At 67.6% G+C, this 56055-nt stretch carries 53 protein-coding genes (1 of these 53 only partly in view); 30 read left to right on the top strand and 23 right to left on the bottom strand.

Features of this window, described 5'->3' with window-relative positions; all coding sequences use genetic code 11:
• On the top strand, positions 1 to 902 hold the 3' portion of the coding sequence (mraY, locus tag KQ297_RS08370) for a phospho-N-acetylmuramoyl-pentapeptide-transferase (protein ID WP_259739013.1). 202 nt of this gene lie to the left of the window's left edge; only the last 902 of its 1104 coding nucleotides appear in the window; its start codon lies off the left edge, out of view; it ends in the stop codon at positions 900 to 902.
• A 49-nt stretch (positions 903 to 951) separates the two neighbouring features.
• Positions 952 to 1194 (top strand): hypothetical protein, encoded by a 243-nt coding sequence (locus KQ297_RS08365; RefSeq protein WP_259739012.1) that lies wholly within the window; start codon positions 952 to 954, stop codon positions 1192 to 1194.
• A 14-nt stretch (positions 1195 to 1208) separates the two neighbouring features.
• Here KQ297_RS08365 and KQ297_RS08360 read toward each other — a convergent pair whose 3' ends face one another.
• Positions 1209 to 1370, bottom strand: coding sequence for a hypothetical protein (locus tag KQ297_RS08360; RefSeq protein ID WP_006172711.1), 162 nt, complete (start codon positions 1368 to 1370; stop codon positions 1209 to 1211).
• A 75-nt stretch (positions 1371 to 1445) separates the two neighbouring features.
• Between KQ297_RS08360 and purT the strand changes: the two genes are divergently transcribed.
• Positions 1446 to 2633, top strand: coding sequence for a formate-dependent phosphoribosylglycinamide formyltransferase (gene purT / locus KQ297_RS08355; RefSeq protein WP_259739011.1), 1188 nt, complete (start codon positions 1446 to 1448; stop codon positions 2631 to 2633).
• 62 nt (positions 2634 to 2695) lie between these two features.
• Positions 2696 to 3751 (top strand): LCP family protein, encoded by a 1056-nt coding sequence (locus KQ297_RS08350; RefSeq protein ID WP_259739010.1) that lies wholly within the window; start codon positions 2696 to 2698, stop codon positions 3749 to 3751.
• A 16-nt stretch (positions 3752 to 3767) separates the two neighbouring features.
• On the opposite strand, the gene KQ297_RS08345 is transcribed toward KQ297_RS08350, so the two are convergent.
• The 3 genes from KQ297_RS08345 to recN all read right to left on the bottom strand — a co-directional run bounded on the left by KQ297_RS08345 (position 3768) and on the right by recN (position 10130).
• The gene (locus KQ297_RS08345) at positions 3768 to 5408 is read right to left on the bottom strand and encodes a dienelactone hydrolase (RefSeq protein WP_259739009.1); all 1641 of its coding nucleotides are present in this window, start codon (positions 5406 to 5408) and stop codon (positions 3768 to 3770) included.
• Complete coding sequence (gene uvrA / locus KQ297_RS08340) at positions 5374 to 8328, bottom strand: excinuclease ABC subunit UvrA (RefSeq protein ID WP_399251485.1); 2955 nt, start codon at positions 8326 to 8328, stop codon at positions 5374 to 5376. Before uvrA ends, KQ297_RS08345 begins: the two co-directional genes overlap by 35 nt.
• A gap of 113 nt (positions 8329 to 8441) precedes the next feature.
• Positions 8442 to 10130 carry a DNA repair protein RecN gene (gene recN, locus KQ297_RS08335; RefSeq protein WP_259739007.1) on the bottom strand — a complete coding sequence of 563 codons (1689 nt, stop codon included), beginning with the start codon at positions 10128 to 10130 and terminating at the stop codon, positions 8442 to 8444.
• A gap of 141 nt (positions 10131 to 10271) precedes the next feature.
• Between recN and KQ297_RS08330 the strand changes: the two genes are divergently transcribed.
• The 5 genes from KQ297_RS08330 to KQ297_RS08310 all read left to right on the top strand — a co-directional run bounded on the left by KQ297_RS08330 (position 10272) and on the right by KQ297_RS08310 (position 16457).
• A complete protein-coding gene (locus KQ297_RS08330; protein ID WP_259739031.1) occupies positions 10272 to 12209 on the top strand; it encodes an AarF/ABC1/UbiB kinase family protein in 1938 nt (645 codons plus the stop codon).
• A gap of 47 nt (positions 12210 to 12256) precedes the next feature.
• Positions 12257 to 12892 (top strand): alpha/beta hydrolase, encoded by a 636-nt coding sequence (locus KQ297_RS08325; RefSeq protein WP_311133992.1) that lies wholly within the window; start codon positions 12257 to 12259, stop codon positions 12890 to 12892.
• 112 nt (positions 12893 to 13004) lie between these two features.
• Complete coding sequence (gene thrC, locus KQ297_RS08320) at positions 13005 to 14063, top strand: threonine synthase (RefSeq protein ID WP_259739030.1); 1059 nt, start codon at positions 13005 to 13007, stop codon at positions 14061 to 14063.
• Positions 14064 to 14503: 440 nt separating this feature from the next.
• A complete protein-coding gene (dnaN, locus tag KQ297_RS08315; RefSeq protein ID WP_259739005.1) occupies positions 14504 to 15646 on the top strand; it encodes a DNA polymerase III subunit beta in 1143 nt (380 codons plus the stop codon).
• A 4-nt stretch (positions 15647 to 15650) separates the two neighbouring features.
• Positions 15651 to 16457, top strand: coding sequence for an RNA methyltransferase (locus KQ297_RS08310; RefSeq protein WP_259739004.1), 807 nt, complete (start codon positions 15651 to 15653; stop codon positions 16455 to 16457).
• A 23-nt stretch (positions 16458 to 16480) separates the two neighbouring features.
• Here the strand turns inward: KQ297_RS08310 and KQ297_RS08305 are convergent, their stop codons facing one another.
• Positions 16481 to 16690 carry a hypothetical protein gene (locus KQ297_RS08305; protein ID WP_259739003.1) on the bottom strand — a complete coding sequence of 70 codons (210 nt, stop codon included), beginning with the start codon at positions 16688 to 16690 and terminating at the stop codon, positions 16481 to 16483.
• Positions 16691 to 16773: 83 nt separating this feature from the next.
• Here KQ297_RS08305 and purL point away from each other — a divergent pair, with 83 nt between their 5' ends.
• Both purL and purF read left to right on the top strand, forming a co-directional pair.
• The gene (gene purL / locus KQ297_RS08300; RefSeq protein ID WP_311133993.1) at positions 16774 to 19125 is read left to right on the top strand and encodes a phosphoribosylformylglycinamidine synthase subunit PurL; all 2352 of its coding nucleotides are present in this window, start codon (positions 16774 to 16776) and stop codon (positions 19123 to 19125) included.
• Positions 19126 to 19201: 76 nt separating this feature from the next.
• Positions 19202 to 20632: an amidophosphoribosyltransferase gene (gene purF / locus KQ297_RS08295; protein WP_221629833.1), complete on the top strand. Its 1431-nt coding sequence runs from the start codon at positions 19202 to 19204 to the stop codon at positions 20630 to 20632.
• Positions 20633 to 20643: 11 nt separating this feature from the next.
• On the opposite strand, the gene KQ297_RS08290 is transcribed toward purF, so the two are convergent.
• From KQ297_RS08290 to queG, 3 genes are all read right to left on the bottom strand, one after another.
• Positions 20644 to 23106, bottom strand: coding sequence for a DNA topoisomerase (ATP-hydrolyzing) subunit A (locus KQ297_RS08290; RefSeq protein WP_259739002.1), 2463 nt, complete (start codon positions 23104 to 23106; stop codon positions 20644 to 20646).
• 76 nt (positions 23107 to 23182) lie between these two features.
• On the bottom strand, positions 23183 to 24100 hold the full coding sequence (locus KQ297_RS08285; protein WP_259739001.1) for a tetratricopeptide repeat protein: 918 nt from the start codon (positions 24098 to 24100) through the stop codon (positions 23183 to 23185).
• 38 nt (positions 24101 to 24138) lie between these two features.
• The gene (queG, locus tag KQ297_RS08280; protein ID WP_259739000.1) at positions 24139 to 25095 is read right to left on the bottom strand and encodes a tRNA epoxyqueuosine(34) reductase QueG; all 957 of its coding nucleotides are present in this window, start codon (positions 25093 to 25095) and stop codon (positions 24139 to 24141) included.
• Between the two features lie 64 nt (positions 25096 to 25159).
• Here queG and KQ297_RS08275 point away from each other — a divergent pair, with 64 nt between their 5' ends.
• The 6 genes from KQ297_RS08275 (at position 25160) to argH (ending at position 31731) form a co-directional block, all read left to right on the top strand.
• On the top strand, positions 25160 to 25807 hold the full coding sequence (locus tag KQ297_RS08275) for an HpsJ family protein (protein WP_259738999.1): 648 nt from the start codon (positions 25160 to 25162) through the stop codon (positions 25805 to 25807).
• 97 nt (positions 25808 to 25904) lie between these two features.
• Complete coding sequence (locus KQ297_RS08270; protein WP_185464782.1) at positions 25905 to 26657, top strand: DUF502 domain-containing protein; 753 nt, start codon at positions 25905 to 25907, stop codon at positions 26655 to 26657.
• Positions 26658 to 26688: 31 nt separating this feature from the next.
• The gene (gene nusB, locus KQ297_RS08265; protein WP_259738998.1) at positions 26689 to 27303 is read left to right on the top strand and encodes a transcription antitermination factor NusB; all 615 of its coding nucleotides are present in this window, start codon (positions 26689 to 26691) and stop codon (positions 27301 to 27303) included.
• A gap of 6 nt (positions 27304 to 27309) precedes the next feature.
• Positions 27310 to 28824, top strand: coding sequence for a signal recognition particle-docking protein FtsY (gene ftsY / locus KQ297_RS08260; protein WP_259738997.1), 1515 nt, complete (start codon positions 27310 to 27312; stop codon positions 28822 to 28824).
• A 73-nt stretch (positions 28825 to 28897) separates the two neighbouring features.
• Entirely contained in the window at positions 28898 to 30262 is a 1365-nt protein-coding gene (locus KQ297_RS08255; protein ID WP_185464779.1) for a PP2C family protein-serine/threonine phosphatase, read from the top strand.
• Between the two features lie 56 nt (positions 30263 to 30318).
• The gene (gene argH, locus KQ297_RS08250) at positions 30319 to 31731 is read left to right on the top strand and encodes an argininosuccinate lyase (protein WP_259738996.1); all 1413 of its coding nucleotides are present in this window, start codon (positions 30319 to 30321) and stop codon (positions 31729 to 31731) included.
• Here argH and dusA read toward each other — a convergent pair.
• Positions 31728 to 32738, bottom strand: a complete 1011-nt coding sequence (dusA, locus tag KQ297_RS08245) for a tRNA dihydrouridine(20/20a) synthase DusA (protein ID WP_259738995.1) — start codon at positions 32736 to 32738, stop codon at positions 31728 to 31730. The genes argH and dusA overlap by 4 nt on opposite strands.
• 6 nt (positions 32739 to 32744) lie before the next feature.
• On the opposite strand from dusA, the gene KQ297_RS08240 reads away from it, so the two are divergent.
• Positions 32745 to 34067 (top strand): NAD(P)/FAD-dependent oxidoreductase, encoded by a 1323-nt coding sequence (locus KQ297_RS08240; RefSeq protein ID WP_259738994.1) that lies wholly within the window; start codon positions 32745 to 32747, stop codon positions 34065 to 34067.
• On the opposite strand, the gene KQ297_RS08235 is transcribed toward KQ297_RS08240, so the two are convergent.
• Genes KQ297_RS08235 through KQ297_RS08225 form a run of 3 tightly spaced genes read right to left on the bottom strand, consistent with a single transcriptional unit; the run spans position 34032 to position 38382 of the window.
• A complete protein-coding gene (locus KQ297_RS08235) occupies positions 34032 to 35435 on the bottom strand; it encodes a type II secretion system F family protein (RefSeq protein WP_259738993.1) in 1404 nt (467 codons plus the stop codon). The genes KQ297_RS08240 and KQ297_RS08235 overlap by 36 nt on opposite strands.
• An 11-nt stretch (positions 35436 to 35446) precedes the next feature.
• The gene (locus KQ297_RS08230) at positions 35447 to 36526 is read right to left on the bottom strand and encodes a type IV pilus twitching motility protein PilT (RefSeq protein ID WP_304623082.1); all 1080 of its coding nucleotides are present in this window, start codon (positions 36524 to 36526) and stop codon (positions 35447 to 35449) included.
• A 56-nt stretch (positions 36527 to 36582) separates the two neighbouring features.
• On the bottom strand, positions 36583 to 38382 hold the full coding sequence (locus KQ297_RS08225; RefSeq protein ID WP_259738992.1) for a GspE/PulE family protein: 1800 nt from the start codon (positions 38380 to 38382) through the stop codon (positions 36583 to 36585).
• Positions 38383 to 38484: 102 nt separating this feature from the next.
• Between KQ297_RS08225 and grpE the strand changes: the two genes are divergently transcribed.
• From grpE to rsgA, 4 genes are read left to right on the top strand one after another with little or no spacing between them, the layout of a single operon-like run.
• Positions 38485 to 39207 (top strand): nucleotide exchange factor GrpE, encoded by a 723-nt coding sequence (gene grpE, locus KQ297_RS08220; RefSeq protein WP_259738991.1) that lies wholly within the window; start codon positions 38485 to 38487, stop codon positions 39205 to 39207.
• Entirely contained in the window at positions 39207 to 40319 is a 1113-nt protein-coding gene (gene dnaJ / locus KQ297_RS08215; RefSeq protein ID WP_259738990.1) for a molecular chaperone DnaJ, read from the top strand. Before grpE ends, dnaJ begins: the two co-directional genes overlap by 1 nt.
• A 12-nt stretch (positions 40320 to 40331) precedes the next feature.
• Positions 40332 to 40625 carry a sulfurtransferase TusA family protein gene (locus tag KQ297_RS08210; protein WP_259738989.1) on the top strand — a complete coding sequence of 98 codons (294 nt, stop codon included), beginning with the start codon at positions 40332 to 40334 and terminating at the stop codon, positions 40623 to 40625.
• Positions 40615 to 41616, top strand: a complete 1002-nt coding sequence (gene rsgA, locus KQ297_RS08205; RefSeq protein ID WP_259738988.1) for a ribosome small subunit-dependent GTPase A — start codon at positions 40615 to 40617, stop codon at positions 41614 to 41616. Before KQ297_RS08210 ends, rsgA begins: the two co-directional genes overlap by 11 nt.
• Before the next feature lie 5 nt (positions 41617 to 41621).
• On the opposite strand, the gene KQ297_RS08200 is transcribed toward rsgA, so the two are convergent.
• Genes KQ297_RS08200 through murC form a run of 3 tightly spaced genes read right to left on the bottom strand, consistent with a single transcriptional unit; the run spans position 41622 to position 44399 of the window.
• Positions 41622 to 41957, bottom strand: a complete 336-nt coding sequence (locus KQ297_RS08200; RefSeq protein WP_185464771.1) for a YbaB/EbfC family nucleoid-associated protein — start codon at positions 41955 to 41957, stop codon at positions 41622 to 41624.
• A gap of 21 nt (positions 41958 to 41978) precedes the next feature.
• Positions 41979 to 42932, bottom strand: coding sequence for a UDP-N-acetylmuramate dehydrogenase (gene murB, locus KQ297_RS08195; RefSeq protein ID WP_259738987.1), 954 nt, complete (start codon positions 42930 to 42932; stop codon positions 41979 to 41981).
• Positions 42933 to 42935: 3 nt separating this feature from the next.
• Positions 42936 to 44399, bottom strand: a complete 1464-nt coding sequence (murC, locus tag KQ297_RS08190) for a UDP-N-acetylmuramate--L-alanine ligase (protein WP_259739028.1) — start codon at positions 44397 to 44399, stop codon at positions 42936 to 42938.
• Between the two features lie 164 nt (positions 44400 to 44563).
• Between murC and KQ297_RS08185 the strand changes: the two genes are divergently transcribed.
• The gene (locus KQ297_RS08185) at positions 44564 to 45586 is read left to right on the top strand and encodes a type I glyceraldehyde-3-phosphate dehydrogenase (protein ID WP_259738986.1); all 1023 of its coding nucleotides are present in this window, start codon (positions 44564 to 44566) and stop codon (positions 45584 to 45586) included.
• Between the two features lie 105 nt (positions 45587 to 45691).
• Here KQ297_RS08185 and thiL read toward each other — a convergent pair whose 3' ends face one another.
• Together thiL and KQ297_RS08175 are read right to left on the bottom strand one after the other, a co-directional pair.
• Positions 45692 to 46714 (bottom strand): thiamine-phosphate kinase, encoded by a 1023-nt coding sequence (gene thiL, locus KQ297_RS08180; RefSeq protein WP_259738985.1) that lies wholly within the window; start codon positions 46712 to 46714, stop codon positions 45692 to 45694.
• On the bottom strand, positions 46707 to 47852 hold the full coding sequence (locus KQ297_RS08175; RefSeq protein ID WP_259738984.1) for a peptidylprolyl isomerase: 1146 nt from the start codon (positions 47850 to 47852) through the stop codon (positions 46707 to 46709). Before KQ297_RS08175 ends, thiL begins: the two co-directional genes overlap by 8 nt.
• 129 nt (positions 47853 to 47981) lie before the next feature.
• Between KQ297_RS08175 and efp the strand changes: the two genes are divergently transcribed.
• Together efp and accB are read left to right on the top strand one after the other, a co-directional pair.
• Positions 47982 to 48542: an elongation factor P gene (gene efp / locus KQ297_RS08170; RefSeq protein WP_259738983.1), complete on the top strand. Its 561-nt coding sequence runs from the start codon at positions 47982 to 47984 to the stop codon at positions 48540 to 48542.
• A 5-nt stretch (positions 48543 to 48547) separates the two neighbouring features.
• Complete coding sequence (accB, locus tag KQ297_RS08165; protein WP_185464765.1) at positions 48548 to 49039, top strand: acetyl-CoA carboxylase biotin carboxyl carrier protein; 492 nt, start codon at positions 48548 to 48550, stop codon at positions 49037 to 49039.
• Positions 49040 to 49046: 7 nt separating this feature from the next.
• On the opposite strand, the gene pdxA is transcribed toward accB, so the two are convergent.
• Positions 49047 to 50081 carry a 4-hydroxythreonine-4-phosphate dehydrogenase PdxA gene (pdxA, locus tag KQ297_RS08160; protein WP_259738982.1) on the bottom strand — a complete coding sequence of 345 codons (1035 nt, stop codon included), beginning with the start codon at positions 50079 to 50081 and terminating at the stop codon, positions 49047 to 49049.
• Here pdxA and KQ297_RS08155 point away from each other — a divergent pair.
• Positions 50080 to 50259: a hypothetical protein gene (locus KQ297_RS08155; protein WP_185474775.1), complete on the top strand. Its 180-nt coding sequence runs from the start codon at positions 50080 to 50082 to the stop codon at positions 50257 to 50259. The two genes, pdxA and KQ297_RS08155, sit on opposite strands and share 2 nt — an antisense overlap.
• Here the strand turns inward: KQ297_RS08155 and KQ297_RS08150 are convergent.
• Positions 50205 to 51167 carry an SDR family NAD(P)-dependent oxidoreductase gene (locus KQ297_RS08150; protein ID WP_259738981.1) on the bottom strand — a complete coding sequence of 321 codons (963 nt, stop codon included), beginning with the start codon at positions 51165 to 51167 and terminating at the stop codon, positions 50205 to 50207. The genes KQ297_RS08155 and KQ297_RS08150 overlap by 55 nt on opposite strands.
• A gap of 32 nt (positions 51168 to 51199) precedes the next feature.
• On the opposite strand from KQ297_RS08150, the gene KQ297_RS08145 reads away from it, so the two are divergent.
• Positions 51200 to 51418, top strand: a complete 219-nt coding sequence (locus KQ297_RS08145; RefSeq protein ID WP_259738980.1) for a serine protease inhibitor — start codon at positions 51200 to 51202, stop codon at positions 51416 to 51418.
• Between the two features lie 10 nt (positions 51419 to 51428).
• Here the strand turns inward: KQ297_RS08145 and KQ297_RS08140 are convergent, their stop codons facing one another.
• Complete coding sequence (locus KQ297_RS08140; protein WP_259739027.1) at positions 51429 to 51827, bottom strand: HNH endonuclease; 399 nt, start codon at positions 51825 to 51827, stop codon at positions 51429 to 51431.
• A gap of 139 nt (positions 51828 to 51966) precedes the next feature.
• On the opposite strand from KQ297_RS08140, the gene KQ297_RS08135 reads away from it, so the two are divergent.
• Positions 51967 to 53583: a DEAD/DEAH box helicase gene (locus KQ297_RS08135; RefSeq protein ID WP_259738979.1), complete on the top strand. Its 1617-nt coding sequence runs from the start codon at positions 51967 to 51969 to the stop codon at positions 53581 to 53583.
• 1 nt (position 53584) lies between these two features.
• Here the strand turns inward: KQ297_RS08135 and KQ297_RS08130 are convergent, their stop codons facing one another.
• The 3 genes from KQ297_RS08130 to KQ297_RS08120 form a co-directional block, all read right to left on the bottom strand.
• Positions 53585 to 54013 carry a hypothetical protein gene (locus KQ297_RS08130; protein ID WP_259738978.1) on the bottom strand — a complete coding sequence of 143 codons (429 nt, stop codon included), beginning with the start codon at positions 54011 to 54013 and terminating at the stop codon, positions 53585 to 53587.
• Entirely contained in the window at positions 53994 to 54497 is a 504-nt protein-coding gene (locus KQ297_RS08125; protein ID WP_399251471.1) for a DUF6554 family protein, read from the bottom strand. The genes KQ297_RS08130 and KQ297_RS08125 overlap by 20 nt, the downstream gene beginning before the upstream one ends.
• 80 nt (positions 54498 to 54577) lie before the next feature.
• Positions 54578 to 55099 (bottom strand): AbrB family transcriptional regulator, encoded by a 522-nt coding sequence (locus KQ297_RS08120; protein WP_259738977.1) that lies wholly within the window; start codon positions 55097 to 55099, stop codon positions 54578 to 54580.
• 65 nt (positions 55100 to 55164) lie between these two features.
• Between KQ297_RS08120 and KQ297_RS08115 the strand changes: the two genes are divergently transcribed.
• Positions 55165 to 55494, top strand: a complete 330-nt coding sequence (locus KQ297_RS08115) for a hypothetical protein (protein WP_311133991.1) — start codon at positions 55165 to 55167, stop codon at positions 55492 to 55494.
• 78 nt (positions 55495 to 55572) lie between these two features.
• On the top strand, positions 55573 to 55794 hold the full coding sequence (locus KQ297_RS08110) for a hypothetical protein (protein WP_259738976.1): 222 nt from the start codon (positions 55573 to 55575) through the stop codon (positions 55792 to 55794).
• Positions 55795 to 56055 lie beyond the last annotated feature (261 nt).

Below are 56055 nucleotides of genomic sequence, written 5' to 3'. Positions count from 1 at the left end.
TGCGGGCCCTCAAGCTCGGCCAGGTGATCCGCGAGGAGGGCCCCCAGGGCCACCTCGGCAAGGCCGGCACCCCCACCATGGGCGGTCTGCTGGCGGTGCCGGTGGGGGTGATCGTGGGGGGGCTGGTCGCCCCCGGCGACGACCGCCTGCTGGCGGTCGCGGCGATCACCCTGGCCTACCTGGCCATCGGGGGCATCGACGACTGGCGCAGCCTGACCCGCCAGACCAACACCGGGCTCACCCCCCGGGGCAAGCTGCTGCTGCAGGCCCTGGCCGCCGCCCTGTTCCTGGCCTGGGCCCACTGGCAACAGTGGCTGCGTCCCGATGTCTCCCTGGCCCTGGGCTGGGTGCTGCCCCTGGGCCTGCTGATCCTGCCCCTGGGATTGTTCGTGTTCCTGGCGGAGAGCAATGCCACCAACCTCACCGACGGGCTCGATGGCCTGGCGGCCGGCTGCGGCGCGATCGTGTTCACCGGTTTCGGCGCCCAGCTGATGCTGCGGGGATCCCTGGGGGATCCGCCCCTGGCGGGCTTCTGCGCCGCCATGGCCGGCGCCTGGCTGGGATTCCTGGCCCACAACCGTCACCCGGCCAGGGTGTTCATGGGTGACACCGGCTCCCTGGCTATGGGGGCGGCCCTCAGCGCCGTCGCCCTGCTCAGCGACAGCCTCTGGCCGCTGCTGCTGATGGGAGGAGTGTTCCTGGCGGAATCGCTGTCGGTGATCCTGCAGGTGTGGGTGTTCAAGGCCACCAAGGGCGCCGACGGCCAGGGCCGCCGCCTGTTCCGGATGGCACCGCTGCACCATCACTTCGAGCTGGGGGGACTGCCCGAGTTGACGGTGGTGGTGCGCTTCTGGGCTGCCAGCGCGCTGCTCGTGCTGCTGGGGTTGGTGGTGTTGCCCTGAGCGATTCGGCAGCAGACTTGGAAGGTGACTGAAGCAAGAGGAGTCTGGAGTGGCTTACTTCACCTGGAAGGAACAGGGTCTGACCGCCGACTGCGCCAGCCTCGACGCCATGGCGGCGCGCTTCGAGGAGGCCGCAGAGCTGATGCGGCGCATGGCCAGGGAAGGGTTCAGCCTGGAGCGGCACAGTGACGGGCAGCACATCACCCATCCTGACGCGGGTGTGTTCGAGGCCTACGGGTTCATCAGCGAGGAGCCTCCGGTGCGGCAGCTGGATCTGATCCCTGAAACCTGAGCGCGCGGGGACCCTCAGCGGCGCAGGTAGCCCACCACCCACACGGCCACGAACCCCAGCGAGGAGAGAACGAGATAGATCAGGGCCCATTTCTGAAAGGTGGCGATGTCCTGGCCGAACACCAGGCCAGCGTCGGCATCGCCGGCGGTGGAGAACGCAAACAGAAGGCTCAGCAAGGACGATCGGGCGCGGATCCCTTCTCTAGCAGGCTTTACGGGGGACCAAGATCAGTGGGAGATCTCCCTGAGCCCATGGCCGCCACCCCCTTTCCGCGAACCCTGATGCTGCTGGGCAGCGGTGAACTGGGCAAGGAGGTGGCCATCGCCGCCCAGCGGTTGGGTTGCCGGGTGATCGCGGTCGACCGCTACTCCGGAGCCCCGGCGATGCAGGTGGCCGATCAGGCGGAAGTGATCGCCATGACCGACCCGGAGGCCCTCAAGGCTGTGGTCCGGCGGCACAGCCCCGATCTGGTCATCCCGGAAATCGAGGCCCTGGCGGTGGATGCCCTGGCGGAGATCGAGGCGGAGGGGATCACGGTGATTCCCACGGCCAGAGCCACCGCCGTGACCATGAACCGTGACCGCATCCGCGATCTGGCCGCGGGCAAACTCGGCCTGCGCACGGCCCGATTTGCCTATGCCGAGAGCGCGGCAGAACTGGCCGAAGCGGCGGCGCCCCTGGGCTGGCCTGTGGTGGTCAAGCCGGTGATGAGCTCCTCCGGCAAGGGCCAGAGCGTGGTGCGTTCGGCGGAGGGCCTCGCTGCAGCCTGGCAGGCAGCCCTGGACGGGGCCCGCGGCGCCGGCGCGCGGGTGATCGTGGAGGAGTTTCTGCCCTTCGACCTGGAGATCACCCTGCTCACGGTCAGGCCCTGGTCGGGACCCACCCTGTTCTGCCCTCCGATCGGCCATCTGCAGGAGCGGGGGGACTACCAGTGCAGCTGGCAGCCGGCCGCCCTGGGTGAGGAACAGCTGGCGGCGGCCCAGGCCATGGCCCGTGCGGTCACCGACGAGCTGGGCGGCGCCGGGCTCTTCGGGGTGGAGTTCTTCCTCTGCGGGGAGCCCGGCCAGGAGGAGGTGGTCTTCTCCGAGCTCTCGCCCCGCCCCCACGACACCGGCCTGGTCACGCTGCTGGGGCAGAACCTGAGCGAATTTGAACTGCACCTGCGGGCGGTACTGGGTCTGCCGATCCCGGCCATCCGCTCCAGCAGCGCCGCCGCCAGCCGGGTGATCCTGGCGGATCGGGCCCTCGAGGCCGTGGCCTACACCGGTGTGGCCGAGGCCCTGGCAGAGCCGGACACCCAGGTGCTGCTTTTCGGCAAACCGGATGCCCGCCCCCAGCGGCGCATGGGCGTGGCTGTGGCCACCGGGGCTGACGTGGCCGAGGCGCGGGCCCGGGCCGATCGCGCCGCCGCACGGGTCGCGGTGGTCGCCGCGGGCTGAACTGCGCTGCCCACTGGCCTCGCAGAGGTTTCGGTTTTATGGTGCGCCGATCGGGATCCCCCATGGCCCAGGCCCAGCGTCGCTCCAACCGCCCAGGGACCGCCAAGGTCGATGCTGCCAATGAGGCTGAGCGGGTGGCGGCCACCGTCGTGGAACTCAGCCGCCGCCAGGGGCGTGACGAACCCCGATCCAGGCCCCGCGGCCCGCTCCGGCAGCTCTTCCGCCCCGCCTCCCTGGCGGCCTTCGCCTGCGGCATCGGCCTGGGCTACGGCCTGGCAGGCCCTCTGCCGCAGCTGATCGGTCCAGCCCTGGCGAGTCTGACCCGCTCGGCGCCGACCCTGGGCAAGCTGGTGCCACCACTTCCCATCCACCAGCCCCGCATCCTGATCCTCGGTTCCGACCAGATCAGCGGCAGCACCGATGTGATGGTGGTCGTCGACATCCAGGACGGCACCACCCGCCTCACCCAGGTGCCCCGCGACACCTACATCGAATCCGAACGCTTCGGTGTGCTCAAGGCGAACGCCCTCTACGCCTCCGGTGGAGTGGACGCTGTCAAGGAGGAACTCACCGCCCTGCTCACCACTCCGGTGGACCGCTACTTGATGGTGAATCTGGACGCGGTCCAGAACCTCGCCGAAGCCCTGGGGGGTGTGGAGGTGGATGTGCCCAAGCGGATGTACTACACCGACAGCCGCCAGGGTCTCTACATCGATCTCTACCCCGGGTTGCAGCTGCTCCAAGGCAACGACCTGGAGGGCTTCCTGCGCTTCCGCAATGATGAGCTGGGCGACATCGGCCGGATGGAGCGCCAGCAGCTGGTGATCCGTGAGGTGTTCCACAAGCTGGGCCGGCCCAGCGCGGTGACCCGTTTGCCGGAGCTGCTCCGGATCGCCGGCAACGACATCCGCACCGACCTCTCACCCCTGGAACTGGGGAACCTGCTCAGCAAACTGAGCAGCACCACCCTCAGCACGACGCGGCTGGCGGGCCGGCTCTACTGGCACGACGATCTCAGCTACTGGATGCCGGATCTGAACACCCGCCACGCCGCCTCCCTGGAGCCCGAAGCCAGCGACGCTGACTTTGACCCGTACCCGCCCGACGAGATCCGCTGAAGCCAGCGCTGCACGATCAGGGAGAGCGCAGCTGAGCCGGGGAGATCCCCACCAGGGGAAGGGTCTCATCACCCCAGCCATCGGCAGGCAGCAGCTCAGGAGCATCCGGGCCCGGTGCAGCGGCGGCGCCGGCGGCGAAGGCGCCATTGGTCCAGGCCAGCAACAGGCCGCGCAGGACACCGCCACCCCCAGCCAGCTTGGAGCCCAGGTTGAAGTGGTCCCCGCCCTGAGCCAGCACCAGGCGATGGCCATGGCTACTGCGACCGGCCTCCTTTTGCATCGGCCGGATCGCCTCGGGACCGGGCGGCACCACCCAGTCGCGGGTGCCGCTCACCAGCAGAACCCGGGCGGTCATGTCCCTGCCCGACCCGGTATCGAACAGCAGCGACATCGGCGGGCTCACGGCCACGCCGGCTTTGACCCTCGGATCCACCAGGGCCGCCTGATCGGCCGTGCCGATGAAACTGCACTGCAGCACCCAGCTGATATTGCGCTCCGGATTCAACACTTCGTCGCAACGTTGGTGGAGCTGGGCGTCGCTGGGCACAGCCCCCGCCAGCTGCAGCACGGTGGTGGCTCCCCACGACTGACCGAGCACCACGACGAAGTCGGTGTTCAGCCCGGCGGGAAGGCCCTTGAGCCCCGCAGCGGCACCATCGATCACCGCTGACACATCCAGGGGCCGCAGCCGCAGTTCCTCCGCCCCGGGGGGCGGCACCTTGCCGGAGAGCATGGCCTGCTGCTGACCCTGATCACTGCCGGGGTGGTACGGCAGCAGCACGGTGTAACCGTGACTGGCCAGATGGCTGGCCCATCCCTCGAAGCTCTCCGGGGCGTCCCAGAGCCCATGGGAGATCACCACCAGACGGCCGCTTGCTCCTGTGCTGGGGCTGATCTGCACCACCTGCAGAGGCTTGGGCCGGTGGGGGGCCGGCAGGGCGATCAGCTTCCGCTCCACCGCAAGGGGACCAGGCTGACTGAGGGCGGAACTGACCCCGGCGGGCGGCTGAGCGGCCACCAGACGATCAGCGGGCTCAAGCTGCCTGGCCAGTCGCCGCACCGCCAACAACGCCCGACTCAGATCCACCGAGGCCGTTGTTCCCGGGAGGGCCTTCATCACGCTGAGCATGGTCAGGGGTCCCCGGGCCGCCGCCTTGTCCAGCAGCCGCGAGAGGTCGTTGCCGTCGAACTGGGCCGGAAGCCCGTCGATCCCGCCCAGAGCAGAAACCAGCAGCAGAGCCTGGTTGAGCATCTCCGAGCCTTCCGCCTCGTTCACCACCGCCGGCACCTGCAGCGGCAGCGGCGCATTGAAGAGGTCCACCAGCCGACGGCCGATTGCTCCATTGCTGGCCTGATCCAGCTCGGCCAGGTCACTGGTGCCGCTGAGCAGGCGGGCGGGATTGTCCAGCTCCTCCAGCTTCACGATGAAGCTGGTCTCGAGCAGGGGAAGGCGCAACTCCACCTGCTCGAGAGCCCGTGCCGGAGCGGGGAGCAACGGTGCCGTCCCCAGCAGGCCACAGAGGGAAAGCAACAGCGGAGCAGCAAGACCGGAACGGGGGGGGCGCACAGAAAAGCAGCCGAGTGTCTCCATGATCTCCCCTGCGGAGCGGTGGGAGGGACCCTCAGGCCCCAGCGGGAACAGGAGGATGCTGGGCAAGCACCTGTCTGAGGTAGCGGCCGGTGTGGCTGGTGGAGTGGTCAGCCACCTGCTCGGGAGTTCCCGTCACCACGATCTCGCCGCCCTTGTTGCCACCTTCGGGCCCCAGATCGATCACCCAGTCGGCGCAGCGGATCACATCGAGGTTGTGCTCGATCACCACAATCGAATTGCCCTTGTCCACCAGCCGCTGCATCACATCCATCAGCTTGTGCACGTCGTAGAAGCTGAGGCCGGTGGTGGGCTCGTCGATCAGGTACAGCGTCTTGCCGGTGGCGCGTTTCGACAGTTCCGTGGCCAGCTTCACCCGCTGGGCTTCACCGCCGGAGAGGGTGGGGGCCGGCTGGCCGAGCTTGATGTAGCCCAGACCCACATCCACCAGCGTGCGCAGCCGGTCCGCCGCCTGGGGGATGGCGGAGAACACCTCGGCCGCTTGCTCCACCGTCATCTGCAGGACATCGGCGATGGTGTGGCCCTTGTAGGCCACCTGCAGGGTTTCGCGGTTGTAGCGGGCCCCTTTGCAGACATCACACTGCACATAGACATCCGGCAGGAAGTTCATCTCGATCACGTTCACCCCCTGGCCACTGCAGGCCTCGCAGCGGCCACCCTTGACGTTGAAGCTGAACTGGCCCACCTGGTAGCCACGGGCCTTGGCCTCCACCGTGGCGGCGAACACTTGGCGGATCGGATCGAAGGCCCCGGTGTAGGTGGCTGGATTGGAGCGGGGTGTGCGGCCGATCGGGCTCTGGTCGATCACGATCACCTTGTCGACCGACTGGATGCCGCGCAGTTCCCCCAGACCGGAGGGGAACGGCACCCGCAGGCCGAGCTTGTGCTCCAGCGCTGGATGCAGCAGCTCGTTCACCAGGGTGCTCTTGCCGCTGCCGCTCACGCCGGTGACGGCCACGAGGCGACCGAGGGGGATGTCGACATCGAGGCCCAGCAGGTTGTTGCGGCGGCAGTTGACCAGGGTGAGCTTGCGGCTGCCGGAGGCACGTCGCTCGGGCGGGGTGGGAATCGCGCGGCGACCGCTGAGGTAGGCGCCGGTGAGCGACTCCTGTGCCTCCAGGAGGTTCTGCAGGGAGCCTTCAGCCACGATGTGGCCGCCGTGGACCCCCGCTCCCGGTCCGATGTCGACGAGATGGTCGGCGGCGCGGATCGTGTCCTCGTCGTGTTCCACCACGATCAGGGTGTTGCCCAGATCCCGCAGCTTGAAAAGGGTGTTGAGCAGACGGTCGTTGTCACGCTGGTGCAGGCCGATGCTGGGTTCATCGAGCACGTACAGCACCCCCGTGAGGCCTGCGCCGATCTGGGTGGCCAGGCGGATGCGCTGGGCTTCTCCCCCGGAGAGGGTCATGGCCGGCCGGTCGAGGCTGAGGTAATCGAGGCCCACATCCAGGAGGAAGCGCAGACGCATACGGATCTCCCGCAGCACCAGGTCGCCGATCTGGATCTGTCGCGGGGTGAGCAGGGGCTGGGCACCCTCGGCCACCCCCATCAGGGCCTCGATCCGCTCGAGGGTGTCTGCCACGCTCACGGCGGTGAGCTCATGGATGGCGTAGGGCCCCACCCGCACCGCCAGCGCCTCGGGCCGCAGGCGCAGCCCCTGACAGGTGCCGCAGGGGACCATCTCCAGGTATTGCTCCAGCTTCTGCCGCACCGATTCGCCACTGGCGTCGCGCAACTGACGCTCCAGGATCGGCAGGATCCCTTCGAAGGGTCGCTGATAGACCTGGCTCTTGCGGTACCGGCTGTCGGCCTGGATGGCAATCGGCTCCTCGCTGCCGTGGAGCACCACCTGGCGCTGCGCGTCGGTCAGCTGATTCCAGGGGGTCTTGATTTCGAAGCCGAAGGCCTCGCCCACGCTGTAGAGCAGTGAGAAGTAATAGCTGTTGTCCTTGTCGCTCCAGGGCGCGATCGCCGCGTACACCGGCAACGAGGGGTCGGGCACGACCCGCTCCAGGGTGAACTGGCGCAGGTGGCCGATGCCGTGGCAGTCGGGGCAGGCGCCATAGGGGCTGTTGAAGGAGAACAGCCGGGGAGAGAGCTCCTCCATCACGGCGCCATGCACCGGACAGGCGAAATTCTCGGAATAGAGGCGTTCACGATCGACGCCGTCGGGCAGCTCCTCGCCGGCCTTGGGCACCACCTCCACCAGGGCCAGGCCATCACCCCGTTTGAGGCAGGTGCGCAGGGAATCAGTGAGCCGCTCGCTGATCCCCTCCCGTGCCACCAGGCGATCGACCACCACTTCGATGTTGTGGGCGTGGTTCTTGTCGAGCTCGATGTTGTCGGAGAGCTCACGCACCTCCCCGTTGATGCGCACCCGGGCGAAGCCCTCGGCCACCAGACCGGAGAGCAGCTTGGTGTGGGTTCCCTTCTTGCCCCGCACCACTGGCGCCAGCAGCTGGTAGCGGGTGCCCTCCGGCAGGGTGGCGATTCGATCCACCATCTCGTCAATGCTCTCCGGCCGGATCGAGCGGTTGCACTGGGGGCAGTGGGGCTCACCGGCCCGGCCGAACAGCAGCCTCAGGTAGTCCTGGATCTCGGTGACCGTGCCGACCGTGGAGCGGGGGTTGTGGCTGGTGGACTTCTGATCGATCGAGATGGCCGGGGAGAGCCCCTCGATCGCATCGACGTCGGGCTTGTCCACCTGGCCGAGGAACTGGCGCGCATAGGCGGAGAGGCTCTCCACGTAGCGGCGCTGACCCTCAGCGAAGATCGTGTCGAAAGCCAGGGAGCTCTTGCCGCTGCCGCTCACACCGGTGAACACCACCAACCGGTTGCGCGGCAGGGTGAGATCGACATCGCGCAGGTTGTGCTGCCGCGCTCCGCGCACCCGGATCACATCCTCGAGGCTGCCGCCGCTGAGGAGTGTGCTGGGATCGTTCCCGGAGGCCGTGGCCAGCCCGGACAAGGCCTTCGGGCCGCCTCCATTCGTGGCGGCGGGGCTCTTCGATCCGGAGCCGGATCTTGCGCGGGGCATTCAGCAACCCTGACAGCCTGGAGTCTACGGGCTGCTCCTGCGGCTCAGGAGACCCCCTGCTGCAGCAGGCTGGCCACGTAGCTGCGGGTTTCACCCGAATCGCCTCCGGCGAGTTCGGCCAGCTCCCGCTCCCGCTCGCCGCTGCCCTGCAGAGCCGTCACCCCGGTGCGGGTGCGGCCGGCTTCCACCTGTTTGCTGACCCGGAAGTGGTGCTGTGCCATGGCGGCCACCAGGGGCTGGTGGGTGACGCAGAAGACCTGACGCTGCTCGGCAAGGCGGCGCAGCAGGGCGGCGATGGCGCCACTGACCCTGCCGCTGACGCCGCTGTCGATTTCATCGAAGAGCAGGGTGACCTGGGGATCAGCCGCGGCAAGGCAGGTCTTCAGCGCCAGCAGGAAGCGGCTCATCTCCCCGCCGGAGGCCACCTCCTGCAGGGGGGCCAGCGGCTGGCCGGGGTTGGCGGAGAACAGGAATCCGATCGCATCGGCGCCCTCATCACCGGCGGGGGCAGGCTTGATCGCGACCCCGAAACGCACCTGGGCCAGCCCCAGCGGACGCAGGGTGTCCATCAGTTGCCCCTCCAGTGTGGAGGCGGCGGCACGGCGGCGCTGGGTGAGCCCGGCGCAGGCCTGGTCCCGCTGCAGACGACAACTCTCCTCCTGCTGTTCGAGCTGCCGCAGGGAGGCCTCCACCCCACCGTCATCGAACTGGCGGCGAAGGTCGTCGCGCAGGGCGATCAGAGCCCCCAGCTCCTGACCATGGCGCCGCTCCAGGGCCTTGAGCTGGGCCATCCGCTCCTGCAGTCCCGCCAGGGTTTCAGGATCACTATCCAGGCCGGCGCCGTAGCGATCCAGGCCCGAGGCCAGCTCCTGCAGGAGCTGGGTCGCCTCGGCACAGCGCTCCAGCCAGGGCTGAAGCCCCGGATCGAATCCCAGCAGATGCTGCAACTCCTGCTCGATGGCGGCGAGGTGATCGAAAACCGACGGGGCCCCGTCCAGCCCCTCCACCAACCGCCCCGTCGTGCTCATCACCCCCTCCTGCAGTCGGACGGCGTGGGCCAGCCGGTCCTGCTCCCCCTGCAGCCGCTGCCGCTCGTGAGGATCGTCGAGATGAGCCGCCTCCAGATCCTCCAGCAGCTGAAGCCGCCGTTGCCGGTCGAACTGCTGCTGTTGTTGCTCGGCTCGGGCGGCGTCCAAAGCCCCGGCGGCTGCTTTCCAGGCACGCACGGCCAGGCGAGCCTCCTGCAGGGCCTCGGTGATCGGCTCCCCACCGAAACGATCCAGCCAGCGACGCTGCTGTCCAGGACGCGCCAGCTGCTGGGTCTGCCCCTGCACGGTGAGATCAAGCAGCAGGGGACGCAACTCCAGCAACTGGGAGCGGTTGACGATCACCCCGTTGATGCGGCTGCGGCTGGCGACACGCGCCTCCAGCTGCCGCCACTCGCGGCTGATGATCAGCTCGTTGTCTTCAGGCTCGAGGTCCTGCTGGATCAACCAGGCCAGCGCCGGCTCCGAGAGGGAGAAGCTGGCCTCGATGCGCGCCCGGTCGCAGCCCTGGCGCAACAGCCGCAGGCCCTCGCCCCCCTGGGCACCACCGAGCAGGGCATCAAGAGCATCGAGCAGCAGGGATTTTCCTGCACCGGTCTCACCGGTCAGAACGGTGAATCCCGGCCTGAAACTGAGTTCCAGAGCATCGATCAGGGCGATGTTCTCCAGGCGCAGACCCGTGAGCACGCCGGCCTCCGGTGATTGCCCAGACCGTAGCGGCGGTCTCTTTCGTTTAGAAGAGAAACAGTCGAACGCCCCCTGATGGTCCGCTCGGATCAGGCCACGATCAACGGGGATGTGATTGCGGAGGAACCGATCAGCCAGCCGATGAGCGGTGCGGAAACGTTCCCTGAACAGACTGGCAGCGCCGAGGAGCTGAGCGACTTCATCGAAGCCGCCGGTCTGCTGAGCTACGACCCGCAGACCATCGCGCGGATCTACGCCGGACACCCTCGGCGGCTGCTGCGCCGCGTCTGGCAGACCCTGGTGCCCATCAGTCTGTTTCTGATCGGGGTGGGCTTCGACAAGGTTCTTGGTCTGCTCAGCAACGAGGAGAGGGCGCGGCAGCGGGCACAGGAATGCGCCGAGCTGCTGGCGGCCCTGGGCCCCGCCTTCATCAAAGCCGGCCAGGCCCTCTCCACCCGGCCCGACATCATTCCGCCACTGCTGCTGGAGGAACTCGCCCAGCTGCAGGATCAACTTCCCGGCTTCGACAGCACCCTGGCGATGGCCTGCATCGAGGAGGACCTGGGGGCACCGGTGACCAGCCTGTTCCTGCAGCTGGATCGGGAGCCGATCTCAGCGGCGTCCCTGGGCCAGGTGCACCGGGGGGTACTGCTCAGCGGTGAGGCGGTGGCAGTCAAGGTGCAGCGCCCGGGATTGCGTGAGCAGATCACCCTCGATCTCTACATCGTGCGCCTGATCGCCGCCTGGGTGAACAGGAACGTACGCCTGATCCGCAGCGATCTGGTGGCGCTGATCGATGAGCTCGGCAAACGGGTCTTCGAGGAGATGGACTACCTCAACGAAGCCAGCAACGCCGAACACTTCGCTCGCCTGCACCAGCAGAATCCCCGCATCGCCGTTCCGCGCATCTACCGGGAGGTCACCAGCCGCCGGGTGCTGACCATGGAATGGATCGAAGGGGTGAAGCTCACCAACCTGGAGGCGGTGCGCGCCCTGGGCATCAGCCCCGACGACATGGTGCAGGTGGGGGTGAACTGCAGCCTGCAGCAATTGCTGGAGCATGGCTTCTTCCATGCGGATCCCCATCCGGGCAACCTGCTGGCCCTGCCTGATGGACGGTTGGCCTATCTCGACTTCGGCATGATGAGCGAAGTGACCCGGGAGGCGAGAACAGGTCTGATCAAGGCGGTCGTGCATCTGGTCAACCGCAACTTCAGCTCCCTTTCGCGCGATTTCGTCAGCCTGGGATTTCTCGGGGAAGAGGTGAATCTCGAGCCGATCGTTCCGGCCTTCGAGAGCGTGTTCGGTCAGGCTCTGGAGATGGGCGTCAGCCGCATGGACTTCAAAGCCGTCACCGACGACCTCTCCGGGGTGATGTACAGGTTTCCGTTCCAGGTACCGCCCTACTACGCCCTGATCATCCGGTCCCTGGTGACACTCGAGGGCATTGCCCTGAGCGTGGATCCCGACTTCAAGATCCTGGGAGCCGCCTACCCCTACTTTGCCCGCCGGCTGATGGAAGATCCGGATCCGGCCCTGCGCAGCAGCCTGCGCGAGATGCTCTTCGATGGCGAGGACTTCCGCTGGCAACGGTTGGAAAATCTGATCAGCAGCGCCTCCATGCAGGACCAGCTCGATCTCGAGGGCCTGCTCGATCAGGTGATCGACTTTCTCTTCTCCCCCAAGGGGGGCTTGCTGCGCCAGCAACTCGTCGATGCGCTGGTGGACCGGGTGGATGCGATCGGCTGGCAGGCCTTCCGGCGTCTGGGCAGCCGATTGCCCCGGCGCCTGCAACCACCGGGTCTGCGCAGCCCTGGCCTCGAGGGCGGAGAGGAAGCCCTGCTGAGCCTGGAGCCCGTGCAGCAACTGCTGACCATTCTGCGGGAGCTGCCCGGCTTCGAGCCGCAGTTGCTGCTGAGGCGCCTGCCCCGGCTGCTGAGGGAACCCGACCTGCGCCAGATGGGGGTTCAACTGGCCAGGGGACTGGCTGAGCGCAGCGTGGTGCACCTGTTGCGCGATGTGCTGGTGTCCCCGGAGATACGCCAGACCACCGTTCTCAGTGCCTCCGGAAGCTTCTAGAGTCGATTCATCACCAGGTGCAGCCCTTGGCCCGTCAGCCCAAACTCTTGGCCGTTCTGATTGGGCTCTCACTGAGTGCGGGAACGCCAGCTCTGCAGGCAGCCGAGCAGTTGGTGTTCGTGAGTGGAGCCTTCCGGCGCTCGATTGCTGTGGCGGATCTTGAGCACCTCGCCCAGACGGGCCAGGCTCGCGGGCTGCTGGGGGATGTGCTGCGCTTCAGCGGGCAACAGCCTGAATTCGCGGCCAAGATGCTGAATCAGCAGCTCACCCTGCCCCTGGTGCTCACCAGCCGGCTGCTGTCCACACGGATCGGAGAAGCACTGCTCCAGCGACTGGCGCGGATCGTCTCCCCTCTGCGGGCACCCCAGCAAGGGGTCCAGGCCCTCCGCGGCGCTGTCATCACCGGCCTGGCCAACGGGAACGGCAGCCTCACCGCCACTGGGTTCCTGCAGGCTTACCCGGTGGAGGAACTGGCTGTGGACATTCCGGCCCTGATGGGGTTAATCAGCAAAGCAAGTTCGATCAGCGATCTGGTCCGCTTCTTCTCCGAGTCTCCCCTCGACGGCCTGCGCGGCGACGGGGCCGTGGAACCGCCCAGCACTGATCAACCCAGCACCGTGACCCCAACGCCGCCCACACCGGAGCCTGAGTCGTCCTCCCAGGCTCCGGTGCCAGGCCTCTGAGGCCACTGCAGCGAAGCACCCGCTCAAGCCAGACGCGTAGATTCAGGCCAGCCTGCCCCCTGCCGACGTGCCCCTGCTTTCAGCTCTTCGGCGTCTGGGCCAGCAGCCAACAATGCAGGACTGGCCGGGGCTGATCGAAGCCTACCGACGCTGGCTGCCTGTGAGCGAAGCCACGCCTGTCATCACCCTGCGGGAAGGGGCCACCCCGCTGATCCCGGCCCCCGCAGTGGCCGCCCGGGTGGGTCGTGGCGTCAGAGTCTTCCTCAAGTACGACGGCCTCAACCCCACCGGCAGCTTCAAGGACCGGGGGATGACGATGGCGGTGAGCAAGGCGCGGGAAGCCGGCGCCGAGGCCGTGATCTGCGCCAGCACCGGCAACACCAGTGCGGCGGCCGCCGCCTACGCCCGCCGCGGAGGGATGCGCGCCTTCGTTCTGATTCCCGACGGCTACGTGGCCCAGGGAAAGCTGGCCCAGGCCCTGGTCTATGGAGCCGAGGTGCTGGCGGTGAAGGGAAACTTCGACCGGGCCCTGGCCATCGTGCGCGAGGTGGCCGACGCCTACCCCGTCACCCTGGTGAATTCCCTCAATCCCTACCGCCTGCAGGGGCAGAAAACCGCCGCTTTCGAGGTGATCGATGCCCTCGGAGACGCCCCCGACTGGCTCTGCATCCCGATGGGCAACGCCGGCAACATCAGCGCCTACTGGATGGGTTTCCAGGAGTATCGCCAGGCGGGCCACAGCCGGCGTCTTCCTCGAATGATGGGCTTCCAGGCCAGTGGCTCGGCGCCGCTGGTGCTGGGCCACACAGTGGAGCAGCCCGACACGATCGCCACCGCAATCCGGATCGGCAATCCGGCCAATCGAGAGAAGGCCCTTACCGTGCGCGAGCAAAGCGGCGGGGCCTTCCACGCCGTCACCGACCAGGACATTCTCGAGGCCTACCAGTTGCTCGGCCGTGAGGAGGGGGTGTTCTGCGAACCGGCCAGCGCCGCCTCGGTGGCTGGCTTGCTGCAGCAGGCGAATCACGTGCCGGAAGGAGCCACCGTGGTGTGTGTGCTCACAGGGAACGGTCTGAAGGATCCGAACACCGCCATCGACAACTGCGATGGTGCCTTCCATGCCGGTCTGGCCGCTGATGTGGATGTGGTGGCCAAGGTGATGGGCTTCTGAGCCCATAGGGATTGTTCCGGGACCGTTGCGGATCGCAACGGAGATGGAGTGTCAATAGCCAAAGCGTCCACGGGAAAACCGGGCCACGGAGGTGGAGAACCTGGGACATCACGTGTGCGCTCCAGCGCCAGAGTTTTCCCCAGGCCAGGGAAAGAGTGGAAAACAGGATCTGCAGCACGTTTTCGGCTGCACTTTCCTCAGCGCTGATCAATGAAAACTCTTTCCAGAAGAGGGCTCTCACACTTTTCCGCGCTTTCCCCAGGCCCTACGGCTACGGATTGGATTTCTCTTCTTCTGATTCAATCCGAATCCAGTAACAGGATGGGGGAAAGGGCGGAGAGACATCAGTTGTCGGTGCCTGGTCCTCGTTGCGCTTCCGTCAGCGGTGTGGAAGCGTGGTGGGGCCCTTGGCGGGCTTTTGTTTCAGGAGTGGTGTTCCCATGAAGCTGGTCTGCTCTCAGGCGGAACTGAGCGCCAGCCTTCAGCTGGTCAGCCGTGCCGTGGCCTCACGCCCCACCCATCCGGTGCTGGCCAACGTTCTGCTCACCGCCGATGCCGGCACGGGCCGCCTCAGCCTCACCGGCTTCGACCTCAGCCTCGGCATCCAGACCAGCCTTCCCGCCTCCGTGGAGACCAGCGGCACGATCACCCTGCCTTCGCGCCTGTTCGGGGAGATCGTGGCGCGACTCTCCAGTGAAAGCCCGATCAGCCTCAGCTGCGAGGAAGGCCAGGAGCAGGTGGAGCTCACCAGTCGCTCCGGCAGCTACCAGATGCGTGGCCTCTCCGCCGAAGACTTTCCGGATCTGCCGCTGGTCCAGACCGGAACTCCCCTCCGCCTGCAACCCCAAGCCCTGGTGAAGGGTTTGCGGGCCACCCTGTTCGCCAGCAGCGGAGATGAGGCCAAGCAGCTGCTTACCGGCGTGCACCTCGGCCTGGCGGATCAGGGTCTGGAGTGCGCCGCCACCGACGGACACCGTCTCTCGGTGCTCCGCCTCGATGAGGCCGTCTCCGGCGTGGAGGACCCCAGCGGCTCCTTTGCAGTCACCGTGCCGGCCCGCTCCCTGCGCGAACTGGAGCGGCTGCTCTCCTCCTCCAGTTCCGACGACCCGGTGAGCCTCTACTGCGACCGTGGTCAGGTGGTGTTCCTCTGGGCCGACCAGGTGCTCACCAGCCGCAGCCTGGATGGCACCTACCCCAACTACCGCCAGCTGATCCCCGAGGGATTCACCAGAACCATCGAGCTCGATCGCCGCGGGTTCATCCAGTCGCTGGAGCGGGTGGCGGTGCTGGCCGATCAACACAACAACGTCGTCAAGCTCAGCAGTGACCCCGGCAACGGCCAGCTGCACATCAGTGCCGATGCCCAGGATGTGGGCAGCGGCTCCGAGGACCTGCCGGCGGTGATCAGCGGCGAACCGATCGAGATCGCCTTCAACGTGCGCTACATGCTCGATGGGCTGAAGGTGATGACGCCCGATCGGGTGGAGCTGCGCTGCAATGCCCCCACCACTCCGGCGGTTCTCACCTCGCCTCAGGATCCGACCTTCACCTACCTGGTGATGCCGGTTCAGATCCGCAGCTGAGGCCGTGACCCTTCCCGAGCAACTGCTGCTCAGTGATCTTCTCCGGCGGCGGGTGCGCTGTGATCAGGGCCTAGACCATGGCCCTGGGCTGCAGGGGTGGATGCACCCCCCCGTGCACCGCCTGCTGGGCTGGTCCAGCAAGCCTTCGGCCTTCGGGTCCCGCCGGTTGGTCTGGCGGTTGAATCAGCTGCGCGGTTTCAGTGAGCAGGAAGCCCTGGTGCTGGGCGAACCGGCTGAAACCGACCCCGCCACCCTCGAGCGTCTGCCCACCCTGTTCGACGCCGCCCTGCTGGGGTCCGACAACGGTGTGCTCGGTGTGATCGCCGACGCCAACGTGGACTTGCGCAGCGGTCGGATCCTCGACTATCTCGTCTCCCGCAGCGATCCCCGCCTGCCGGGCAGCAGCCGTTGGCTGCTTTCGCCCGAGCGCATCGTTGATCAGCAGCCGGGGCAGGTGATGACCGGCCTGCAGGGGCTCGATGATCTGCCTCTGGCCCGAGCCAGCGTGCGCCAGGAATTCCTGCGGCGCTCCCGCCGCTGGCGGGAGCAGTTTGAAGAGGTGGGGGGCCGCTTTGAGGAGCGCCTGGAGGGCTGGCTGGAGGAGCCACCCTGGCCGGGACCCCAGCCGGAGGAGCGCATGGAGCGCCGCGCCGGATCCGACCTGAGCGAGCCGGACGAGGAGTCGGACGATCCGGACGGCTGGGGAGAGCCCTTGCGCGACGATCAATCCCCGGCCGCCCGTCGTTCAGGCCCCGGCCGCCCCAGGCCCCTGGAGCCCGAGCCGCTCGACCCCGAGGATCCCTGGATCTGAGCTGAGGATCTCCGGGAAGACGGCTAATCCCGTCCCGACAGCCGCCGAGCCGCCGATGCCAGCTTCCGCCGCAGTCGTTGGCGCAACCCCAGGGCCGCGGCGGGAGCGTCGCTGGGATAACTGGCGGCCAGTTTCTGGTAGTAGTCCTGCGGAAGGCAGTTCTGGATCACCAGATGCACGAAAGGGTCGTAGCGGATCTCGGCACGGCTCACCCGCTCCAGCACGCTGTGCACCTGGGTCCACCCTCAGAGAAACTGAGACACTGTCGCATCGGCTCGCCGTGGTGAAATCCCCGCCGGACCCTTCATCGTTTTCACTGCCCGGGGCCCTGCGCCAGGAGGGCCTGACCCAGGCCGACTACGAGGAGATCCGTCGCCGGCTCGGCCGTGATCCCAACCGGGCCGAACTGGGCATGTTCGGGGTGATGTGGTCGGAGCACTGCTGCTACCGCAACTCCAGGCCGCTGCTGCAGGGCTTCCCCACCAGCGGCCCCCGCATCCTGGTGGGCCCGGGCGAAAACGCCGGAGTGGTGGATCTGGGCGAGGGGCAGCGACTGGCCTTCAAGATCGAAAGCCACAATCACCCTTCGGCGGTGGAGCCGTTCCAGGGGGCGGCCACCGGGGTGGGCGGCATCCTGCGCGACATCTTCACCATGGGAGCCCGGCCGATCGCCCTGCTCAACGCCCTCCGCTTCGGGCCGCTCGAGGACGAGCGCAACGTGGGCCTGATGGAAGGTGTTGTGGCGGGCATTGCCCACTACGGGAACTGTGTGGGGGTGCCCACCGTGGGTGGGGAGGTGGCCTTCGACCCCAGCTATTCGGGCAACCCCCTGGTCAATGCCATGGCCCTGGGGCTGATGGAGACCGAGGAGATCGTCTGCTCCGGGGCTGTGGGGGTAGGCAATCCCGTGATGTACGTGGGCAGCACCACCGGCCGCGACGGGATGGGCGGCGCCAGCTTCGCCTCAGCGGAGCTGAGCGCTGCCTCACTGGATGACCGCCCGGCGGTGCAGGTGGGGGATCCCTTCCTGGAGAAGGGGCTGATTGAGGCCTGCCTCGAGGCCTTCCAGAGTGGAGACGTGCTCGCGGCCCAGGACATGGGGGCCGCGGGCCTCACCTGCAGCTGCTCTGAGATGGCCGCCAAGGGGGGGCTGGGCATCGAGCTTGACCTTGATCGGGTTCCTGCCCGCGAGAGCGGCATGTCGGCCTATGAGTTCCTGCTCAGCGAGTCGCAGGAGCGGATGTTGTTTGTGGTCAGGCCCGGCAGCGAGGAGGCCCTGATGGCCAGCTTCCGCCGCTGGGGCCTGCAGGCCGCGGTGGTGGGTCGTGTGCTGGCCGACAACGTTGTGCGGGTGCTGAGGGAGGGCGTGGTCGCGGCCGAAGTTCCCGCCAGTGCCCTGGCCGATGACACCCCGATCAACCGGCACGAGCTGCTCAGCGAGCCACCCGCCGCCATCCAGGCGCACTGGCGCTGGAGCGAGACCGACCTCCCCGTCGCTGCCGCAGAGGGGATCACGCCCGCGAGCGGTCCCCTGGCCGGCCAGCCCCTCAGCTGGAGTGACGTGCTGCTCCGCCTGCTTGATGACCCCACCATCGCCAGCAAGCGCTGGGTCTACCGCCAGTACGACCATCAGGTGCAGGCCAACACCGTGGTCCCTCCCGGCGGTGCCGATGCGGCGGTCGTGCGCCTGCGGCCCCAGCAGGGTGAGGGCACCCTGGCCGCGGCCAGCCGTGGCGTGGCCGCCTCCGTCGACTGCCCCAACCGCTGGGTGGCCCTCGATCCGGAGCGGGGGGCCGCAGCGGCGGTGGCCGAAGCCGCCCGCAACCTCAGCTGCGTCGGGGCCGAACCCCTGGCGGTGACCGACAACCTCAACTTCCCCTCCCCGGACACCCCCACCGGCTACTGGCAACTGGCCATGGCCTGTCGCGGATTGTCGGAAGCCTGCCGAGTGCTCGACACCCCTGTCACCGGCGGCAACGTCTCGCTCTACAACGAAACCCGACGGCCCGACGGCAGCCTGCAGCCGATCCATCCCACCCCCGTTGTGGGCATGGTGGGGCTCGTCCACGACCTCGATCAGGTCACCGGCCTGGGCTGGCAGGCTCCGGGTGATCGCCTCTGGCTGCTGGGGATGCCGCTGGCCGGGAGCGCCGAAGATGGGCGGCTTGGTCTGGCCGCCTCCAGCTACCTGGAGAGCGTCCATGGTCTGGCAACGGGCCGGCCTCCCCTGACGGACCTGAGCCTGGAGCGGGCGGTGCAAGCCCTGCTTCGCCAGGGGATCGCTGCGGGCCTGGTGGCCTCAGCCCACGATCTCAGCGACGGGGGACTGGCGGTGGCGGCTGCCGAGGCCTGCATCGCCTCCGGCCTGGGGGCCATCGTTGAGCTGCCCTCCGGCGCTGGTCGTCTGGATCGCCTGCTGTTCGCCGAAGGGGGTGCCCGGGTGCTGATCTCCCTCAAGCCAGAGCAGGAGCAGGCCTGGCAGGAACTGCTGGCTACGTTGCCACCGCTGGGGCCGGCACCGCTGGCCACGCCGATCGGTCGGGTCGCTGAGCCAGCCGCCCCCCTCAGCTTCGTTCAGAACGGCACCAGCCTGGTCTCCCTGGCGGTGGAGGAGCTGCGGACCAGCTATGAGGACGCGCTGCCGCGCCGCCTGGCCGCAACGGGCTGAGGCACAATGCGAAGGTAAAGGAAAGGTGAACGGGCCTGTGGCAAGCGCGCACCCCACGCCGGAACGGCCCGACCGGATGGAGGAGGCCTGCGGGGTCTTCGCCGTCTACGCCCCTGGTCAGCAGGTGGCCAACCTCACCTACTTCGGTCTGTACGCCTTGCAGCACAGGGGTCAGGAGTCTGCAGGCATCGCGGTGTTCAACGGCGCCAAGGTGAGGCTGCACAAGGACATGGGCCTCGTGAGCCAGGTCTTTGATCAGGACGTGCTCGAGCGCATGCCCGGCGATCTTGCCGTGGGCCACAACCGCTATTCCACCACCGGTAGCAGTCGGGTCTGCAACGCCCAGCCGGTGGTGCTGATGACCCGCCTCGGTCCTTTTGCCCTGGCCCACAACGGCAATCTCGTCAATGTGGAGGATCTGCGTCAGTCGGTGCAGGCCAGTGAGATCCAGTTCACCTCCACCACCGATTCCGAGCTGATTGCCTTCGCCCTCCAACACGCCGTCGATGGGGGGCTGGGCTGGGAGGAGGCGATTCGCGATGCCGCCGGCCGTTGTCGTGGGGCCTTCAGCCTGGCGATCGGCACTCCCGATGGTCTCTTCGCCCTGCGCGACGGCCACGGGGTCCGGCCGCTGGTGTTCGGCCACATCGGCGACAAGCACCAGGGCCAGTGGGTGGTGAGCAGTGAAACCTGCGGGCTCGACATCATCGGCGCCGCCTATGACGGCGATGTGGGTCCCGGCGAGCTGATCCGCTTCAGCGCCGGTGATCCGTTGCCGGCCCGCCAGCGCTGGTGCGAGGAGCCCACCAAGCTCTGTGTGTTCGAGATGATCTACTTCGCCCGACCCGACAGCCGTTTCTTCGGTGAATCGCTCTACAGCTACCGCCACCGCATCGGGGAGGTGCTGGCGCGGGAAACGGCCGTCGCGGCCGACATCGTGATCGGCGTTCCCGATTCCGGCATTCCCGCCGCCATCGGTTTTTCCAAGGCCAGTGGCATTCCCTTTGCCGATGGCCTGATCAAGAACCGCTATGTGGGCCGCACCTTCATTCAACCCACCCAGGCGATGCGGGAGGCGGGCATTCGCGTCAAGCTCAACCCTCTGCCGGATGTGCTGGCGGGCAAGCGGGTGGTGGTGATCGACGACTCGATCGTGCGTGGCACCACCAGCCGCAAGCTGGTGCTGGCCCTGCGCGAGGCCGGCGCCACGGAAGTGCACATGCGCATCAGCTCACCCCCGGTCACCCACCCCTGCTTCTACGGCATCGACACCGACAACCAGGACCAGCTGATCGCTGCCCGGCTCAATCTGGCCGAGATCAGCGACCATCTCGGCGTCGATTCCCTCGCCTACCTCAGCCAGGAGGGCATGCTCGAGGCCGCCCACGACCAGGCCTCCCATTTCTGCACGGCCTGCTTCGATGGCAACTACCCGATCGAGATGGATGACGCGGTGCGCTCCAGCAAGTTGATGCTCGAACCAACGGGTCTGGCGGCCCGGGTCTGAGCCTTGCCCCCTCAGCTGAGCAAGGGCACCAGCTCCACAACGGTTTCAGCCGTTGAACAGGGCCAGAGTGGATCCTTGGGGTCCTGCTCGCCGGTGCTCAGCTCCAGACTCTCGACTGCCAGGCGCAGGCTGCGGCCTGTGGAGAACCTCAGGGCCACGATCGAGGTTCCTCCCGCCTGAAGATCCACCAGTTCATCCTGCCGCTGACTGAAGCGCAGACCGATCTGACCCAGGTCGCCACGCTCGCAGCGGCGCAGGCTCTTCACCGCGAGCCGCCTGAGCTGGCCCAGGCGGCTGACCAGGAGCACATCGGCCCCTGGATCGACGCAGGCAGCGCCCACAACGCTTTCGCCAGGGAGCAGGCGCAACAACATCGGACCCTGGGCGGCCTTGCCCATCAGCGGCAGGCTGGAGTCGTTGACCGCCAGCCTGAGCAGTCGACCGGTGGTGCTGGCCACCACCAGGTCCTGCTCGTCCGCGCAGGGGACGACCCGGCTCAGCCGCACGCCCTCCTTGAGTTTGAGCACCGTGGCGGCCCGGCCGGAGAGTTCGCGGAAGGTGTCGATCGGCAGGCGTTTGAAGCGGCCATCGCTGCTGAGCAGGCCCAGGGTTCCACCGCTTTGCTCCGGCATGGGCAGCAACTGCACCACCGGATCGCCCACCAGGCTTTCGGGCAGGAACTTCTCCAGCGATCCGGGCTGCTGGGCAGCGAACTCCCAGCGCAGCAGGGCCACCCGTCCACTGGCGCTGAAGGCCAGCAACGCGGGCTTCTGGGCCACGGGCAGGATCAGGCGTGCCGGTGCTGGATGCTCCCCCAGGGGTGCCGCCTCATCCAGGTGCAGCCGCCCCAGCATCTGGGGTGCCACGATCCGCACCACGCCGTCGGCCTGGATCAGCAGCCGTCCATCTCCGGGCAGGGCGTCGAGGGCCTGCTGGCGCTGCAGTTCGGTGTTGGGGCGCACCGCTGCCGCCCGCTGGGCCACCAGCTCGTCGCCACCGGCCACCAGCCGGGTGCGGCGGGGGGTGGCAAAGCGCTTCTTGAGGGTCTTGAGTTCAGCCACCATGGCGTTGAGCAGGGCCTGGCGATCGTCGAGCAGGTGGCGGAGCCGTTCCCGCTCCTTCACCAGGTCCACCGACTCCTGGCGCAGTCCGTCCTGCTCCAGGCTGGTCAATCGGCGCAGGGGCATCGCCAGCACGGCATCGGCCTGGCGCTCGCTCAGATCGAAATGCACCTGCAGGCTGGCCTTGGCGCTGGCGGCATCACTGGCGGCCTGGATCCGCTCGATCACCTCTGCCAGGGCTTCGAGTGCCCGGATCAGTCCCTCCACCACCTCCAGCCGGTCCTCGGTACGGCGCAGGGCATGGCTGATGCGGCGGATCAGGGTGTGTTCCCGGTATTCCAGGAAGTGGCTCAGCATCCGGCGCAGGCTGAGCTGCTGGGGCTGGCCGTTGACCAGGGCCAGCAGGATGGCCCCGAAATTGCTCTGCAAGGAGGTACGCCGTTGCAGGTCGGCGAGCACCTTGTCGGCGTCGGCATCCCGGCGCAGCTCGATCACCACCCGCATCCCTTCCCGGTCGCTCTCGTCGCGGATGTCGGCGATGCCGCCGATCTTGCCGTCGTTCACCTGCTCGGCGAGCTTCTCGATCCAGCCCGCCTTGCTCAGCTGATAGGGCAACTCGGTGATCACCACGGCACTGCGCCGGTGCCGACCCTTGCCGGGTTGCACCTCCTCGATGTGGGCGATGCCGCGCATCGGAATGCTGCCGCGGCCCTGCAGGTAGGTGTCGCGCACGCCGCTGCCCACCAGCACCTCCCCCCCGGTGGGGAAGTCGGGTCCGGGCACGAGCTCCAGCAGCTTCTCGTCGCTCAGCTCAGGCTTGCGGATCAGGGCGATCAGGGCTTCCACCACCTCGCCGAGATTGTGGGGAGGGATGCTGGTGGCCATGCCCACGGCGATGCCTGAGCAGCCGTTCAGCAGCAGGAACGGCAACTGGGCGGGCAGCACGGTGGGCTCCTGCTGGGAGCCATCGAAGTTGGAGGCGAAATCGACCGTGTCGTTTCCGATCTCATCGAGCAGCGCCTGGTGGGCGATCGGCGCCAACCTGGTTTCTGTGTAGCGCATGGCGGCCGGTGGATCGTCATCGACCGAACCGAAGTTGCCGTGACCATCCAGCAGGGGATGGCGGCTGGCGAAGGTCTGGACCAGCCGCACCAGGGCGTCATAGACCGCCTGGTCGCCGTGGGGGTGGTACTTGCCCAGCACATCCCCCACCACCCGGGCGCACTTGCGATAGGGCCGGTCCGGGGTCAGGCCCAGTTCATGCATCGCGAACAGGATGCGCCGCTGCACCGGCTTGAGGCCATCGCGCACATCGGGCAGGGCGCGGCCCACGATCACGCTCATGGCGTACTCGAGGTACGACCGTTGCATCTCCTGATGCAGGGCGATCGGCTGGACGCGCTCCTCGGCCATCCGGTTCTGAGGTCTGAGGGCTGAAGGCGCTCAGCCTACAGATCCCGTCTGGGGTGGCCCAATCCCACGGCCGGCTTCACTCCTCTTCGGAGCCGTCATCCCTGGAGTCTTCACCCTCGCTGCTGCCGGTGGCATTGGCATTGGCACGGTCGGTGGCGGCTTTGATCGCCGGGTTCTCGAGCAGCAGGCGGGTGCTGTCGCGCAGCCGTGGTCCCCAGAGTTGTTCCTTCTGGTAGGCCTCGAGCACATAGTTGGGCTCGATTGCCAGAGCCTCACTGGCCATCTGCAGCGCTTCCTGCTGGTCGGCGGGCCTGGCATTCAGGGCCGCCGCCAGGGCCAGCATGGGTTCGGCGGCCTTGGGGTTGATCTCCAGGGCCCGACGCCAACGGCGGATGGCGTCGTCGTTACGCCCGAGCTCATAGAGCACCAGTCCCTGGTTGTTGATCGCCTCCCAGAAATCCCGGCGCAGCCCTGAGGCCCTCTCGAACGACCTCAGGGCTGCCTGGGGATCGTTCAGGAGCAGGCGAGCGTTGCCCAGATCGAAGTGAGCACCTGGATTCTTGCCGTCGATGCTCAGTCCGGTTTCCAGCAGACCCACCGCCTGGCCCGGCTGACCGTCCCGCAGGGCCAGGGAGCCTTCCGCGAACCAGATGCCGGGATTGCGGGGATCGAGTTCTTTGGCCCGCGCCAGGGACTTGCCGGCGGCCTTGATCTCGTTGCTGCGCAGCTGAGCTTCCGCCAGCAGCACCCAGCCGCGGGGGTCGTTCGGCAACAGCTGCACCGTCAGGGCGGCCAGCCGGGCCGCGTCATCAGCCTGTCCAAGCCGAAGCAGGCGAGTGGCCGCCTGGGCGATGCCCAGCCCCGCCGCCTCCAGTTCCTCACCCTTGGGGACGTACACATAGGGCACCAGGGCGCGCGCCGATGGGGCAGAGCCGATCACCAGGGCCATGGCCAGAGGAGCCGTCGCCAGACGTTTGAACCAGCGCGGAGCCATTCCAGCCTTCGATCTGGAGTGCAGCCTAAGTGCCAGCTTCAGGGGTTCGTCTCCGCCTGGGCTGAGCGCAGATTGCGTCGCCACATCCAGGGCTTGATCCGCCGCAGGGCGGAGCCTCGTAGCCGTTGGTCCCAGTCGGCATCGCTCCAGCCCAGGGCCTCCTCGGCGTGCAGGTTCAGCATCCAGTCCCTGGGCTGCAGGTCGGGATCGTCCGAGCTGGGAATCGTCTGCTGGTTCCAGGGGCAGACGTCCTGGCAGATGTCGCAACCGGCCACCCAGGGACCCATGGCGGCAGCCATCTCCGCGGGCAGCGTTTCGTCCCTGTTCTCGATGGTGTGATAAGCCAGACAGCGGCGGGCATCGACCACAAAGGGCTCGCTGATGGCGCCGGTGGGGCAGGCGTCGAGGCAGCGGCTGCAGCGGCCGCAGAGTGGTTCCGCCGGTGCATCGCCGGGGAGATCGGCCGTGGTGAGCAGGTGACCGATCAACATCCATGAACCCCGCCTGGGGTGGATCAGATTGCCGTTTTTTCCGATCCAGCCGAGACCGGCCTGCTCGGCCCAGGCCTTGTCCAGCAGGGGAGCGCTGTCGACGCAGGCCCGCCAGCCCACGCCGGGGCAGCGGGCTTCGAGCCAGCGCCCCAGCCGGCGCAGGCGCCCATCGATCACCCGGTGGTAGTCCCTGCCCCAGCCATAGCGGGCGACCGCCAGGCTCCCTGGGGCCCGTCCTGTGGCGACGTGATAGTTCAGGCCCACTGCCAGCAGGCTGCGTACCCCTGGCAACAGGGTGGTGACATCGCGGCGGCGGGGGTCGGCCATCCAGGCCATGCCGGCCTGATGACCGGCCTCCAGCCAGCGCTCCAGCGCCGCATTCCGCAGGGGCAGCCGCCCATCCCCGGGCAGAGCGGCCAGGCCCACCGGCTCGAATCCCAGGTCCCTGGCCTGATCCTTGAGCGCCGCGGCCAGCTCCTGAAGCAGGACGCCCGAGCCAGCCATGGCGGCCGGTCGATGGGGATGGCCTGATCTCACCCGTACAGTTGCCCCTGATCGCCATCCTGCTTTGACCACTGCCCCTTCCGGCCGTCTTGGCTATCTCCTGCGTTGGCTCGGCCTCACCCTCGTCGTGCTGCTGGGGCTGCAGCTGGCCGCCGTTGTCTCCGCCTGGAGCTGGGAGGAGGAAGCCTTTCGTCAGATGGTGATCGAGCGTTTGATCACCCAGTCGCCGATGGCACTGGTGGGCCTGCTGCTGGCCCTGTTCGGCTCCCGTCTCGATCAGAGCGATGCCCGCACCCCCCTGCGCTGGCTGGTTGCCGTCCTGGCTGCACTGCTGGCGATTGCCCTGGCGGTGTCGGTGCCTGTGGCGATCAGCGGCGACGGCGTGCTCACCGCCAAGACCGAGCAGACCCTGACGGCCCAGCGCAGCCAGCTGGAGATGGCCAGGCAGCAGAGCCAGAATCCCCAGGTGCTCGAGCAACTGGTGCGTCAGGCCGAGCAGTCGGGCCAGGTGCCGCCCCAGGCCACCGATGAGCAGAAGCAGGAGGCCGCCCGCGGTTTCATCGACCGCCAGCTTCAGCAGATGGAGCAGCAGGTCCAGGAGGCGGAGAGGACCCAGGCCATGGCGGTGAATCAGCGTCGCTATGCCGGCACCGGCTCGGCCGTGGTCCTGGCGGTGGCCTTCACCCTTCTGGCTCTGGCCGCCCTGATCTGAACCAGCACGGCGAGGAACCAGCCTGAAACTTCTGCCCGCCCTGTCGGCTGGCTAGGTTGCAGGCAGCATTCCGAACAACGGACAACCGGAACCATCCTTGGTGCAGTCAAGCCCCAGACCTGATCAACCGTTGGGGACCCGGCTGCAGCAGGACCTCAAGAACGATCTGATCGCCGGTCTGCTGGTGGTCATTCCCCTGGCCACCACCATCTGGCTGGCGACGACGGTGAGCCGCTTTGTGCTCGCCTTCCTCACCTCGATCCCCAAGCAATTCAATCCCTTCAACACCCTGAATCCACTCCTGCAGGAGTTGATCAACCTGGGGGTGGGGCTGCTGGTGCCTCTGCTGGGAATCCTGTTGATCGGCCTGATGGCCCGCAACATCGTCGGGCGCTGGTTGCTCGATTTCGGGGAAGGAACACTCCAGCGCATCCCCCTGGCCGGCTCGGTCTACAAGACCCTCAAGCAGTTGCTGGAGACGGTGTTCCGCGACAACTCCACCCGGTTCCGGCGAGTCGTGCTGGTGGAATATCCCCGTAAGGGTCTCTTTGCCCTCGGCTTCGTCACGGGGGTTCTGGGCAATGCCCTGCAGGGGGGATTTGATCAGCCGATGCTGAGCGTGTTCATTCCCACGGCCCCCAACCCCACCACCGGCTGGTATGCCGTCGTGCCGGAAACGGCGGTCCGCGATCTGGACCTCTCGGTGGAGGATGCCTTTCGAACGATCATCTCCGCGGGAATCGTCAGCCCTGATGATGAGCGTGAAACCCCGGCCAGCCGAAGCTTCTCCAGCCTTCTCGCCCAGTTGCGCGCCCCGGTTTTCTCCTCCGTTCCACCCAACAAGGCCTGAACAAGCCGGCCTGACCCCCTCGCCCCACCCGATGTCGAGTCGATCCATTTCCAGAGAACTGGCCCTGCTGATGCTGGGCCAGGTCAATGACCGCGTCCCGCCGGCCGATCTGCCTTTCGACAGCCTGTTGCAGCAGGCTCTGGCCAGCCTGGCCCAGCACGTGCGTGAGGCGCTCGACAACTCCGAGCTCGACCTCCAGCAGGCCCAACAGCAGCTGCTTGACAGCGAACTGGTCGATGGGGCCGATCATCTGCCCCAGGTGCGTGATCACCTGCAGCGGGGTCTGGCCCATGCCGAGCAGGCGCTCAATCGGCTCTCCGCCAGCCTGGAGCTGCCGCGGTTGCTGATGCTCGCCGACCAGAGAGAGATCCGTGAGGGTGCGCTGGCCCGCACCCGCGCCGTGCTTCAGGAGCGCGATGCCCTGGATGCACGGCTCGATGCCGTGATGGAAGGGTGGCGTCTGGGCCGGTTGCCCCGCATCGACCGCGACATCCTGCGACTGGCGGCCGTGGATCTGCATACCTTCGCAACGCCGGCCCCGGTGGCCTGCAACGAGGCGGTCGAGCTGGCCAACCGCTACAGCGATGATCAGGGTCGCCGGATGATCAACGGGATCCTGCGCCGCCTCACCACGTCCATTTCCTGAGCAAGCATGGTGTTCGACTGGTTCCGGCGCCGCACCACCCCCACCGAGCCGCCGGTCGAGCCTGCTGAGGCCACGGAGGCTTCTGACGCTGACGCTACCCCCGTCAATGAACCGGCGCCTGAACCGGCTTCTGAACCGGCGCCGCCAGCTCAGCCCGCCACGGCCGCGGTTGATCAGGACGCCCTGGACTGGGCGCGCCAGGCCTATGCCCGTCTCAAGGCCGAGCAGGAGCGCAGCCAGCCGACCGTCGAGGCGCAGGAGCCTGAGGCAACCCCTCAACCAGTGGTTGCCCCAGCGCCTGAACCGGAAGCGGTTCCTGCTGCCGAGGCCCCGACCCCACCATCAGCCACGGCCCCTGAGCCATCCCTGCTGGAGCTGGCCGCGGCCAGCCGGGCCGAGCGGCAGCGCACCGTGCTCTCCCCGAGCCCCGACCTGCAGGCCCCGGCCAGCCCGAGCGTTCCTTCAACCGAAACGCAGGAGCCGGCGAGTGAGCAGGCCAGCCCTCAACTCGGTTCCTTCGATGCCGAGTTCACCTGGTCCGCCGAGGTGCTCGCGGCCCAGGGCCTGCGGGCCGATCAGGTGTCGCTTGAAGAGATCGACTGGCTCAGCCGTCTGCGCCGCGGCCTGGAGAAGACCCGTCGTGGTCTGGTCACCCAGCTGCTCGACACCCTCGGCGACGATCCCCTCACCCCTGAGGTGCTCGACGACCTGGAATCAAGCCTGCTTCGCGCCGATGTGGGCGTGACGGCGACCGACCACGTGCTCGAGGCGCTGCGTAAGCGCCTGAACGAAGAAGTCGTGGAGCCGGCCGAAGGTCTGCGCTTTCTCAAGGAGCAGCTCCGCGGTCTGCTCGAGGCACCGATCGAGGCCAGTGGCGAACCCCTGCTGGCCCCCCGGCGTGACCGTCTGAACGTCTGGTTGCTGGTGGGGGTGAACGGGGTGGGCAAGACCACCACCCTGGGCAAGCTGGCCAACCTGGCGGTGCGCAGCGGCTACAGCTGCCTGATCGCCGCCGCTGACACCTTCCGCGCCGCCGCTGTGCAGCAGGTCACCGTCTGGGGCGAGCGCAGCGGTGTGCCCGTGATTGCCAACCCCAGCGCCAATGCCGATCCGGCTGCTGTGGTTTACGACGCCATCGGCGCGGCCCGCTCCAAGGGCACCGAACTGGTGCTGGTCGACACGGCCGGTCGTCTGCAGACCAAGAACAACCTGATGGAGGAGCTCAGCAAGGTGCGGCGCATCGTCGACAAGCTCGCTCCTGAAGCGGTGGTGGAATCACTGTTGGTGCTTGATGCCAGCCAGGGGCAGAACGGCCTGCGGCAGGCGATGGCCTTCGCCAGCTCCGCCGGACTCACCGGCGTGGTGATCACCAAGCTCGATGGCAGTGCCCGGGGGGGCGTCGCCCTGGCGGTGGCCTCCGAAGCCGGGTTGCCGATCCGGTTCGTGGGCGCGGGCGAGGGTATCCGCGACCTGAGGCCCTTCAACAGCTTCGAGTTCGTCGAAGCGCTGCTTTCCGGCTGAAGCGCCCCACCGCTGGAATGCTGCTACCGTTCGGCCCCTGCGGCCGCCTGTTTCGAGCCGCACGCCAGCCCGCGTGCCCCAGCCACCGCCCCGGCCCCATCAGGCCCTCACGGCGTCGGCTTCGCTGCGGCAACTGCTCGACAGCCTCAGTCGCGAGCAACGGCGCAACCAGGAGCTGCTCGCCTCCCTCGGCTTTGCGTTGCGCAGCTTCACCAACCTGAACCGCTTCCTGGAGCTGGTTCCCCTGGTCTCCTCCCGGCTGGTGGCAGCGGAGGGAAGTCTGCTGGTGGTTTTCCACCCCGATGGGCGCCTCTGGCGGGAGCACACCCAGGCCAGTCCTGCGGCCCGCAGCGCTGAGCTGCTGCGCCAGCTGGGGGAGCTGGATCTGCCCGCCGGTCTGGCTGAAGAGGAGGAAGTCTCCCAGCTCGATCTGCAGGTGCGCCGGCTGCTGGGGGAGGTGCAGCTGTTCGGCACCTCCGTGGTGGCCCGGAACCGGGCGCGCGGTCGCCTCTACGTCTTCGGCAGCGCCGAGGGGCTGACTTGGAGCGATGTCCACCGGCGCCATGTGCAGCTGGTGGCCGACCTCACCGGGGTGGCGATTGAAACCGAGCTGCTGCAGGAGGACCGCCGCCGCCATGAGCGCCTCGATCGCCAGCTCAGCACCGGTGCCGAGATCCAGGCCCAGCTCCTTCCCGACCGCTGTCCGGTGATCGATGGGGTGGAGCTGGCCGCCCGCTGCCGGCCGGCCTTCGAAGTGGGGGGCGACTACTACGACTTCATCCCGACCCGGCCCCGGCTCAGCGGCCGCCGCCGCGAAACCTCCCGCTGGGCCTTGGTGATGGGCGATGTGATGGGCAAGGGGGTGCCCGCCAGCCTGTTGATGACCCTGCTGCGGGGCATGCTGCGGGCCGAGGTGCTCAGTGGTCATGCCCCCGACCGGATCCTGCACGACCTGAACGAACTGGCCCAGGAGGATCTGGCCCATTCGCACCGCTTCGTCACCCTCTTCTATTCCGACTTCGATCCCCGCAGTCGCGTGCTCCGCTACGCCAACGCTGCCCACAACCCACCCTTGATCTGGCGGCACCACCGCCATGGTGTCGAGCGGCTCGATGCTCCTGGACTGCTGATCGGTCTGCAGCCGGAAGCCCATTACGGCTGCGAACGGGTGGTGCTGGAGCCTGGTGACGTGGTGCTCTACTACACCGATGGGGTCAGTGAGGCCCTCGGCTTCACCGGGGAGCGCTTCGATGAGGAGCGCCTGCAGCGGCATCTGGCCGAGGCCTGCCGGGCGGGAAAGAGCGCCCAGGGCGTCCTGGATGCGCTGTTCGAGCGGCTGGACAGGTTCGTGGGCTCCGGCCGCCAGCCGGACGACGATGCCTCGATGGTGGTGCTGAAGGTGCGTGAGGAGGTAATGCTTCCCTCCCTGCCGGGCTGAGGGCGACCCCAGGGCTCGGGTGCCAAGCTGACGATTCGCGGCATGGTTCGGCTTCGATGACGGCACAGGCTTCCCAACCGGCGCGATGGAGTGACCGTTTCGAGGAAGGCCTCCATCCGGCCATCGAACGCTTCAATGCCTCGATCGGCTTCGACATCACCCTGCTGCAGCAGGACCTCGACGCCTCCATCGCCCACGCCCGCATGCTCGGCCGCTGCGGCGTGATCAGCGATGCGGAGGCGGATCAGCTGATCGTCGCCCTGGAGACGGTGCGCGCAGAGGCGGCCGAAGGTCTGTTCAAACCTGGGGTGGAGGCGGAGGACGTGCATTTCGCGGTGGAGCACCGCCTGATCGCCCTGATCGGCCCGCTGGGCAAGAAGCTGCACACCGGCCGCAGCCGCAACGATCAGGTCGGCACCGATCTCCGTCTCTGGCTGCGCCAGGCGATTGATGGTCTCGATACCGGTCTGGAGCGCTTCCAGCAGGCCCTGCTCGACCAGGCGGAGACCCACCTGCACACCATGATTCCGGGCTACACCCACCTGCAGCGCGCCCAGCCCCTTTCCCTGGCCCACCACCTGCTGGCCTACGTGGAGATGGCCGAGCGTGACCGTCAGCGCCTGGCGGACGTGCGACACCGGGTGAACATCTCGCCCCTCGGGGCGGCGGCCCTGGCCGGCACACCGGTGCCGATCAACCGGCGGCTCACGGCCGAGGAACTGGGATTCGAGGAGATCTACGCCAACAGTCTCGATGCGGTCAGCGACCGGGACTTCGCCGTGGAGTTCAGTGCCGCCGCCAGCCTGATCCTGGTCCACCTCAGTCGCCTCTCGGAGGAGGTGATCCTCTGGGCCAGCGAGGAGTTCGGATTCGTTCGGCTCACCGATCGCTGTGCCACCGGCAGCAGCCTGATGCCCCAGAAGAAGAACCCGGACGTGCCCGAGCTGGTGCGCGGCAAGGCCGGCCGGGTGTTCGGCCACCTGATGGGTCTGCTCACGATGATCAAGGGGCTTCCCCTGGCCTACAACAAGGATTTCCAGGAAGACAAGGAAGCCCTCTTCGATGTGGTGCGCACCACCGGGGATTGCCTCGAGGCGATGGCGATCCTGCTGGAGGAGGGCATCCGCTTCCGCCCTGAGCGGCTGGAGCAGGCCGTGGCGGCCGACTTCTCCAACGCCACCGATGTGGCCGACTACCTGGTGGCCCGCGGTGTTCCCTTCCGCGAGGCCTACCAGCTGGTGGGTGGGCTGGTGAAAACCTGCCTGGCCGAGGGGCTGCTGCTGCGGGATCTGCCCCTGGAGCGTTGGCGGCAGCTCCATTCCGCCTTCGAGGCGGACATCCACGCCGCGATTCAGCCCCGCCAGGTGGTGGCCGCCCGCCGCAGTGAGGGGGGCACGGGCTTCGAGCGGGTCGCTGAGCAACTCAAGCGCTGCCGCGAGCGCCTCGCGGCCCAGGCGAAAGCCTCCTAGAGGCCTCGCTGCTCCAGTTCCCTGGCGGCGGCCTCCAGCACCTCGGGGCCCGCGCTGCGCTCCCCCGCCCGCTCCCCCAGCCGGCGGCGCCAGTGCCTGGCCCCCGGCACTCCCTCCACCAGGTGAACGAGGTGGCGCGCGATCGGCCAGAGGCGTCCGCCGGTACCGCACCACTGGCTGGCATAGGGAATCAGGCCACGGACCACCGCTGATGCTGAGGCGGGCTGCCGTTCCAGGCAGCCGAACAGATCCCGGTCGACCGTGGCCCAGCGCAGGGGATGGTCGTAGGCGGCGCGGCCCACCATCACCCCATCCACCTGGCCCAGGTGGTCCCGGCAGTTCTCCAGGCTCTGCAGGCCTCCGTTCAGTTCGATCGTGAGCTGGGGCCGGTCCTGCTTGAGCTGATGCACCAGATCGTGGCGCAGGGGCGGAATCGTGCGGTTCTGCTTCGGGTCCAGGCCATGGAGCCAGGCCTTGCGGGCGTGCACGCTGAACCGGCAGGCCCCGGCGCCTGCCACCGTGTCGACGAAGGCCAGCAGCAGCTCATAGCTGTCCTGATCGTCGATGCCGATGCGGTGCTTCACCGTCACCGGCAGGGGTGAGGCCGCCGCCATCGCCTCCACGCAGCGGGCCACCCGATCCGGGTCCGCCATCAGGCAGGCGCCGAACCGTCCCTGCTGCACCTTGGGGCTGGGGCAGCCCACATTGAGGTTGATCTCGTCGTAGCCCCAGGCGGCCGCCAACTGCGCCGATTCCTTCAGCAGCGCCGGATCGTCACCCCCCAGCTGCAGGGCCAGGGGATGTTCCTGGGAATCGAAGTCCAGCAGCTTGTCGCGGCGGCCGTGGTGCAGGGCCTGGGCCACCACCATCTCGGTGTAGAGCAGAGCGCGGCGGCTGATCTGCCGCATCAGCACCCGGAAGTGCCGATCGGTGCAGTCCATCATCGGCGCCACACTGAAGCGGTAGGCCCCGGCAACGGGCGTCGTCGCGTCGTCTCCCTCCCCCATCCGCCCATGCTGCCTGTCGACTGGTCCCTGGTGGTCGCCGGGGGCGGGCCAGCGGGCTACATGGCGGCCATCACCGCCGCGGAGCAGGGGCTGGCGGGGGTGCTGCTGCTGGAGGCCACACCCCAGCCGCTGGGAAAGGTGCTGATCAGCGGCGGCGGGCGCTGCAACGTCACCCATGCCTGCTGGGATCCCCGGGCCCTGGTGGGGCACTACCCCCGGGGGTCTCGGGCTCTGCGCGGGCCGTTCAGCCGTTTCGCCCCTGGCGACTGCCTGGCCTGGTTCGCCGAGCGGGGTCTGGAGCTGGTGGAGGAACCCGATGGCCGCCTCTTTCCCCGCAGCAACCGCTCCAGCAGCGTGGTGGCCGTGCTGGAGGCCGCCGCCGAGGCCGCCGGGGTGATCGTCTGGAGAGGAGCCTCCCTGCGCCAGGTGGAGCCACGCGAGGGTGGTGGTTTCAGCCTGCGGTTGCGCATGGCCCCGGGGCTCGCTCCTGCTGCCTCCAGCACCCTCAGTGCCGCTCGCCTGCTGCTGGCCACCGGCGGCCACCCCAGTGGTCGCCAGCTGGCGAGCCAGTTGGGCCACGGCGTGGTGGCGCCGGTGCCATCCCTGTTCACCCTGGCCCTGGAGGCCAACCCCCTGGCGGCTCTGCGCGGGGTGGTGATGGATCCTGTGGGGCTGGAGCTGAGGCTGCCCTCCGGGCGCTTTCGCGAGCGGGGACCGCTGCTGATCACCGGGTGGGGCGTGAGCGGTCCGGCCACCTTGAGGCTCACCGCTTTTGCGGCCCGGGCGCTCAAGGACAGCGGCTACCGCGCCGAGCTGAGCATCGACTGGAGTGGCGGCTGCTCTGCCGCTGAGCTGGCGCAGCGCTTCCAGACCGCCCGCGCCGAGCAGGCCCGCCGCCAGTTGCTCAATGCCCGCCCCTGGCCCGAGCTCAGCCGCCGCCTCTGGATCCACCTGCTGGAGCGCCATGGGGTGACTCCCGACCAGCGCTGGGCTGATCTGCGCCGGCGCGACGAGGACAGCCTGCTGGGCGCCCTGCGCTCCAGCACCTACGCGGTGGGCGGGCGCGGCCCCTTCGGCGAGGAATTCGTCACGGCGGGTGGCGTCAGTCTGGGGGAGGTGAACCTGGCCACGATGGAGAGCCGCCTGCAGCCAGGTCTGTACTTCGCCGGTGAGCTTCTGGATGTGGACGGGGTCACCGGCGGCTTCAACTTCCAGCACTGCTGGACCAGTGGCTGGCTGGCCGGCGGTGCCATCGCCCGCGAGAGCCACACCTGCGATCCCGTAGGGCCGCGCTCAGCGGATCTTGTCGAAAACCGTGAACATCGGTAGATACATCGCCACGAGGATGGAGCCCACAATGATTCCGACGAGCACAATCATCACAGGCTCCAGAAGAGATGTCAGTGCTTTGACAGCCATTTCCACCTCGTCTTCGTAGAAATCAGCGACCTTGGAGAGCATGGCATCCATCTCACCGGTTTCCTCGCCGATTGCCAGCATGCTGAGTGCCATTTCTGGAAACACATTTCTGCGGGAGAGGGCAACACTCACGGGAATTCCATCCTGGATTTCTACACGGCAATCTTCGATAGTATCGGCAAAAATTGAATTTCGTGAGGTGTCTCGAACGATCTCAAGACTCATCAGAATCGGAACTCCTGCTTTGCTCAGTGAGCTGAACGTTCGACAGAATTGAGCTGTTTCGGTTTTCTGGATCAGGTCGCCAAAGAGAGGGGTCTTCAAAATGAACCCGTCCACACGACGACGCCCCACGGGCGTCTTGTAGAACCCAGCGAACAACCATCCAGCCAGAATCAGAAAGGCGATCAGAAAGAGTGAGAAAACCGAGCGCAACAGTGCACTCAGATTCACCATCATCTGGGTGAAAGCTGGCAGTTCGGCGCCCAGCTGCTCAAAGATGTCGGCGAAGGTGGGGATCAGGAAAATCGTCATGCCGAGGAAGACGGCGACGGCGATCACCAGTACGATGATCGGGTAGGCCAGAGCTCCCTTGATCTGATTCTGGAGCTTGGCATTCTGCTCAAGCAACAGTGCCAGTCGTTTCAGGGTTTCATCCAGAACCCCACCAAGTTCGCCGGCTTCGATCATGGCGATGGTGATCCGATCGAAAACCTTTGGCCAGCGGCGCATCGCCACGCCCAGGCTCACCCCCTGGCTCACATCGCTGGCGACGGCGTTAAGGGCGCGCCGAAACATCGGTTTCTTCTGCTGCTTCGCCACCAGGGTGAGGCCTCGCACGATCGGCACGCCTGAATTCACCAGGGCAGAGAGTTTGCTGGCGAACAGCGCCTTGTCACGAACGTTTGGTCTGGCTTCGAACAAGGATCCCAGATCCGTGCTGAACAGCCCAGCGCTGTTCTTGTTGCCACTGGCCTGCACCGAGCGGGTGGAGGCGATGGGCATCACCGCCGTCGCCGCGATGCCCCGTCGGCGCAGGTCTCGTTTGGCGCTGGCCAGATCGGGGGCGGCCAGCTGAATTACTTTCTGCTGGCCCCGCTGGTTGGCGTAGGTGGCGGAGAAGATCGGTGTGGGCCCATCACCGGCCGGCACCAGGGACTGGGCCAGGATGCCCTTCCGGCGCAGGTTGCGGCGGGCCGTGGGCAGATCGGTGGCTTCGACCCGAAGCTCACGCTGGTCTCCCTGGGTGCTGGTGTACGTGGCCAGAAAAGCAGGCATGGTGGATCGGATCAGAGGGAGTTGCCAAGCAGCCGGTTCAACTCATCCGGTTTGGTTGATTTCGAGCGGGCTTCCTCCAGGGAGATGTCCCCCTGTCGGACCAGATCGGAGAGGGCCTTCTCCAGCGTCTGCATACCCAGCTGGCCGCCGGTCTGGATCTGGGAATAGATCTGAGCGGTTTTCGCCTCTCGGATCAGGTTCGCCAGGGCCGGGGTGTTGACCATGATCTCCTGGGCCATCACCCGGCCATAGCTGTGGCTGGAAGGTGAACTCCGCAGGCAGAGCGTCTGGGCGAAGATCGCCGCCAGGCTCGTGCTGAGCTGGGTGCGGATCTGCGACTGCTGGCCGGCGGGGAACACGTCCACCATGCGATCGACGGTCTGGGCAGCGGAACTGGTGTGCAGGGTGGCGAACACCAGGTGTCCGGTTTCAGCGGCCGTGATCGCCAGTTGAATGGTTTCCAGGTCGCGCATTTCCCCAACGAGAATCACATCGGGATCCTCACGCAGGGCCGCCCGCAGGGCATTGCTGAAACTTTTGGTGTCTTCGTTGAGCTGCCGCTGATGGATCAGGCTCTTGTCATTGGTGTAGGCAAACTCGATCGGGTCCTCGATCGTGATGATGTGCTCGGCCCGGCTGTGGTTGATGTGATCGAGCAGGGAGGCCAGGGTGGTGCTCTTGCCCGATCCGGTCGGCCCTGTCACCAGCACCAGTCCGGAGGGCCGCTTGGTGATCTCCACCACCACCGGTGGCAGGTCCAGCTCCTGCGGTGTGGGCACCTTGCTGCTGAGGGCCCGCATCGAGGCGGCGTAGGTGCCCCGCTGGCTGAACACGTTGATCCGGAACCGGGCCAGGCCCCGCAGGCCATAGGAGCAGTCCAGCTCCCAGGTTTGTTCCAGCTGCTTGCGTTGGGAGTTGGTGAGGATCGAGAAGATCATGCGGTTGCAGGATTCCTCGCTCAGGGCCTGCTCCCGCATCGGCTTGAGCTCCCCGTTGAAGCGTCCGTAGGGTTGCTGACCGGCTGAGAGGTGGAGGTCGCTGCCCTTCTGCTCGACCAGCTCCTCCATCAACTCCTCGATCTGCAGCTCCATCAGGACCGTGCCGGGTTGATCTGAAGTCTGAAGGCGGCTTCCTGCCCCCGCAACACTCAGCCGCGGGCTGTCAGACAGTACGGGCACTCCAGCCACTCATCCTTCAGGCCGGCCCCACAGCCCTGGCAGGTCAGGGTGGTGAGGGCCTGGGCGCGTCGCTGCATTTCCAGCTCCGTGTCGGTGAGCAGCATCCGCTCCACTTCCGCCAGGGTGGTGTGGCCGTGGCGCACCAGATCGAGGCCGTAGGTCAGCAGGGTCTTCATGCCGGTCTCGATCGAGAGCTTGCGGATCACATCGGTGCTGGCGCCTTTGGCGATGGCACTGGCGAGGTTGTCGTTGATCCGTGCCACTTCATAGACACCGATGCGGCCTTTGTAGCCACGACCCTGGCAGGTGGGACAGGTGCTGCCGTCGGCCCTGGCGCCTCGGTGGGCCTTGTAGAACGTGATGGCCTGCTCCTGACTGGCGAACAGGCCGAAGTGGCCCAGCTCCTCCTCCCCGGGGTGGTAGGGCACCCGGCAGGTCTCGCACACCTTGCGCAACAGCCGCTGGGAGACGATCCCGATCAGGGAGGCGCTCACCATGAAGGGCTCCACTCCCATCTCATTGAGCCTGGCGATGGCACTGGGGGCGTCGTTGCAGTGCAGCGTGGTCAGCACCAGGTGTCCGGTCAGGGCGGCTTCGATGGCGGTCTTGGCCGTCTCGCCATCCCGGGTTTCTCCCACCAGCAGCACATCGGGGTCCTGGCGCATGAAGGCCCGCAGGGCGGTGCTGAAGTCGTAGCCCTTGTCGCGGTTCACCTGGGTCTGGGTGATGCCCTTGAGCATGTACTCGATCGGATCCTCGACGGTGGAGATGTTGATGCCGGGTTCGTTGCGCTCCGCCAGCAGGGAATAGAGCGTGGTCGATTTCCCTGACCCGGTGGGCCCCGTCACCAGCACCATCCCGAAGGGCCTCATGCCCATCGCGCGCACGGTCGCCAGGGAGGCTGAATCGGTGATCAGACTGTCCAGTCCGAGGCGGGTGCTGCCGCTGTCGAGCAGTCGCAGCACCACTTTCTCCCCCCAGCGGCCCGGCAGGGTGCTCACCCGCAGCTCGATCGTGCGGCCGCGAAAGACCCGGCGGATGCGCCCGTCCTGGGGCATCCGCCGCTCGGCGATGTCCAGCTCGGCCATGATCTTGAACCGGGAGGTGACCGCCGGTGCCAGGGTCCTGGGCAGATGTTCCACCGGGTGGAGCACGCCGTCCTGGCGAAAGCGGATCCGCAGCCCGTCCTCCTCCGGCTCCACGTGGATGTCGCTCGATTCTGAGTCCATGGCCTGGATCAGAATCCGGTTCACCAGGCTCACCACCGGCGAAGCGTTGGAGGCCTTGAGGCTTGCTTCCAGGTCCAGCTCCTGGTCCTGCTCGGCAGGAGCCTCCTCCAGGCGGTTCTCCAGGCTGAGGCCCTCCAACAGCGACAGACCGGTGGGCCGGGAGGAGTCCTCGCTGGGACGATGGCGACGGTCGGCCATCTTCTGGAGCAGGGCCTCACTGATCTCCTCCTGAAGGCCCAGGCGCAGCTCCGGGGTGATGCCGTTGGCGCGCACGGCTTCCTCCAGCTGCCGGCGCTGAGGCGCCGGCCAGTGGCTCGGTACAGCGATCAACAGCCGCTCCCCCTGGCGCGTCAGCGGCAGGGCCACCCACTCCCGCCAGCGCTGGGCCTCGATCGCCGGGCAGGATTCGGCCGCCCGTGGATCGGCGAGCTGCAGATCCTCCGGCTGCAGGAGCTTCTCTCCGCTCAGGAGCTCGGCCTCCAGGCGCCTCTGCTGGAGGGTCTTGGCCACAGGGACCGGCCGTTTCGCCGAGAGGGTCATGGCCTGGGCGGGGCAGAAGGAATCAGGTGCGGGCTTCCGCCGCTTGTGGGAGGAGCCCGTCGACCTTCAACATGTTTAGGACCGATAGGCGGTTCAGTCAGCATGAGCGGCGAAGCCATTCCCTTTTCTCAGGATCCCGCAGCCCAGGCGGACTCCCCTCTTCAAGACCCTGTGCCTACGGAGGTGGTGGAGGCTGCATCCGACACCACCTCCGCGCCGGAGCCCTCCTCCGCTGGCCCCCAGGGGTCGTCCGCGGCAACTGGCGAGACGGACCCGGAGCCCCAGGCCGAACGACTGGCTGCGGAACTCGAGAAGCTGCGCAGCGAACATGAGAGTCTGCGTGGCCAGTACATGCGCATGGCCGCCGACTTCGACAACTTCCGCAAGCGCCAGAGCCGTGACCAGGAGGACCTGCGTCTGCAGATCGCCTGCTCCACCCTCAGCGAGATCCTGCCTGTGGTCGACAACTTCGACCGCGCCCGCCAGCAGCTCGATCCCCAGAGCGAGGAGGCTCAGACCCTCCACCGCAGCTACCAGGGCCTGTACAAGCAACTCGTCGATGCCTTCAAGCAGCTGGGGGTGGCGGCGATGCGGGTGGAGGGAGAACCCTTCGATCCCAGCCTGCATGAGGCGGTGCTGCGGGAGCCCAGTGACCAGCTGGCCGAGGATCTGGTGATCGAGGAACTCCAGCGCGGGTATCAGCTGAATGGGCGCGTGCTGCGCCATGCTCTGGTCAAAGTCTCGATGGGACCGGGTCCCGGGGCCTCGGAGGGGGCCGCGCCCCTCTCCCAGGACGGGACTGCAGGTGGTGAGGAATCCAGCTGATGGCCGAGTACTACGACCTGCTGGGAGTGTCCCGTGACGCGGACGCGGACACCCTCAAGCGGGCCTACCGACGCCTGGCCCGGCAGTACCACCCCGACATCAACAAGGATCCAGGCGCGGAGGATCGCTTCAAGGAGATCGGCCGGGCCTACGAGGTGCTCAGTGATCCCCAGACCCGGGCTCGCTACGACCAGTTCGGTGAGGCGGGCATCTCGGGCGCCGGTGCCCCCGACATGGGCGACATGGGAGGGTTCGCGGACCTGTTCGAGACCTTCTTCAGTGGCTTCGGCGGGGCCGCAGGCGGCGGCGGAGCCTCTCGCCGCCGTGGCCCCCGCCAGGGGGATGACCTGCGCCTCGATCTGAGCATCAGCTTCAACGAAGCGGTTTTCGGGCAGGAGAAGGAGGTGCAGATCAGGCACCTGGAAACCTGTGACACCTGCAAGGGCAGCGGCGCCAAGAGCGGCAGCGGACCCACCACCTGCGGCACCTGCGGCGGCCAGGGTCAGGTGCGTCGGGCGACGCGAACCCCCTTCGGCAGCTTCACCCAGGTGGCCCCGTGCCCCACCTGCGAAGGGACCGGTCAGGTGATCGCCGACCCCTGCGGCGCCTGTGGCGGCCAGGGCGTTCAGCAGGTGCGCAAGAAACTCCGGATCACCATTCCGGCCGGGGTCGACTCAGGCACCCGTCTGCGGGTGGCCGCCGAGGGCAATGCCGGTCAGCGCGGCGGTCCTGCCGGCGACCTCTACGTGTACCTGTTCGTTCAGTCCCACGACAAGCTGCGCCGTGACGGGATCCACATCCACTCCGATGTGGCAGTCAACTACCTGCAGGCGATCCTGGGCGACACGATCGAGGTGGACACGGTGGATGGGGCGGCAAACCTGGAGATTCCGGCGGGCACCCAACCCGGCACCACCCTCACCCTCACGGGCAAGGGTGTCCCCAAGCTGGGCAACCCGGTGGCCCGGGGCAACCATCTCTTCAACGTGAAGGTGCAGGTGCCCACCAAGCTCAGCAACCACGAACGGGACCTGCTGGAGCAGCTGGCGGGTCACCATTCCGCCAAGGACCACCCCCACAAGAGTGGACTGTTCGGTGGACTGTTCGGATAACCCCATGGCCCTGTGACCAGCAGCCCTCCACCGGAGCCTCCACCCGCGGAGCCCGCCCTGCGGCTTGATCTGCGGGGCACCCCCTGTCCCCTCAACTTCATCCGCAGCCGTCTGGCGCTCGAAACCATCGCCGTGGGCGACTGGCTGCAGCTCGATCTCGACGCCGGTGAGCCTGAGCTGATGGTGGGCGAAGGGCTGAGCCAGGAGGGCCACCGGGTGGAGCGTGGACCGGCGACCAGCGCAGGCAGTCAGGAGGCTCTAGGGCAGGAGGGCGTCCGCTTGTGGATCCGTCGCCATGGGGGCTGAGGCCGAGGCCAGCGCTGAACACGACAGGGTGATGGTCAGGGGCCTGGTCACGGCGATTCAGGCCAACTTCTGCCAGGTGAACCTGGAGATTCCTGGCCCCGGAGGCCTGAATCGGCTGCTCTGCACCCGCCGCACCCGGCTGGACCAGGCGGGTGCCCGGATCCACGTGGGTGATCGGGTGGGACTCGAGGGCATTGACTGGCCGGCCGGCCGTGCTGCCGTTGGTGCCCTGCTGCCCCGCACCAGCCTGCTGGGGCGTCCACCCGTGGCCAACTGCAACCGGATCGTGGTGGTTGTGGCCATGGCCGAGCCCGCCCCGGATCCGGAACAGATCAGCCGGTTCCTGCTCACGGCCGAGCACAGCGGTCAGCCTGTGCAGGTGGTCTTCTCCAAGGCCGACCTGGCCCCGCGCGATCAGCTCGAACACTGGCGGCGGCGGCTGTGCGGCTGGGGCTATGACCCGATCTCCGTCAGCACGGCCAGCGGCGAAGGCCTGGCTCCATTGAAGGAGCGCCTGGCCCAGCCCGGAATCGCCGTGGTCTGTGGCCCTTCCGGGGTGGGAAAGAGCAGCCTGCTCAATGCCCTGGTGCCGGCGCTGGCGCTGCGGGTCGGCTCCGTCTCAGGGCGGCTCAGGCGTGGGCGTCACACCACCCGACACGTGGAGCTCTTTCCCCTGGCCCCGGGGGCTCTGATCGCCGATACCCCAGGGTTCAACCGGCCGGATCTGCCCCGCGACCCTGCGGTTCTGCCGGCGCTGTTTCCGGAGATTGCCCAGGCGCTGCAGGGGGGGGCCTGTCGCTTCAGCAACTGCCGGCATCGTGGCGATCCCGGCTGTCGGGTGGGGACGGCCTGGGACCGCTACGACTACTACCTGCAAGGGCTGGCTGAGTTGGAGCAGAGCCGTGGGACGTTTCTGGCGGCTCGTGGCCAGGGAGGACCTGGACAGCCCTCCCGTCGTCGTCAGCGTCAGGAGGCTCCTGATCCGGGCTGACCCCTTCAGCTCCCCAGGCCTGGCAGGTTCAGTCCGCCGGTGAGTTCTTCCATCCGCTCCTTCATCGTGCCCGTGGAGAGGTCGTAGGCGGCCCTGAGGGCCTCCAGGGTGGCCGCCTCGGTGGCCTCAGCCCCGTCGTTCAGCAGCTCGGGGGCGATCCTCACCTTCAGTGGTTGCTGGTTGCCGGTCAGCCAGACGCTGGCCCGGCCATCTGCGCTGCTGCCCTCCAGCTCCATGGCGTCCAGCTCGTCCTGAAGCTTCTGGGCGTCCTGCTGGATCTGCTGGGCCTTGCGGAAGGCTTCGGTCAGCTGTCCGAAGTTGGGTAGTCCGAAGCCTGCCATGCGGAGATCAAGAGCGCCGCCTCAGGCTACGGCCTCCCCTTCGAAGCTCTGGCTCCGCGCCCCTGTCCTGCCGGCGGGGAAGGAACCCAGACGCTTCACCTCCGGGTGGAGCTCGATGCCGTGGGCGTCGAAGACCCGCTGCTGGACCAGCCGGATCAGTCGGTCGATGTCGTGGGCGCTGGCACCGCCGGTGTTGACGATGAAGTTGGCGTGGATCGGCGAGACCATCGCCCCACCCACCGCCAGCCCCTTGAGCCCCAGCTGCTCGATCAGCTGGCCGGCTTTGCGGGGCTCCGGATTGCGGAAAACGCTGCCGCAGCTGGGCTGCTGGTAAGGCTGACTGCTGGTGCGACTGGAAAGGTTGGCGCTGGTGCGACGGCTGATCTCGCTCGGATCGTGGCCGGCACTGAGGCCAAACCGGGCCGAGAGCACCAGCAGGGGCTCCCGCTGCAGGCGGCTGTGGCGGTAGGCGAACTCCAGCTCGCGGCCCTGGAGCACGAAGGGCTCACCCCCCCCAGCGGGATCGAGCACCGTGACCTCCTGGAGCCAGTCTGCTGTGCAGCCCCCCTGGGCGCCCGCGTTCATCACTGCGGCCCCGCCAACGGTGCCGGGGATGCCCACCGCCCACTCCAGGCCGCTCAGGCCCGCCCGGGCCGCCTTGCGCGCCAGGGTGGGGATGGGCTCGCCTGCCTGGGCTTCCACCAGCCCCGTGGTCGACTCGATGACGCTGCCCTGCAGCCTGCGGTTGCAGAGGGTCAGTCCGTCGAGGCCGCCGTCGCTCACCAGCAGGTTTGAGCCGGCACCGATCAGGCGCAGGGGCAGGCCCTCCGAGAACGCCCAGAGGGCCAGGGCGATCAGTTCCTCGCGGCTGACCGGTTCAGCGAACCATTGGGCCGGTCCACCCACTTTCCAGGTGGTGTAGTCGGCCAGAGACACCTGGCTCTGGGGTGGCCGGTGGGCCGGGAGGAGGGGCACGGCTCAGGCGGCCAGGCGGGCGGGTGGAGCATCCGGGGCATCCGGCGGCTTCAGCTGTGCCAGTGCCTGCAGGCGACCCCAGAGACCGTTCACATCGCCGGCTCCCATCACCAGCACCAGGTCGCCGGGTTGGCTGCGGCGCGCCACCTGATCCGCCAGCTGGTCGAGGGTGGCGCTCACCTGAAGGGGCAGTCCAGGACGGAGTTGACGCAGGCGACCGGCCAGGGCCTGGCTGTCGATCCCGGGGATGGCGGTTTCCCCAGCGGCATAGAGCGGGGCGAGCAGCACCGAGTCAGCCAGGGCCAGAGCGGCGGCGAAGGCGTCCAGGAATTCGGCCGTGCGGCTGTAACGGTGGGGCTGGAACACGGCCACCACCCGCCTGGGAGTTTTCGGCAGAGGGCTGCGGCCGCTGGTCACCATCAACCGGGCCATGTGCAGGGTCGCCTCCACCTCGCTGGGGTGATGGGCATAGTCGTCGACCACCTGGCGACCTGCCCAATCGCCCCGGAAGTCGAATCGCCGTCCGGGCGAGCGCAGGGTCCGCATCGCCGCAGCCAGGGCGGCGAAGGGTACGCCCTCCAGCCGGCAGGCCGCCAGGGCAGCGGTGGCGTTGCTGAGGTTGTGGCGTCCCGGCAGGGGCAGGCTGAAGCGCCCCACCAGCTCTCCGTTCTCGTAGAAGTCGGCCAGGGTGCCCCCGCCGTGTTCCTCCACCGCCAGGGCGGAGAAGTCGACGCCGTCGCAGCGCTCGATCGACCACCAGGCGCCGGGCTGAAAATGTTGGCGCAGCACCGGACAATCGGCGTTGGCGAGCAGGGATCCGCACCCTCCCGCGAAGCGTTGGAGGGTCTCGACCAGGGCCTCGAGATCGGGGTAGTGATCGGTGTGGTCGAGCTCGAGGTTGGTGATCAGTCCAAGGCTGGATCGGAATTTGACCAGGGAGCCATCCGATTCATCCGCCTCGGCCACCAGCAGGCGGCCCCGGCCGCTGCGGGCATTGCTCTGAAACGCCGGCACGATGCCACCGATCACGGCGGTGGGGTCCTGGTCGGTGGCCGCCAGCAGGGTGGCGATCAAGGTGCTGGTGGTGGTCTTGCCATGGCTGCCCGCCACGGCGATCGAGGGCTGTGCGTTGATCAGCGCCGCCAGCACGTCGGATCGGTGGCAGATCGTCAGACCGGCCTGGCGTGCCGCCAGAAGCTCAGGGTTGTCCGCCGGCACCGCCGTGCTGATCACCACCAGCGGCGGTGTTCCAGCACCAGCTCGAAGGGCTGCGATGGTGGCCGCCCCCTGTTGGCTGAAGACCCGCACCCCACGACGCCCGAGGGCTTCAAGCACGGGACTCTGCCGCGGATCGGATCCGCTGACCTGAAAACCCCGGTCGGCCAGAATTCCAGCCAGCGCCGACATGCCAATGCCGCCGACCCCGATGAAGTGGAGGGGAGCCCGGTGGTCGAGCAGCGGTCCCAAAAGCGTCTCCATGCGGACCCGAAGGTAGGCGTTGACGCTGCCGTTGTCTCTCCCCTTTTAACGCTTGTTTGGCTCTGCGGCTCGGGTGTGTCCTGGAGCCGGCAGCCCATTTCTGTATGATCGGCAGCCAAACTCCCCTTGTCAACGGGTTTCCCGTTCCTGCCATGACCCTGCGCGTTGCGATCAATGGATTCGGCCGGATCGGTCGCAACTTCATGCGTTGTTGGCTCAGCCGTGGCGAGAACACCGGCATTGAGGTGGTGGGCCTCAACGACACGTCTGATCCGCGCACCAATGCCCATCTGCTCGAGTACGACTCGATGCTGGGCAAGATTCGTGACACCGTGGTGGGTCACACCAATGACACGCTCACCGTCAACGGCAAGTCGATCAAATGTTTCTCCGATCGCAATCCACTCAATCTTCCCTGGAAGGACTGGGGTGTTGATCTGGTGATCGAATCCACCGGGGTCTTCATTGACACCGAGGGTGCCGGAAAACATCTCAAGGCTGGTGCCAGCAAGGTCCTGATCACGGCACCGGGCAAGGGCGAAGGAGTCGGCACCTTCGTCGTTGGTGTCAACGACGATCAGTACCGCCACGACGACTACAACGTGATCAGCAACGCCAGCTGCACCACCAACTGCATGGCCCCCCTGGTCAAAGTGCTGGACCAGGCCTTCGGGATCGTCAAAGGCACGATGACCACCACCCACAGCTACACCGGTGACCAGCGCATTCTCGATGCCAGCCACCGTGATCTGCGCCGTGCCCGTGCCGCTGCGATCAACATCGTTCCCACCTCCACCGGTGCCGCCAAGGCCGTAGCTCTCGTCTACCCCCCGATGAAGGGCAAACTGAACGGCATCGCCATGCGTGTGCCCACGCCGAATGTGTCCGTTGTCGACCTCGTGATGGAGGTGAGCCGTGGCACCAGCCGTGAAGAAGTGAATGCGGTGCTCAAGGAAGCTTCCGAGAATGGCATGAAAGGTATCATCAAGTATTGTGATTTGCCTCTGGTTTCCTCCGACCACGCAGGCACCGATGAATCCACAATCGTGGATGCCGATCTCACGCTGGTGATGGGCGACAACATGGTCAAGGTCATCTCTTGGTACGACAACGAGTGGGGTTACAGCCAAAGGGTCGTCGATCTGGCAGAGCTGGTGGCCAGGAACTGGAAGTGAGTCCCTGGTTCTGAGCGTTCGCTTGCCGGCCGCTCCCGTTCGGGGGCGGCTTTTTCGTGGGTCCCACCGCCCCAGCGGCCCGCCGGGAGGAGCATTGGCGACGGTTCAGTGAAAATGGGTGAAGCCTGCTTCTGGGTTCGCCAGGGGAGATCCCCCATCAGCCCAGCGCAGCTCTCCTGCCCCCCTGGTCAGTGATCCGATCCGTCGTGCTCCAGGCAGGGCAAGGATCAGCCGCTGGGCCCAGCCTGGGTCGAGGGCCAGCACCAGTTCGAAATCTTCACCGCCGTTCAGGCACCAGGATTCGGCTGCATTCAGGGCGGCCATCTCGTGATCGAGGGGCAACGCCTGCCGCTCCAGCAGGGCATCACATCCGCTGCCCCGGCCCAGCCATCCCAGGGCAGCCGCCAGGCCATCGCTGCTGTCGGTGCCTGCCACACGCCAGGGGAGGCCGCTGGGCCGGCATGCCGCCAGCACCTGCACGGCATCCAGCCGGGGCTGGGGCCTGCGGTGGGCCACCACGGCGCGCTCCAGCAGGGATGAAGAAGCCTGGCGCCAGTCAGGGGATGCGGCCGTGCGGGCCTCCTGGAGCAGTGCCGCCAGCCCCAGGCGGCTGAGGCCGTGGGCTCCCGTGCAGACCAGGGCATCGCCGGGGCGACCATCCCGCCGCCGGATCGGCCCGTCCGGCCCCAGCCGTCCCAGGGCCGTCAGAGAGAGCAGGCGCAGGCTGCCCCCGCTGCAATCGCCCCCGAGCAGGGTGCCCCCATAGCGGGCGAGGGCGGCACTCAGTCCCTGATACACCCCCTCCACCCAGGGCCAGGGAGTGGCCGCCGGTGCCACCAGGGCCACCGTCACCCCCAGCACCTCACGGCATCCCATCGCTGCCAGGTCCGAGAGGTTGGCCGCCACCGCCCGCCAGCCCACATCCGCGGCGGCCATGGTGGCGTCACTGAAATGCACCCCCTCCACCAGCACGTCGGTGTTCACCACCAGCGTCCGCTTCGATGGGGTGTCCAGCAGGGCGGCATCGTCGTCGAACTGTCCCGCAGGGGCATAGGCCCCCAGCCGTTTGATCAGTTCCCGTTCCCCCAGATCGGCCAGTGTGGGCGTGCCACTGGAGCCTTCAGGCATGGGGCCGCAGGTTATCGGCCCCTTCCACAACCGTCGCCCTGACGATGCCGTCGTCGGCGGTGAGCTCCTGGAGCACATCGAAGCCGTCGACCACGTACCCGAAGGCGGCGTAGCGGCCGTCGATCAGATTCAGGCCAGCCGGGGTGAGCTCCGCTTCGAACAGGAACAGGAAGAACTGGGAGGAGCCATCATCGAGGGCTTGGTCGGAATGGGCCCAGCCCAGGGTTCCCTTGGTGGCGAAGGGAAGCACAGGGGTGGCCTTGAACAGGCCGAGATCTTCGAACGTCTGGTTGTAGAAGGGCTGGCTCTGGCCCGGCACCATGATTTCCAGCGGCACATGCCGTTCCTGCCCCGAGCTGTCCAGGTAGCCGCTGGCGGATCCTTTCGGATCGCCGGTCTGAAGGACGTAGAAGTCCTCGGCGCGGATGAAGGGCAGGTCGTCGTAGAAGCCCCGCTGCACGAGGTCGACGAAGGCACCCGCTGTCAGCGGTGCGTTGTACCCATCCACCACGGCGGTGAGATCGCCCTTGGTGGTGGTGAGCTTGACGGTGGCGCGACCCAGCAGCCTGGGCAGGTCGGCGAACGCTTCGGGTATCTCGAAGGGGAACGGCCCCACCAGCAGGGCTTCCGCTTCGCCGATGGTGGTCAGGGCCCTGCGGCGAGTGGCGAGAAAGGCCTCACGGTTCTGCTGTTCGGCGGCTTCGGCCACGGCCTGCAGCTCGGATTCCAGGCTGGCGAGCAGGGCCTTGGCCTGGTCCCGCTGCTCGGGCTGGAAGGCCTCCAGCAGTGCGGCGCGGCGGCTGCTCAGCTGCGCCTGAGTCCTGCGGGCGTTGCCGGTCAGGGCGCTCCAGCGCTTGGCGCGCAGGTCGTCACTGCTGTCTTCAAGGCGATGCTGCAGCTTCTGAAGATCGGGTTGCTCGATCGGCAGGGCATTGCGCAGCAGGGCGGCAGGATCGGTGACGGCATTCCCCGGTGGCAAAGCCGCCGCCACCGGGACGACCCGGACGAGGCTGACGCCGCTGACCAGCACCAGCGCCAGCAGCAGGCTCCCCAGGGCCTGCCAGGATCCCCTGGGCCGCAGCGCTTGTCGGTGCTGAGGCGTGCGTTGGGATTCTGGTTGTAACCAACTCCTGTCCATGGCGTTCCTGCCGATCAGCGGGCGATCTGCCGTACTTCGGACTTTGGCACAGCTCGCCGGTGACCAGACCCAGGCCGGCGGAGGGGTTCGACGGCCAGCCGTACAATCCCGCTCACCCGTTCCGCCGGAATGATCTCGAGCAACGACTTCCGAACTGGCACCACCATCGAGCTCGATGGACAGGTCTGGAGGGTCGTCGAGTTCCTGCACGTCAAGCCCGGCAAGGGCTCGGCCTTCGTGCGCACCAAGCTGAAGGCCGTGCAGAGCGGCAACGTGGTCGAGAAGACCTTTCGCGCTGGCGAAACCGTTGCCCAGGCCCAGCTGGAGAAATCCACGCTGCAACACACCTACATGGAGGGGGAGGAGTACGTCTTCATGGACATGGCCTCCTACGAGGAGACGCGCCTTTCCGCCAAGCAGATCGGCGAGGGGCGTAAATATCTCAAGGAGGGCATGGAGGTGAACGTGGTGTCCTGGAACAACTCCCCGCTTGAGGTGGAGCTGCCCAACTCCGTGGTGCTTGAGGTCACCCAGACCGATCCGGGCGTCAAGGGTGACACGGCCACCGGCGGCACCAAGCCCGCCATCGTCGAGACAGGCGCCCAGGTGATGGTGCCCCTGTTCATCACCATCGGCGAGAAGATCAAGATCGACACGCGCAACGACAGTTACCTCGGCCGGGAGTCCTGATCGTCATGCAGCTCGACAACGACCAACTGCAGCAACTGCTCATCTTCCTGGAGCAGAGCGACATCCAGGAGCTGAAGCTCGAAGGTGACGACTTCCGCCTGGAGGTGCGCCGCAACCTTCAGGCTCCGGCCCCGCCGGAGCAAGTCCCTGCCCCCTTGCCGGCAGCAGCGGCGGCGCCCGCCCCGCCGGCCCAGGGCGCCGCCGCAGTCAGTGCCCCCTCCGCCCCACCGCCGGCCCCGCCGGCGCTCAGGGCCGACCTGCTGGAGATCACCGCACCGATGGTGGGCACCTTCTACCGCTCCCCGTCACCCGGTGACCCCCCCTTCGTGGAGCTCGGCAGCCGCATCAGCGTCGGCCAGCCGGTCTGCATTCTCGAGGCCATGAAGCTGATGAATGAGCTGGAATCCGAGGTCAGCGGTGAGCTGGTGGAGATCCTGGTGGAGAACGGCACCCCGGTGGAATTCGGCCAGGTGCTATTGCGGGTCAAACCTTCCTGACCTCCGCTTAACCCAGTTCCCAGGCGGTTTCCAGGGCCGCCACCATGCTGTCGGAGCGGGCCAGGCCAGCTCCGGCAATGTCGAACCCGGTGCCGTGATCCGGTGAGGTGCGCAGAAAGGGCAGCCCCAGAGTGGTGTTCACGGCAGCATCGAAAGCCAGAAGTTTGACCGGGATCAGGCCCTGATCGTGGTAGAGCGCCAGGTAACCATCGGCGCCCCGTCCCTCCCCCCGCCAGGCTGCCGCTGCCTCCAGCCAGCAGGTGTCCGGCGGTTGCGGCCCCCTCAGGGCCACCGTCGGGTGGCGCCGCCTCCAGCTCTCCAGCAGTGGGATCAGCCAGTCCTGCTCCTCCACGCCCAGTTGGCCGGCTTCACCCGCGTGGGGATTCAGCCCTGCCACCACCAGGCTGGGATGGGGGTGAAACCGCCGGCAGAACCCCAGAAGGACCTCCAGCTGCCGTTCCACCAGGGCGGGGCTCAGCGCCTGGGGCACCCGGGCCAGGGGGATGTGGGTGGTGGCCAGCAGCGTGTTCAGCCGCCAGGTGCCTCCGGGCGATCGGGCCGTGAACAGCATCGAGGCCTGTGTCTGCCCGCAGAGTTCCGCCAGTCGTTCGGTCTGGCCGGGGTAGCGATGGCCGGCGGCATGCCAGGCATGTTTTGCGATCGGCGCTGTGGTCAGCGCCCGGGCCTGGCCGCTGAGCACCAGATCCACCGCCGCATTCAGCCAGCCGAAGCTGGCGGCACCACTGACGGCCGTGCCCTGGCCAGGGGCGATCCACTCCCCCAGAGGTCTGTCGAGGATCGGGTAGGAGCCTGGATCCACCAGCGGTGCCCCCCCGCGGCTGCGCAGGTCCATGTAGGTCCGCTCCAGCCAGCGGCGACAGCCCACCAGCCGTACATCGGGGGTCACACCCCGTGCCTCCAGGGCTGCCAGGGCCTTGAGGGTCACCTCGGCGCCGATGCCGGCCGGATCTCCCAGGGCCAGGGCAATGGGCCCCCGTCCGGGTCCCTGCTTAGCGTGAAGGCCAGTGGCCTCGAGAGTCATGATCCGCTGGTTGCTTCTGGGGGGACTGGTGCTGGGCCTGGGTCAGGGTCTGCAGAAGGGTTGGGTGGTGATCGACTGGTGTCGGCTGAAGCGTGACCTGAGCATTCCAACCCTCAACGATCTTCAGCCGCTGGCGACACCGGTCTGTCCCGGGGATGGGGAGCCTGCCCCTCGCTGAAGATCCAGCTCCTCCAGCAGTGAGGCTTTGAACCCTTCCCGGTAGCTGGGGTAGCGCAGCCGGTACCCCAGCTCCAGGCGCAGCCGCCTGTTGCTGGTCCGGCGGTTCTCCCCCCAGAAGCTGCGGGCCATCGGGCTCAGACTCTCCTGGATCCGCTCATAGGGCTCCACGTCGGGCAGTTTGCAGTCCATCAGGTGGGCGGCATAGCCCAGGGTTTCACTCGATGGGCAGGGTCTGTCGTCCGCCAGGTTGAGCAGCGCCGGCCTGCTGTCCCCGGGCAGGGCGAGGTTGTGCAGCAGGCCTCCGACGATGTCAGCGACGTGGATGCGGCTGAACACCTGCCCGGGTTTGTGGATCAGGCGGCTGCTGCCCGCGCGCAGTCCGTTGAACGGGCTGCGTCCCGGTCCGTAGATCGCCGGCAGACGGAACACCTGCAGGGGCAGACCGCTGGCCCGCCAGGCCTGCTCGCAGGCCAGCCGTGCCCGGCTGCGGGGAAGTTTCGGAGCGGGGGTGTCGCTTTCCTGGACCCAGGCGCCGCCCCGATCGCCATAGACCCCGGAGGTGGAGAGGTAGCCCACCCACTGCAAGGGAAGGCCGACCAGGCTGTTCCCAAGACTCTCCAGAACCGGATCCTTGCCCTCGCGGTCCGGGGGAATGGTGATCAACAGATGGGTGACCCCCTCCAGGGCAGCAGGGTCGATTCCCGGCCTGAGCTGGCTGGCGAAGGGCACCGGCTGGATCCCCTCCGCGGCCGGGGGATCCTCACCGGGCCGGTGGCTGATCAGCACAGGCATCCCGGTCGCGGCCACGGCGGAGGCGAAGCGCTGGCCGCAGTAGCCGCCCCCCAGCACAAGCATCCGGCCGGAGGCTCCCCTCCAGGGGCCGCCGTTGACAGCAAGAGAAGTCATGAGTACACCTGTATCACTTCTCGGATCCGTTGATGGCCGCCTCTTGCTTCTCTACACCCCGTTCCCTCTCCTCCAGCCTGGTGCGTCCAGGCCAGGTCCGCCCCTGGAGTCGCCCCCGGGTCCTGGGGGCGTTCCCTCTGCTGGTGGTGGTCCTTGTGCTCACGGCCGCCTTGGTGGCGCCCGAGCAGCCCGAGCAGCTCGGGGCCATCTGCGCGCGCCATCACGGACCGGAGGCCTGCCGGGTCTGGTGAGCGGTGTGGCTCAGGCCGCCTGCAGGCTCAGGGCTGCAGCCTGGGGTGCTGGCGCCACCGCCGGCTCAGGGGTGGCCCATTGCAGCAGCCGAACGGCCAAGCGCAGGTCCCCATCCATCCAGGCCCGGATCGCCATCGCGCGGCGTGGGTCGTAGAAGCGCTGGCGCCTGTACCAATCGAAGGCGTCGGCGTCGCTCTTGTGGCCGTTGCAGGCCAGGCAGGCCGGAACGCAGTTCTCCGTCACGCTCAGCCCGCCGCGGCAGCGCGGCAGCAGATGATCGATGGATTCGGAGCGATTTCCGCAATAAATACAACGATGTTGAGTTTGTTTGTGCAGGGATTGTCTCCAGCGTCTGACGCGTAACTTTGGGCAGAGATCCTCAAGGAAGACCGCATCCCTGACCTGCATTCCCATGCCTCGGTTGCGGACAGTTTGCCCATGGCTTCTGGTCTGTCAATGTGTCGAGGACTTCAGTTTTTCAAGCTGATCGCGATGGGCTTGTTCGCAGGGCATCGCTGACTAGAATCCAGGTCCACGAAGCGCGGTGGTGCCCCTGCGAGCTTCGCGCACAACACCGTCGCGCTGTCTGCTGCGGCTTGGGTCCTGCGGTCTGATCGAGGTGATCTCCCCGTTCGATCCGGTCACCCAGGCCCAGCTGCGCAGGATCAGGCCGACGGGTCGCTGGCGTGCCCAGGCCCACTGCTGGGAGTTTCCCCTCGAGGCTGCAGGCGCGTTGCAGGAGCTGTTGGGGGCGCGCTTCGCCATCGAGCCCGACCTGGCCCAGTGGATCGCCTGGTTGCGCCAGCCGTTGCCCCCCCTGCCGCCGCACCGCCAGCTGGTGGCGGCGGCCCAGCTGGAGGACCCCCTCCCGGATGGGCGGCAGCTGTTCAGCCATCAGCGCACGGCGGCCCGTTGGTTGCTGGCTCGCCGCGGGGCGATCCTGGCCCACGCGATGGGCCTGGGCAAGACCCTCACGGCCCTGGTGGCGGCCCGGGCCCTGTCCCGCTGCGCGCACTGCCGCATCGCCGTGGTGGCCCCCGTGGGTCTGCATGGCCTCTGGCGACAGGAGGCCCTGGCCCTGGAGCTGGCTGTCGAGCTGTTCAGCTGGGCGCGGTTGCCGGCCGAGCTGCCCCCAGCCGGCACGGTGCTGATCGTGGATGAGGCCCACTTCGCCCAGAACCTGGGGGCGGCTCGCACCCGGGCGTTGCTGCGACTGGCCCGTCACCCACGCCTGCGGGCGATCTGGCTCCTGAGTGGCACTCCCATGAAGAACGGGCGCCCGGTGCAGCTCTTTCCCCTGCTGGCGGCGATCGATCACCCCCTCGGCCGGGATCAGCTCAGCTTCGAGCAGACCTACTGCCAGGGCCACTGGCGCGAACGCGGTGGGCGGCGCCACTGGCAGGCCAGCGGCGCCGAACGCCTGGAGGAGCTGCACCGGCTGATCAGGCCATTGCTGCTGCACCGGCGCAAACAGGATTGCCTTGACCTTCCCCCCAAGCGTCGTCTGGTCTGCCCTGTGGCCCTCAGCGCCAGCCATGCCCTGGGCTTTGAGCATGAGCTGCAGCAGCGCGTGGAGCACTACCGCCGGCGCGCGGCCAGGGGCGAGGTGCGCCGCGATGCCGAATCCCTGGCGATGCTCACCGCCCTCAGGCAGATCGGTGCTTCTTACAAGCTGCCGGCGGCCGAGGACCTGGTGACGGAGTTGCTGGCTGGCGGTTCATCGGTGGTGGTGTTCACGGCTTTTGTGGCCCCTGCCGAGCGACTGGCTGCGCGCCTGGGCGGTGCCCTGCTCACGGGCCGGCTGAGGCCGCAGGAGCGGCAGCGCCAGGTGGAGCGCTTCCAGGCCGGACGGGTGCCCCTGCTGGTGGCCACCTTCGCCGTGGCGGGCCTCGGCTTCACCCTGCACCGCGCCAGTCATGTGGTGCTGCTGGAGAGGCCCTGGACCCCGGGGGACACCGAGCAGGCCGAAGACCGTGCTCATCGCATCGGCATGGCTGGGCCCCTCACGGCCCACTGGCTTCAGCTGGGGGTGGCCGATCAGCTGGTGGATGGTCTGATCGCCAGCAAGGCCGAGCGGATCGACCTGGCTCTGGGAGGACGCCAGGCGATCCTGCGCCGTCAGGCCCTGCCCGCCATGGTGCGCCAGTTGCTGGAGGCCTGGTGATTCAGGGGGACGCCGCCGCAGGGATGTCGCGGCAGCTCTCCTGGCGCACCCGGATGTCGGTGACCAGCTGGGGATCGCCCTCCGGCGCCGAAGGCTTGCCGTCGGAGGCTGACCTGAGCAGGGCCGCGGCCTTCTCGATGTCCTGACAGGCCCTGCCGTGATCTCCCCGCAGGGTGTGCAGCACGAAGCGATCGCTGAGCGGACGGGCCGCACGAGGGAAGGTGTCCACCACCCGGTCACAGCGCTCCAGAGCCTGATCGAGCGCATCCACCCTGACCTCATCGAGGCATTGGTCCTCACGCAGCCGTGGCCCGTCCTTGCCCAAGGGCTCTGCGGCGCAGCCGCTGAGCGCCAGGACCAGCATCAGGCCCCAGCCCCGGAGCGCTCGACGCCCATCAACCTGGCGGGGATCAGTAGGAATAGCGGTCATGGCGTGTGGTTCCGCCGCCGCTGGGGAGGGGAACCGGCCCACCGGTGCCGCTGGCGGGGATGTCCGTCTGTAGGGGCGCCGGCTTTTCACTGCCGTACAGGGCGCCAAGGAACTGGCCGCAGTCGGGATAGGCATCGGGAGACTTGACCACGGCCTCGGTGATCATCACGGCGCCGTGCTCCGGGGAGGTCTTGAACAGACTGGCGCTCTGGCGTTTGATCAAGGCATAGGCGGCGGTCCAGCTCACCTCATGGTTGTTGCCGGCCTTGCGCATGAAGCAGTACACCTCTGCTCCTTTGTGACCCGGATCGCTGGGGTCAGGCTGGATGATCTGGCTGAGCTGCATGGGTTGGCTCAGCAGCGGCAACGGGCTGCTCAGGATCACCAGGGCAGGCGCCAGAACCGCGCGCAGAGCCGATCTCAGCCGGCGACCCCTGGCAATGTCGGCCGACGTCGGGCAAGGGCAGTGAGGACGGGGCGGCATGAATTCAGTCCGGGCAACCAGGCTTCGGGCACCAACGTATCGGTCGTCTCCGGACTGTCGAGGGGGAGTTCTCCGGTGGCTCACCTGGAGGAATGACCAGCTGTGAATGCCAGCACCAGCCTGATCACCACGGGCACCACCACCAGCACCGTGATCAGCCTCACCGCGTGCAGGGCGGCCACGGCGGCGCCGACGCCGAATTCAGCACCCACCAGGCTCATGCCGCTGATGCCACCAGGGGCTGACCCCAGCAGGGTGATGATTGGATCGATGCCCAGCAGTCGGCTGCTCCAGAGGCCGACCACAAGGCCGGTGGCCACCAGGGTGACCGTGATCAGCAGCGCCGGCCGCCACAGCTGCCGAAGTTCCGACAGGGCTGAGCTGGTGAGGCTGGTGCCGATCACTGTGCCGATGGCGATCTCCAGGCCGGTGCGCGTTCCAGGGGGCCAGTGGGCCAGATCCCAGCGTCCGCTCACGCTCACCAGGCCCGCGCCGAGCAGGGCACCCGCCAGGGGAGCGGCCGGGATGCCCGTGAGCAGGGCGACCAGGCCGCCCCCGAGGCCGGCCAGGAGGTAGATCGCCAGGGTGGCCAGGCTTGACATGCCCGCAGGTGACGCCAGGACAGCTCAGTCTGGGAGATGGGTTGAGCTGTGGGTGGTTCTGTGTTGTGATCGGCCTTCTTGGCGAAAAGGCCATGGCCCCTGAATCGGTGTCGTTCCGCATCACCCGCACCGCGGAGGATCTTGCCCAGACCGTGGCAGCGCTCTCGCACCGGCTGGTGCACCTCGAGCAACGGCTTGGACTCCTGGAAATGGCCGTGGAGGAGGGCCAGCGACCGGAGCCAGATCAGCTCCAGGCCCTCACCAATGTGGACGTGCTGCTGCGGGACTGCCGCCAGCTGCTGGAGACGTCTGCTCCTGAGGCGCCGTCTCCCCAGGTGGTGGCCGCACCTGTTGAGGTCCTCTCTCCCTCCCGCGATCTGGATCAGGCCGCTTAGCGCCGGAGATCAGGGCTGGATATCACGCGACCTGGCGGTTGGCTGGTTTCGGGTGGCAGAATGAAAAGAAAAACAACCATGGTCAACACTTACCCGGCCTGCCCCCTGCCCCGCTCCGGGGGGTCGTCGGCCCCGCAATCCGCCCCTCACCGCCCTGGGTACATCGAAGGTGGTCACCAGCTTGAGAAACTGGAGTTCGCTCTGGCCATCGCCATCAGCCGCGGCGACAGCAGCCGAGCCAGTCAGTTGCGCACCCAGATCGATGCCCTCGGTGATCCGGGTGAAGAGCCAGGCACCTGACACAGGGAACAGCAACACCCTGTCTGCATTTCTGTCCCTTTCGGGCCAACTTCTCCCACAAGCGATACAATGGGACCAGATTGATCAGTTGTTGTGCTTGCGGTTCAAACGCGATCATCGATCGCCATGTCACAGGGATCTGAGCAACGAAGCCAGTATCTCCGGGATGCGGCCGTGCACGAATCCCGGGCCCGGGCTGCTGCCCAGCGGGGTGATCTCACCGAAGCCGCACAGGCGCTTCTCAAGGCTCTGGACTGTGAG

The organism is Synechococcus sp. CS-205 (assembly GCF_025128255.1).
In the GTDB taxonomy this organism is placed as follows: Bacteria; Cyanobacteriota; Cyanobacteriia; order PCC-6307; family Cyanobiaceae; genus Regnicoccus_A.
The sequence above is the reverse complement of the archived record's forward strand: the minus strand, read 5'-3'. Positions and strand labels throughout refer to the sequence as shown.

Coding starts and splice junctions, on each gene's coding strand:
- dnaN (WP_259739005.1), top strand. CDS start 14,504: ATGAAGCTGGTCTGCTCTCAGGCGGAACTGAGCGCCAGCCTTCAGCTG.
- KQ297_RS08120 (WP_259738977.1), bottom strand. CDS start 55,099: ATGTCAAGCCTGGCCACCCTGGCGATCTACCTCCTGGCCGGCCTCGGG.
- dnaJ (WP_259738990.1), top strand. CDS start 39,207: ATGGCCGAGTACTACGACCTGCTGGGAGTGTCCCGTGACGCGGACGCG.
- accB (WP_185464765.1), top strand. CDS start 48,548: ATGCAGCTCGACAACGACCAACTGCAGCAACTGCTCATCTTCCTGGAG.
- KQ297_RS08125 (WP_399251471.1), bottom strand. CDS start 54,497: ATGCCGCCCCGTCCTCACTGCCCTTGCCCGACGTCGGCCGACATTGCC.
- queG (WP_259739000.1), bottom strand. CDS start 25,095: ATGGCTGGCTCGGGCGTCCTGCTTCAGGAGCTGGCCGCGGCGCTCAAG.
- KQ297_RS08240 (WP_259738994.1), top strand. CDS start 32,745: ATGCTGCCTGTCGACTGGTCCCTGGTGGTCGCCGGGGGCGGGCCAGCG.
- KQ297_RS08145 (WP_259738980.1), top strand. CDS start 51,200: ATGGCCGCCTCTTGCTTCTCTACACCCCGTTCCCTCTCCTCCAGCCTG.
- purF (WP_221629833.1), top strand. CDS start 19,202: ATGGAGGAGGCCTGCGGGGTCTTCGCCGTCTACGCCCCTGGTCAGCAG.
- KQ297_RS08140 (WP_259739027.1), bottom strand. CDS start 51,827: ATGCAGGTCAGGGATGCGGTCTTCCTTGAGGATCTCTGCCCAAAGTTA.
- dusA (WP_259738995.1), bottom strand. CDS start 32,738: ATGGGGGAGGGAGACGACGCGACGACGCCCGTTGCCGGGGCCTACCGC.
- argH (WP_259738996.1), top strand. CDS start 30,319: ATGACGGCACAGGCTTCCCAACCGGCGCGATGGAGTGACCGTTTCGAG.
- grpE (WP_259738991.1), top strand. CDS start 38,485: ATGAGCGGCGAAGCCATTCCCTTTTCTCAGGATCCCGCAGCCCAGGCG.
- KQ297_RS08230 (WP_304623082.1), bottom strand. CDS start 36,526: ATGGAGCTGCAGATCGAGGAGTTGATGGAGGAGCTGGTCGAGCAGAAG.
- KQ297_RS08155 (WP_185474775.1), top strand. CDS start 50,080: ATGATCCGCTGGTTGCTTCTGGGGGGACTGGTGCTGGGCCTGGGTCAG.
- thrC (WP_259739030.1), top strand. CDS start 13,005: ATGCAGGACTGGCCGGGGCTGATCGAAGCCTACCGACGCTGGCTGCCT.
- pdxA (WP_259738982.1), bottom strand. CDS start 50,081: ATGACTCTCGAGGCCACTGGCCTTCACGCTAAGCAGGGACCCGGACGG.
- KQ297_RS08110 (WP_259738976.1), top strand. CDS start 55,573: ATGGTCAACACTTACCCGGCCTGCCCCCTGCCCCGCTCCGGGGGGTCG.
- KQ297_RS08285 (WP_259739001.1), bottom strand. CDS start 24,100: ATGGCTCCGCGCTGGTTCAAACGTCTGGCGACGGCTCCTCTGGCCATG.
- nusB (WP_259738998.1), top strand. CDS start 26,689: ATGTCGAGTCGATCCATTTCCAGAGAACTGGCCCTGCTGATGCTGGGC.
- KQ297_RS08150 (WP_259738981.1), bottom strand. CDS start 51,167: ATGACTTCTCTTGCTGTCAACGGCGGCCCCTGGAGGGGAGCCTCCGGC.
- KQ297_RS08185 (WP_259738986.1), top strand. CDS start 44,564: ATGACCCTGCGCGTTGCGATCAATGGATTCGGCCGGATCGGTCGCAAC.
- KQ297_RS08330 (WP_259739031.1), top strand. CDS start 10,272: ATGAGCGGTGCGGAAACGTTCCCTGAACAGACTGGCAGCGCCGAGGAG.
- thiL (WP_259738985.1), bottom strand. CDS start 46,714: ATGCCTGAAGGCTCCAGTGGCACGCCCACACTGGCCGATCTGGGGGAA.
- KQ297_RS08200 (WP_185464771.1), bottom strand. CDS start 41,957: ATGGCAGGCTTCGGACTACCCAACTTCGGACAGCTGACCGAAGCCTTC.
- rsgA (WP_259738988.1), top strand. CDS start 40,615: ATGGGGGCTGAGGCCGAGGCCAGCGCTGAACACGACAGGGTGATGGTC.
- efp (WP_259738983.1), top strand. CDS start 47,982: ATGATCTCGAGCAACGACTTCCGAACTGGCACCACCATCGAGCTCGAT.
- ftsY (WP_259738997.1), top strand. CDS start 27,310: ATGGTGTTCGACTGGTTCCGGCGCCGCACCACCCCCACCGAGCCGCCG.
- KQ297_RS08235 (WP_259738993.1), bottom strand. CDS start 35,435: ATGCCTGCTTTTCTGGCCACGTACACCAGCACCCAGGGAGACCAGCGT.
- KQ297_RS08130 (WP_259738978.1), bottom strand. CDS start 54,013: ATGACCGCTATTCCTACTGATCCCCGCCAGGTTGATGGGCGTCGAGCG.
- KQ297_RS08175 (WP_259738984.1), bottom strand. CDS start 47,852: ATGGACAGGAGTTGGTTACAACCAGAATCCCAACGCACGCCTCAGCAC.
- purT (WP_259739011.1), top strand. CDS start 1,446: ATGGCCGCCACCCCCTTTCCGCGAACCCTGATGCTGCTGGGCAGCGGT.
- KQ297_RS08350 (WP_259739010.1), top strand. CDS start 2,696: ATGGCCCAGGCCCAGCGTCGCTCCAACCGCCCAGGGACCGCCAAGGTC.
- KQ297_RS08225 (WP_259738992.1), bottom strand. CDS start 38,382: ATGACCCTCTCGGCGAAACGGCCGGTCCCTGTGGCCAAGACCCTCCAG.
- KQ297_RS08290 (WP_259739002.1), bottom strand. CDS start 23,106: ATGGCCGAGGAGCGCGTCCAGCCGATCGCCCTGCATCAGGAGATGCAA.